This window comes from Duganella radicis, assembly GCF_009720825.1.
Lineage (GTDB): Bacteria > Pseudomonadota > Gammaproteobacteria > Burkholderiales > Burkholderiaceae_D > Rugamonas > Rugamonas radicis.
This window is the reverse complement of sequence record NZ_WNKY01000017.1, coordinates 1-56,325: the sequence shown is the minus strand read 5'-3', so window position 1 is coordinate 56,325 and position 56,325 is coordinate 1. Positions and strand designations below refer to the sequence as shown.

Sequence of the window (56,325 nt, the reverse complement as noted above, 5' to 3'; positions counted from 1 at the left end):
TCTTCAACAAACGCATAATCTTCCTCAACGGGGCAAAAACAGCAGAGTATCACTTCTGCGGCGGACGCGCCTCCAAACCTGCGATATCCTGCATCAGCGCGACCAGGCGCTTGGCGCCCAGGCCCAGCGGCCGGTCATTGCGCCACACCACATCCACCCACAAGCGCAGCTCATTGCTCATGTGCGCGAAGCCGATGTGCCGCAACTCGCCGCGCTCCAGCAGCGGCGCCACCTGGCGCAACGGCAGATAGGCCCAGCCCACGCCGGCACGCACCAGGCTCAAGGTGGCGAGGTGGCTGTCGGTGCGCCACAGCTTGCGCGAGATGAGCACGCGCTGATCGGCTTCCGCCATGTCGCGGCTGACGATGGCGACCTGCCGCACATCGAGCAAATCCTCCAGCCGTATGCCGCCCTTGTGCTCCCGCGCCAGCTTGTGATGCGGCGAGATCACCGGCACCAGCACCTCGCTGCCCAGTTCCTGGAAACTCTCATGCTCATGCACCCGCGTGCGCTCGTAGATCAGCGCCAGCTGCGCCGCGCCTTCGTGCAGCATGCGCAGCGCATCATCCTGCGGCGCCGACAGCACCTCCACTTCCAGCGACGGGAACTCCTCCGCCAGCCGCGCCAGCGGATCGCTCCACGGCGCCGACAGCAGCTCGGGCGCGATCGCCAACGTCAGTCTGCGCTCCAGTCCCTGATGCAGCGACAGCGCGTGCGCCTGCAAGCGCCGCAACTGCCCCGCCATCTGGCGCGCCTCGGCCTCCAGCGCGCGCGCCGACTCGGTGGGCCGCACCTCGCGCGAGCTGCGCTCGAACAGCGTCAGGTCCAGCTCCGCCTCCAACTGCGCGATGGCCATGCTGACCGCCGACGGCACCCGCCCCAGCGCCCGCGCCGCAGCTGAAAAAGAGCCGTGGTCCAGCACCGCCAAAAAAATCGCAATGTTATCGGATGAAAAAGCCATAACAATCATGCTATCAGAAAAACTGACAGCAGCTGACTTTAACAATCAGCAAAACACGCATATCATGCGCCCCGTTGTCTCCTCAAGGAAAAGCCATGCAAGGCCTGAAACGCAAAGTCGTCTACGTCTCCCTGTTTGAAACCATCGCTATCGGCCTGACCAGCACTGGCCTGATGCTCATGGGCGGGCACGATGCGGGCCATGCGGGCACCGCCGCCGTCGCTTCGTCGCTGATCGCCATCGTCTGGAACTTCGCGTTCAACACCATGTTCGAAGCTTGGGAGGTGCGCCAGAAGACGCGCGGCCGCAGCTGGAAACGCCGTGCCGCCCACGCCATCGGCTTCGAGGGCGGGCTGCTGCTGGTGCTGGTGCCGCTGTTCGCGTGGTGGCTCAACATCTCCTTGTGGGATGCGCTGGTGCTGGACATCTGGCTGCTGATGTTCTTCATGATCTACACCTACATTTTCAGCCTCGCCTTCGACCACGTATTCGGCCTGCCCGCATCGGCGCAGGGCTGAGCTACAATCGACGGCATATCATCCACCGGAGGAGTGTCGCATGAAGTTGAAAGCGTTCGCGTTTGCAGTGCTGGCCCTGACCTTGGGCGCGGCGCGTGCCGAGGGGCTGTCGGCCACGGAGCAGAAGATCGTCGCGGAAGTGAAGGCGCATTCGGCGCAAGGACTGGAACTGCTGGAGCGCTCGGTCAACATCAATAGCGGCACCATGAACCACGAAGGCGTGCGGGCGGTGGGCAAGCTGTTTGGCGAGCAGTTCTCGCAGTTGGGCTTTGCCACCCGCTGGTCCGACATGCCGGCCGCCATGCAGCGTGCCGGCCATTTGATTGCTACCCGCGAGGGCAAGCAGGGCAAGCGCCTGCTGCTGATCGGCCATCTCGATACCGTGTTTGAAAAGGACAGTCCGGTCCAACTGTGGCAGCGCAACGGTGACCGTGTGCGCGGCCAAGGCGTCAACGACATGAAGGGCGGCGATGTGATCATCATCGAAGCGCTGCGCGCGTTGCATCGCGTGGGCGCGCTGGATAACACCACCATCACCGTGGTGTTCAGCGGCGACGAGGAAAAGGCCGGCGATCCCATCGAGATCTCGCGCGCGGACATGGTCAACGCCGCAAAACGCAGCGACATCGCCCTCGCCTTCGAAGCAACGGTGCGCAACAAGGACGGCAAGGACACCGGCACCATCGGCCGCCGCGCCTCGTCGTCATGGGAGTTGAAGGTGAGCGGCAAGCAGGGGCACTCCAGCGGCATCTTCACAGAAAGTGCCGGCTATGGCGCCATCTACGAAGCCGCCCGCATTATCGACGGCTTCCGCCAGCAGGTGATGGAGCCGGACCTGACATTCAGCCCAGGCCTGATCGTCGGCGGCACGGATGCCGGCACCAATGCGCCCGGCAGCATCGGGCAGGCCGCCGGCAAGAGCAATGTGATTGCGCGCACCGCCACGGTGGAAGGCGATCTGCGTTACCTGAGTTACGAACAGCGCGACCGCGCGCACGCGAAGATGAAAGCCATCGTGGCGCAGAATCTCCCGGGCACCAGCGCCAGCATCACCTTCCACGATGCGTATCCGCCGATGGCGCCGACCGACGGCAACCTCGCGGTGTTGAAGGTCTACTCGCAGGCCAGCAAGGACGCGGGACTGGGCGAGATCCCTGCCCTGCCGCCGGGCCAGCGCGGCGCGGGCGACGTGCAATTTGTCGCACCGTTGATCGACAGCCTGGACGGCCTGGGCGCGACCGGCAACGGCGCCCATTCGCCGGATGAAGATCTGGAGATCGCCTCGATCGAACGCGCTACCATTCGCACCGCGATCCTGCTGTACCGCCTGACGCGCTAATCCCCGCGGCGGCGCGGGCATGGCCTTTGGTACGGATATCCCCTAATCATTCCAAGCTAAGCGCGCGACGGCACCAGAGCCGCAGTTGCTCGGGATCGTCGAGCAGGAATTCGGGCGCCGTGTAAAACTTGCGAACCGTGACTTCGCCTTTCTTGGTGGTGTACCTGAACGGCTGCGCACCGTGGGCTTCAAAATCCGCGCGCGTAGCATCGCCGACGCGCAGATAGAGCGTGCTACCAATGATCCACGCGAACTGCTGGCCGTGACAGCTGAGGGAACGACCACCAAAAAAGCGGCCAGCGCTCAGCGAGCCTAGCGGCGCAAGCAGTTCCTCGATATAACTGACAAACTCCGCGTTCGCGGCCATTCAAAGCCCCCATAAGAAAAGACCGGCTCTCATAATACAAGCACAGCACATTTCAAGCTGTTATATTTCGCGCATTTTTTCGGGAAGCAAAATGTTACCCTCTAAGCTCACCGACGGAGTTCGGCCACAAGCGGCCTGTCGATAGTTATTCTTGACACCCGTAAGTGGCACCATAACTTGGAGTTGTTTATATTCAATGGGTTTCTAAAATATGCTAAAGAAACGTGGAAAATACTGGTACGGAGATAGCAGAACAGACATCCAAACGGAAATTTTGCGGTACAGCAAGCTCAATGGGTACCAAGCTCAACATTTTGCAGACGCCATCTGTACTTGTAGTGGGACCACGTTCCAACTATTGCTAGATGGTGATGAGGGGGCAGCGGTGCGTCGTTGCTCCTCGTGTAGAACTCTGCATCCCATCGGAGACAGCAGCGAGTACCTTGAAGATGCTGAGCTTGAAGAGTGCGGCTGCCCTTGCGATAACGACGATTTGGAAATCGCAGTTGGAGTTTCGCTATATGAAGATTCCAGCGTCGTCCGTTGGTTGTATCTGGGGTGTCGATGCCCAAAGTGCGGACTGACAGCCGTCTATGGCGACTGGAAAAACGAATATGCCGGATACAATTCCCTTCTTCAAAACGTGTGAATGATTTTCGATGTTCACGATTGCGATTTCGCCAAGAGTATTTTAGGAATCGGCAGCAAGTAGCTGCTATTCGATGCTGAAAGAATTGGACATAGAAAATTAGAATATGCAAATTAACAAAACTGTTTTTGCTCTGGGCGCTGGCGCCAGCTTCGAGTTTGGCTTGCCGATTGGTGAGCAATTAAAAGAGCATATTGCAAAACTAATGGTTTTTGATCGGAACGGCTTAAACGGAGATGATTATGTGTCCCGTGCAATAAATATTGCAGCGCACATTTTAATTATGACCGTTGTTTAGAGCCTTTTTTGATGCATGCGATTGCAACGAGCTATCGGATATCAGCTGATTGATTTTTCTAGGTTACTCCTATCATCCTTTGAACATGAAATTACTTGTCGAAGAAAACCCGGAAAAGAAAACCACACGTCATGTTTTTGGAACAAGCTATGGAATGTCAATGAGCGACACCGATAACATAAAAAACACTTTGGATTCATTGCTGTTTGCACCATCGGCAGTAGTTCGAAACGACCTAACTTGCTTCTCACTTTTTCAGGAATATAGCCGAAGCATTGGATTCAACTGACGATTTAAATTTCGAATTTGTATAGATAAATGACTGTTAACGGGCGAAAGCGGAAGTCATACTGAGTTGACATCGACAATTCCCGTTAAGCGAAGCCTTCGTCTTGCGGGATCGCCCGAGCCACGGAAGCTCTTACGCCATCAGTGCTCCTCGATAATGCAAAAAAAAAACCGGGAACAAGTCCCGGTTTTTTTGTTTGCCGCGTGCGGCTTAGCGCTTGCGCGGTGGTGGCAGGTCGGTGCAGACGCCTTCGTAGACTTCCGCCGCCATGCCGATCGATTCGCCCAGCGTTGGGTGCGGGTGGATGGTTTTGCCGATGTCGGTGCCATCGCAGCCCATTTCGATCGCCAGGGCGATTTCGCCGATCATGTCGCCCGCATGCGTACCGACGATGGTGCCGCCGATGATGCGGTGGGTCTCGGCGTCGAACAGCACTTTGGTGAAGCCTTCGGCGCGGCCGTTGGCCACGGCGCGGCCACTCGCCGCCCAAGGGAAGTGGCCTTTCTCGACCTTGATGCCCTTGGCTTTCGCTTCGTCTTCAGTGATGCCCGCCCATGCCACTTCCGGATCGGTGTAGGCCACCGATGGAATCACCTTGACGTCGAAGTGCGATTTCTGGCCCGCCGCAGCTTCCGCCGCCACGTGGCCTTCGTGCACCGCCTTGTGCGCCAGCATAGGCTGGCCCACCAGGTCGCCGATGGCGAAGATGTTCGGCACGTTGGTGCGCATCTGGCTGTCGACCGGGATGAAGCCGCGATCGGTGACGATCACGCCGGCCTTCTCGGCGGCGATCTTCTTGCCGTTCGGGCTGCGGCCCACGGCCACCAGCACCAGGTCATACACTTGTGGCGCAGGTGCTGGTGCGCCGGCTTCCGCCGCTTCGAACGTGACTTTGATCCCTTCCGGCAGCGCTTCAACGCCAACGGTTTTGGTCTTGGTCATGATGTTGTCGAAGCGGGCTTCGTTGTACTTCTGCCAGACTTTGACCGCATCGCGGTCGGCGCCTTGCATCAGACCGTCCATCATTTCGACCACGTCGATGCGCGCGCCGAAGGTGGAGTACACGGTGGCCATTTCCAGACCGATGATGCCGCCGCCGATCACCAGCATGCGCTTAGGGATCTGGCGCAGTTCCAGCGCGCCGGTCGAGTCGACGATGCGTGGATCTTCCGGCACGAACGGCAGTTTCACCACCGACGAACCGGCGGCGATGATGGCCTGTTTGAACTGCACAACCTTTTTCGAGCCATCCTTGGCGGTGACTTCGATGTGGTTGGCGCTCAGGAACTGGCCCACGCCTTGCACGATCTGGGTCTTGCGCGCCTTGGCCATGCCGGCCAGACCGCCGGTCATGTTCTTGATCACGCCTTCCTTGTACTTGCGTACCTGGTCGATGTCGATGGTCGGCTTGGCGAAGGTCACTCCGGTGTTGGACATGTGCGCGGTCTCGTCGATCACGGACGCCACGTGCAGCAGTGCCTTCGATGGGATGCAACCCACGTTCAGGCACACGCCGCCCAGCGTGTCGTAACGCTCGACGATCACCGTGTTCAGGCCCAGGTCGGCGGCGCGGAAGGCAGCCGAGTAGCCGCCAGGACCACCGCCCAGCACCATCATGTCGCAGTCGACGTCGACCTGGCCGGAGTAGCTGCCACCGATCGGCGCTACCGCCGGTGCGGCCGGCGCTGGTGCAGCGGCGGCAGGTGCTGCTGCGGCAGGCGCCGGCGCAGGCGCTGCTGCGCCTTCCGAAGCTTCCACCACCAGCATGATCGAGCCTTCCTTGACCTTGTCGCCCACCTTGACGCGCAGTTCTTTCACCACGCCGGCGTGCGACGAAGGCACTTCCATGCTGGCCTTGTCCGATTCCACGGTGATCAGCGACTGGTCCACCTTGACGGTGTCGCCAACCTTGACCATCACCTCAATCACTTCTACCTCTGCGAAGTCGCCGATATTCGGCACTTTTACTTCTGTGCTCATCATGGCTCCTTACAGCAGAATTTTACGCATGTCGCCGAGCACTTCGCTCAGGTACACGGAGAAGCGCGCGCCCATCGCGCCGTCGATCACGCGGTGATCGTAGGACAGCGAGGTGCCCATCATCAGGCGTGGCTGGAACGCCTTGCCATCCCACACCGGCTTGGTCGATGCCTTGGACAGGCCCAGGATCGCCACTTCCGGCGCATTCACGATCGGCGTGAAGTGCGTGCCGCCGATGCCGCCCAGCGACGAGATGGTGAAGGTCGCGCCTTGCATGTCGGTCGGTTTCAGCTTGCCTTCGCGCGCTTGTGCCGACAGTTCGGTCATCTCTTTGGCGATCTGCGTCACCGATTTCTGGTCGGCGTTTTTGATCACGGGTACCACCAGGCCGTTCGGCGTGTCGGCGGCGAAGCCGATGTTGTAGTACTTCTTCAGAATCAGGTTCTCGCCCTTTTCGTCCAGCGACGAGTTAAAGGTCGGGAATTTCTTCAGCGCGGCCACCGATGCCTTGATCACGAACGCCAGCATGGTCAGCTTGGTGGCGTCCTTGTTCTTGGCGGTAGCGGCGTTCGATTCAACGCGGAAGGCTTCCAGGTCGGTGATGTCGGCGTCGTCGAACTGCGTGACGTGCGGGATCTGCACCCAGTTGCGGTGCAGGTTAGGGCCGGAGATCTTCTTGATGCGCGACAGCGGCAGCAGTTCGGTCTCGCCGAATTTGCTGAAGTCCAGCGACGGCCATGGCAGCACGCTGAAGTTGCCGCCGCCACCAACCGAACCGCCAGCGGCGCCCGCAGGTGCAGCCACGGTGCCGGCCATCACACCCTTGACGAAGTTCTGCACGTCGACCTGGGTGATGCGGCCTTTCGGACCGGAGCCCGGCACTTTGCCCAGATCCACGCCCAGTTCGCGGGCGAACTTGCGGATCGATGGCGATGCGTGCGCCAGTTTGCCGGTCTGCACGGAGCCTTGCGATGCTGGCGCTGCGGCGGCAGGTGCTGGGGCAGGCGCTGGGGCAGGCGCAGGCGCCGGAGCAGCAGCGGTTGCAGGCGATGGTGCAGCGCTGGTCGGTGCGGCAGCGGCGCCGACCGGGCCGCCGGTGGCCTCAACCACCAATACGATCGAGCCCATGGCAACCTTGTCGCCAACCTTGACCTTGACTTCTTTGACCAGGCCAGCGTGTGACGATGGAATTTCCATCGAAGCCTTGTCCGATTCAACGGTCAGCAGCGACTGGTCTACCTTGATGGTGTCGCCAACTTTGACCATCACTTCGATGACTTCCACTTCCTTGAAGTCGCCGATATCCGGCACTTTGACCTCGACCGGGCCGACAGCGGCGGCAGGCGCTGGCGCTGGCGCCGGTGCAGCGGCAGCAGCCGGTGCCGGCGCAGGAGCGGCAGCCGGCGCAGGCGCCGCGGCAGGCGCCGGCGCCGCAGCGGCGGCATCGCCTTCCAGCAGCAGCACCAGCGAACCCTCGGCCACTTTGTCGCCGACCTTCACTTTGATCTCTTTCACCACACCGGCGGCCGACGATGGAATCTCCATCGAAGCCTTATCCGATTCAACGGTAATCAGGGACTGGTCTACTTTAATCGTATCGCCAACCTTAACCATCAGCTCAATGATCTCAACTTCCTTGAAATCACCGATATCCGGGACTTTAACTTCCACAATGCTCATAGCGTTTGCTCCGTTTTCTATTTATTGGGTCACCGGATTTGGTTTGTTCGGATCGAGGTTGTACTTGGCCACGGCCTGCTCAACCACTTTCACGTCGATCTTACCTTCTTCGGCCAGCGATTTCAGCGCGGCGACCGTGATGTAGTAGCGGTTCACTTCGAAGAACTCGCGCAGCTTGGCGCGGCTGTCCGAACGGCCGAAGCCATCGGTGCCCAGCACGCGGTAGGTGCGGTCCTTCGGAATGAAGGCACGGATCTGCTCAGCAAACGCACGCATGTAATCGGTGGTTGCAACGATAGGACCCTGGGTATCCTTCAGCAGCTGTGCGACGTAAGGCACGCGCTGTGGCTGGGTAGGATTGACCAGGTTCCAGCGCTCGGCGTCCTGGCCGTCGCGCGCCACCAGGGTCAGCGAAGGAGCGGACCACACGTCGGCGGCGATGCCCCAGTCGTTCAGCAGCAGTTCCTGAGCGAAGATCGACTCGCGCAGGATGGTGCCCGAACCGATCAGCTGCACGCGAAGCTGGCCAGTCTTGTCAGCTTCGGCTGCCGCGCCTTCTTGCAGCAGGTACATGCCTTTCAGGATGCCCTCTTCCTGGCCCGGCTTGATGCCTGGGTGGGAGTAGTTCTCGTTCATGATGGTGATGTAGTAGAACACGTCTTCCTGTTCTTCCACCATGCGGCGCATGCCGTCCTGGATGATCACAGCCAGTTCGTGGCCGAAGGTCGGGTCGTACGGCATGCAGTTCGGCACAGCGGCGGCGAACAGGTGGCTATGACCGTCTTCGTGTTGCAGACCTTCGCCGTTCAGCGTGGTACGGCCGGCGGTGCCGCCCATCAGGAAGCCACGGGCGCGCATGTCGGCGGCGGCCCACACCAGGTCACCGATACGCTGCATGCCGAACATCGAGTAATAGGTGTAGAACGGCACCATCACGCGGTTGTTGGTCGAGTACGACGTGGCGGCGGCGATCCACGAGCTCATGCCACCGGCTTCGTTGATACCCTCTTGCAGGATCTGGCCTGCCTTGTCTTCGCGGTAGTACATCACCTGGTCCTTGTCGACCGGCTCGTACAACTGGCCTTGCTGGTTGAAGATACCCACCTGGCGGAACAGGCCTTCCATACCGAAGGTACGCGATTCATCCACCAGCACCGGCACGATGCGCGGGCCGACGCTCGAATCTTTCAGCAGCGTGGTCAGGATACGCACGTAAGCCTGGGTCGACGACACTTCACGGCCTTCGGCGGTGGCGTCCAGCACGTTCTGGAAGGCGCTCAGCGGCGGCACGGTCAGTTTTTCGTCAGCTTGCTGGCGGCGGGCCGGCAGGTAGCCGCCCAGCGCGGCGCGGCGCTCGTGCAGGTACTTGATCTCAGGCGCGTCATCGGCAGGCTTGTAGAACGGGATGTCGGCCAGCTTGTCGTCCGGGATAGGGATCGAGTAGCGGTCGCGCATTTCGCGGACGGCTTCGTCGGTCAGTTTCTTGGTGTTGTGCGCGGTGTTGCGTGCTTCGCCGTGCTTGCCCATGCCGAAGCCCTTGATGGTTTTCACCAGCAGGACGGTCGGTTGGCCTTTGTGTTCCTGCGCGACCTTGAAGGCGGCGTAGATCTTGTGCGGATCGTGGCCGCCACGGGTCAAGCGCCAGATGTCGTCGTCGGTCATGTTGGCGACCATCTCCAGCAGCTTTGGATGCTTGCCGAAGAAGTGCTTGCGCACGTAGGCGCCGTCTTTCGCTTTGTAGTTCTGGTATTCGCCGTCGAGGGTTTCCATCATCACCTTGCGCAGGATGCCGTCCTTGTCCTTCTTCAGCAGCGCGTCCCAGCCCGGGCCCCAGATGACTTTGACCACGTTCCAGCCGGCGCCACGGAATTCGCCTTCCAGTTCCTGAATGATCTTGCCGTTGCCGCGCACCGGACCGTCCAGGCGTTGCAGGTTGCAGTTGACCACGATGACCAGGTTGTCCAGCTTTTCGCGCGCGGCCATGCCGATCGCGCCCAACGATTCCGGTTCGTCCATCTCACCGTCGCCGCAGAACGCCCAGACTTTACGGTCGGTGGTGTCGGCGATCGAGCGCGCGTGCAGGTACTTCAGGAAGCGTGCCTGATAGATGGCCATCAGCGGGCCAAGACCCATGGACACGGTTGGGAACTGCCAGAAGTTCGGCATCAGTTTCGGGTGCGGGTACGACGACAGGCCTTTGCCGTCCACTTCGCGGCGGAAGTGCAGCAGCTGGTCTTCGCTCAGGCGGCCTTCCAGGAAGGCGCGGGCGTACACGCCCGGCGAGGAGTGGCCCTGGATGTACAGCAGGTCGCCGCCATGGTTGTCGCTCGGCGCTTTCCAGAAGTGGTTGAAGCCGATGCCCAGCATGTTCGCCAGCGAGGCGAACGAGGACAGGTGACCACCCAGGTCGCCATCGAAGCGGTTGGCCTTGACCACCATGGCCATGGCGTTCCAGCGCATCCACGAGCGCAGTTTTTCTTCGTATTCCAGATTGCCGGGGCAGCGTTGCTCCTGGTCGGCAGGGATGGTGTTGACGTATGCGGTATTGGCGGAGAACGGAATATCGGAACCGCTCTGGCGTGCCAGGTCAATCAGACGCTCCAACAGGTAGTGAGCACGGTCAGGGCCCTCTTGTTCCAGCACTGCGGCCAGGGAATCCAACCATTCTTTGGTTTCTTGCGAATCAGGGTCGGTGTTTGCCGTTACCTGGTCAAGTTGAGCTGACATGTATTAAGTCTCCTGAGTTGAGAGTTCGCTGATTATTTACTAATACTTCGATGACGTGTGGGGATTCTAGCAGCCTATTTTGCCTTTTTCAAATTACGATAAGGCATTTTATATTATGAAATTTCCCTATGAAAACCTTGTGCAGTGCAGCATGCGCAAATCGCCAAAAACGCGGCGGGATGCGGCCTGCGGCCTTATAATCCTGCTTTCCCTCTACCACCTTGTTTAAATCATGTCTGCTCAACTGATCGACGGCGTCGCCCTCTCCAAAAAACTGCGTGCGGAAATTGCTGCACGTGCCGCAACCCTCACCGCCCAAGGCAAACAACCCGGCCTGGCCGTGATCATCGTCGGCGACGACCCGGCCAGCCACGTGTACGTGCGCAACAAGGTCAAGGCGTGCGAAGACGCCGGTTTCTACTCGCTGAAGGAAGAATACCCGGCCGACTTGAGCGAAGCCGCGCTGTTGGAGCGCATCGCCGCGCTGAACGTTGATCCGAAGATCCACGGCATTCTGGTGCAGATGCCGCTGCCCAAGCACATCAATGCGCACAAGGTGATCGAAGCGATTTCGGTCAAGAAGGACGTGGACGGCTACGCCGTGCTGAGCGCCGGCGAACTGATGACCGGCCTGGAAGGCTTCCGTCCGTGCACCCCGTACGGCTGCATGAAGCTGATCGAAAGCACCGGCGTCGACCTGCGCGGCAAGCACGCGGTGGTGATCGGCCGTTCCAACACCGTCGGCAAGCCGATGGCGCTGCTGCTCTTGCAAGCCAACGCCACCGTCACCATCTGCCATAGCGCGACCCCGGACATTGGCGTGTACACCCGCCAGGCCGACGTGGTCGTGGCCGCAACCGGCCGCCGCAACACCCTGACTGCTGATATGGTGAAGCCAGGCGCGATCGTGATCGACGTCGGCATCAACCGCAACGACGAGGGCAAGCTGTGCGGCGACGTCGACTTCGACGGCATCAAGGAAGTGGCATCGCACATCACGCCGGTACCAGGCGGCGTGGGCCCGATGACCATCACCATGCTGCTGATGAACACGGTGGAAGCGGCCGAGCGCACGGCATAACTAACTTAGGAACCAAGATGACTGACAAAAATCCCCTGCTCGACTTCAGCGGCCTGCCGCGCTTTGACGCCATCAAGCCGGAACACGTCACGCCGGCCATCGATGAATTGCTGGCCAAGAGCCGCGCCGTGGTCGAGCAGCTGCAAGCGCCTTCGGACACCGTCAGCTGGGACAGCTTCGTCACCCCGCTGGAAAACGCCACCGAACTGCTGGGCCGCGCCTGGGGCATCGTCAGTCATCTCAACAACGTGGTGGACACGCCGGAACTGCGCGCGGTCTACAACGAGAACCAGCCGAAGGTCACCGAATTCTGGACCGAACTCGGCCAGAATGAAGCCCTGTTCGCCAAATACAAGGCCCTGCGCGCCTCGGCCGAATTCGACACCCTGTCGCCGGCCCGCAAGCGCATCATTGAAAACGCCATCCGCGATTTCCGCATGGGCGGCGCCGAGCTGCCGGAAGATAAAAAAGCCCGCTTCGCCGACATCCAGGAAGAGCACGCCAAAACCTCCACCCGCTTCTCGGAAAACGTGCTGGACGCGACCAACGACTACAAGCTGCTGGTGACCGACGAGGCCGACCTGGCCGGCCTGCCGGACGACGTCAAGGCCGCCGCCCGCGCCGCCGCCGAGAAATCGGAAAAGCAAGGCTGGGAATTCTCGCTGCACTTCCCGTCCTACTACCCCATCCTGCAATTCGCCGACAAGCGCGAACTGCGCGAAACCATCTACCGCGCCAACGCCACCAAGGCCTCGGAGCAAGGCGATGTATTCAGCAAGAAGGAGGAATGGGACAACACCCAGAACATCGTCACCCTGCTGAAACTGCGCGAAGAAGAAGCGCACCTGCTGGGCTACAAGAATTTCGCCGAAGTCTCGCTGGTGCCGAAGATGGCCAAGTCGCCGGATGAAGTGATCGCCTTCCTCGAAGACCTGGCCAGGCGCGCCCGTCCGTTCGCGGAAAAAGACCTGGCCGAGCTGAAGCAGTTCGCCAAGGAAGAACTCGGCATTGAAGACCTGAAAGCCTGGGACATCCCTTACGCTTCGGAGAAACTGCAAGAAGCGCGCTACGCCTTCTCGGCGCAGGAAGTGAAGCAGTACTTCCCTGAGCACAAAGTGATCGATGGCCTGTTCCGCCAGATCCAGAACCTGTTCAACGTCGAGATCAAGCCGGACGAGGCGCCCGTATGGCACAAGGACGTGCGCTTCTTCCGCATCGAGCGCGACGGCAAGCTGATCGGCCAGTTCTACCTCGACCTGTACGCCCGTGCCGGCAAATCCGGCGGCGCCTGGATGGACGACGCGCGCGGCCGCCGCGCCGACGCCGCCACTGTACAGACCCCGGTCGCCTACCTGACCTGCAACTTCACCGAGCCTGCGGTGGAAGACGGCGTCACCAAGCCATCGCTGTTCACCCACGATGAAGTGATCACCCTGTTCCACGAATTCGGCCACGGCCTGCACCACATGCTGACGCAGGTCGATGAGCTGGGCGTGTCCGGCATCTCCGGCGTGGAATGGGATGCGGTGGAGCTGCCGTCGCAATTCATGGAGAACTTCTGCTGGGAATGGGAAGTGCTGGAACACATGACCGCGCACGCCGTCACCGGCGAACCGCTGCCGCGCGCGCTGTACGACAAGATGCTGGCCGCCAAGAACTTCCAGTCCGGCTTGCAGACCCTGCGCCAGGTCGAGTTCTCGCTGCTGGACATGCACCTGCACTACGACTACGACGCCCGCACCGGCAAGACGGTGCAGCAAGTGATCGACGAAGTGCGCGGCAAGTTCGCGCTGGTGATCCCGCCGGCGTTCAACCGCTTCCAGAATTCCTTCGGCCACATCTTCGCCGGCGGCTACGCGGCGGGCTACTACAGCTACAAGTGGGCCGAAGTATTGTCGGCCGACGCCTACGCCGCGTTCGAGGAAGCGCAGAAGCTCGGCCCGGCCGCCGTGTCGGAAACCGGCAAGCGCTACCTGGCGGAAATCCTGTCGGTGGGAGGCTCGCGTCCGGCGCTGGAATCGTTCACCGCCTTCCGCGGCCGCGAGCCGAGCATCGACGCACTGTTACGTCACAGCGGCATGACCGCGTAACGATTAACAATCTCCCTCACCCGCAAGCCGCACGGTAGCAAACTCGATGCCAGCGGCTTGCGGCGTTTTCGCATACACTGGATTCACCATGACACGCATCGACTTCCACACCAATGTACCGGACAAAGTAGCCTACGCCTGCCGCCTCGTGCGCAAGGCCTGGGCCGCCAACAACCGCGTGGTGCTGATGGCCGACGATGCGGCCCAACTGGCGGAACTTGACGCGGCGATGTGGACATTTTCCAGCACCGACTTCCTGCCGCACGTATTGGCGGACGATGCGCTGGCGGCGCACACGCCGATCCTGTTGACGGACAACGATGAGGCGGAATTACCACACACGCACAAAGAATTATTGGTCAATTTGTCGCGCCGCGCGCCACGCAATGTGACGCAATTCGCGCGCATGATCGAAGTGATTTCCTCGCAAGAGGATGATGCGGCCGCCGGCCGCAAGCGTTATGTCGCATACAAGCAGCAAGACTATCCACTTACCCACTTTGTCGCAGGAAAATCATGAGCCAAGCATCGTTTGACGCAAGTATCCCTGTATTGACGGAAGTATTGAAAGCGGAGCCGCTGAGCGATGAAGGCGCGGCGCCGCCGCCAATCTCGGCAGCGGAACAGCTGGAAGCCGACGCCATCGACGGCTGGACGGATGCGGAGTGGGCGGTGATGGAACACCGCCTGTCGGTCCGCATCATGCACCAGTTGCAGTCGCGCGTGGATTTTGTGCTGGAGCAGCGCATCAAGGACAGCATGGCCGAAGTGCTGAGCCATGCCTTGCATGACCTGACCAACGAAATCCGCATCGGCTTGCACGATACCATCGAGAAGATCGTCTCGCGCGCCGTCTCGCAGGAACTGACCCATCTGCAAGCGCAGAAGAAGTAAGCCCTTCCTCCCCGATCCGTGCCCACGCTGGTGCACGGATCGCACCTCCCTGAAGCATCCTTGCCTCAAATCAGGGAAACGCTCCAAAAAAGTACACCAGCCCCCGTGGGACGCTTTGCGCCGCCCGCAATTTGTTGTACCTTGTGACCTTGCATAAACTATTGGAGATTGCACATGCAGTTCAAATTCATTCCTCTCGCCATCGCCCTGGCTTTTGCCGGCAGCGCAGGCGCGCAAGAAGTGATCAAGATCGGTCACGTCGCGCCAGTCTCCGGTCCGTCGGCCCACCTCGGCAAGGACAATGAAAACGGCGCCAAAATGGCGGTCGAGGACTTGAATGCGAAAGGCATCAAGATCGACGGCAAACCGGTCAAGTTTGTGCTGCAACTGGAAGACGACGGCGGCGATCCGAAACAGGGCACGGCGGTCGCGCAGAAGCTGGTGGACGCCAAGGTCAACGGCGTCATCGGCCACCTGAACTCGGGCACCTCCATCCCCGCCTCCAAGATTTACTACGACGCCGGCATCCCGCAAATCTCGCCGGCCACCACCCAGACCAAATACACCCAGCAAGGCTTCAACTCGACCTTCCGCGTGGTCGCCAACGACGGCAAGCTGGGCGGCTCGCTGGGCGCCTACGCGGTCGGCAAGATGGGCGCCAAGAAAATCGCCGTGGTCGACGACCGCACCGCCTACGGCCAGGGCGTAGCGGAAGAGTTCGTCAAAGGCGCGAAGAAAGCGCTGCCGGGCGTGCAAATCGTCGCCAAGGAATTCACCACCGACAAAGCCACCGACTTCAACGCCATCCTCACCACCATCAAGGCCAAGAATCCCGACCTGGTGTTCTTCGGCGGCATGGACTCGGTGGGCGGCCCGCTGCTGCGCCAGATGAAGGCGCTGGGCATCAACGCCAAGTTCATGGGCGGCGACGGCGTGTGCACGGAATCGTTGCCGAAGCTGGCCGGCGCGTCGGCCGTGACCGGCACCGTCACCTGCGCCGAGGCTGGCGGCGTGACCGGCGAAGAGCAGAAAGGCATGGATGACTTCTCGGCCCGCTATCAGAAGAAGTACAACGACAGCGTCAAGCTGTACGCGCCTTACGTCTACGATGCGGTGATGACCATGGCGGCCGCCATGCAGCAGGCCAATTCGGCGCAGCCGGCCAAGTACCTGCCGGTGCTGCAAAAGATCAAATACCAGGGCGTGACCGGCCTGATTTCCTTTGACGCCAAGGGCGACATCAAGGACGGCTCGCTGACGCTGTTCAACTACAACGACGGCAAGAAAACCAAACAGGAAGTGATCAAGTAAATGCCCCTAACGGGGCAAAGCGCCCACCAGCCTGAACGCGCTCAAGATCGCGTTCAGTGCAGGTGGGCTTTCATCATTTCTGGGACAGGACCCATTTCACCAGGGTCTTGGCTTCCGCGTCGTTCACTTGCGGATTGGCTGGCATAGGGATGGCGCCCCACACGCCCGAACCGCCCTTCATCACCTTGGTGACCAGTTTGGCTTCGGCGTCTTTCTGGCCGGCGTATTTGGCGGCAACGTCCTTGTAGGCTGGGCCGACCAGCTTGGTGGCGACCGTATGGCAAGCCATGCAGTTTTTCGCCTTGGCCAGATCCAGGCCCGCGTCCGCCATGGCGGCTTGCGAAGCGAAGGCCGATGCCAGTACTACCCCAACCATCATCAAATGTCGTTTCATTATGCTCTCCAGTGTAAGTGCTACTCTGAACATTCTACCGCGTTTTGCTTGATTACTTGTAAGATGGAGGTTAAGGAGGAAATCATGCCGCTGATCCTATTGATCGTCGCTCTGGTCGCGTTACGCTACTTTGAAGTGTGGAAGTTTGCCGAATTATCCTGGTGGGCCATCGGCGCCCTGATGGTGGTTGCATTCCTGTGGTTTGAATTCCTGGAGCCGATGCTGGGCTTCGACAAGCGCCGCGCGCACAACGAAGACGAGAAGCGCCGCAAGGAACGCGTCAGCAAAACCTTCGACAAGAAATAACTCCCGCTCCGGGCGGAGCGGGAGCAGCGCGGCTTAGCGCTTCAGCTGCGACAGGTCGCGCACCGCGCCGCGGTCGGCGGAGGTGGTCAGCGCCGCGTAGGCTTGCAGTGCCTGCGACACGTAACGATCGCGGTTCACCGGCTTCCACGCGTCCGCGCCCTTGGCTTCCATCGCCGCGCGGCGCGCCGCCAGCGTTTCATCGCTGACACGCAGGCCGATGGTGCGGTTTGGAATATCGATATCGATCATATCGCCCTCTTCCACCAGACCGATGGCGCCGCCCTCCGCCGCTTCCGGCGACGCGTGACCAATCACCAGGCCCGACGAACCACCGGAGAAACGGCCATCGGTGAACAGCGCGCAAGCCTTGCCCAGGCCCTTGGACTTGATGTACGAAGTCGGATACAGCATCTCCTGCATGCCCGGACCGCCCTTCGGACCTTCGTAGCGAATGATGACCACATCGCCCGCATGCACGGTGTCGCCGAGGATGGCTTCCACCGCCGCGTCCTGCGATTCAAACACGCGCGCCTTGCCGCTGAACTTCAGGATGCTCTCATCCACGCCAGCGGTCTTCACGATGCAGCCCTTCTCCGCCAGATTGCCATACAGGACCGCCAGGCCGCCGTCCTTGGAATACGCGTGTTCCAGGTCGCGGATGCAGCCGGCGCTGCGGTCCAGATCCAGCGCTTCGTAACGCTCCGACTGCGAGAACGCCACCTGGGTCGGCACGCCGCCCGGCGCCGCGCGGAACAGCTCATGCACAGCCGAATCATCGGTGCGCACGATATCGTTGCGCTCAATTGCTTCAGCCAGCGTTGGCGCGTGAATGGTTGGGCGCGAGGTATCCAGCAAACCGGCGCGCGCCAGTTCGCCCAGAATCGCGATGATGCCGCCGGCGCGATGCACGTCTTCGATGTGGAACTTGTCCGTCATCGGCGCCACCTTGCACAGGCATGGCACCTTGCGCGAGATGCGGTCGATATCGGCCATGGTGAAGTCCACGCCCGCTTCCTGCGCCGCCGCCAGCAAGTGCAGCACGGTGTTGGTCGAACCGCCCATGGACACGTCCAGCGCCATGGCGTTTTCCCAGGTCGCCTTGGTGGCGATGGAACGTGGCAGGATGGTGTAGTCGTCCTGCTCGTAGTGGCGCTTGGCCAGTTCCACGATCAGACGGCCGGCGCGCAGGAACAACTGCTCGCGGTCCGAGTGGGTTGCCACGATGGTGCCGTTACCCGGCAGCGACAGGCCCAGCGCCTCGGTCAGGCAGTTCATCGAGTTGGCGGTGAACATGCCCGAGCAGGAACCGCAGGTCGGGCATGCGGAGCGCTCGATCTCGGCCACGTCGGCATCGCTGACGGTGGTGTCGCCGGCCTTGATCATGGCGTCCACCAGATCCAGCTTGATGACCTTCTGGCCGCCGTTGACCACCTTCACCACCTTGCCCGCTTCCATCGGACCGCCCGACACGAACACCACCGGGATGTTCAGGCGCATGGCGGCCATCAGCATGCCCGGCGTGATCTTGTCGCAGTTGGAGATGCAGACCATGGCGTCGGCGCAGTGCGCGTTGACCATGTACTCCACCGAGTCGGCGATCAGGTCGCGCGACGGCAGCGAGTACAGCATGCCGCCGTGGCCCATGGCGATGCCGTCGTCGACCGCGATGGTGTTGAATTCTTTCGCCACGCCGCCCGCTTTTTCAATCTCGCGCGCGACCAGCTGGCCCAGATCCTTCAGGTGCACGTGGCCCGGCACGAACTGGGTGAAGGAATTGACCACGGCGACGATCGGTTTATCGAAGTCGCCATCTTTCATGCCGGTGGCGCGCCAGAGCGCGCGTGCGCCGGCCATGTTGCGGCCATGGGTGGTGGTACGGGAACGGTATTGCGGCATGATGAGTCTCCAAAGGTAAGGCTAGCCTAAGAGTGTGCGACTACCCTGCCACCGTGTCAAATATATGATTTCCGCAACTGTGATTCGTATAAAATATCACAGGACTCAAATTACATAGTTAACCATATGGAACTGCGCCAGCTCCGCTACTTCGTCACCGTGGCCGAAGAGCTCCACTTCGGCAAGGCCGCGCTGCGGCTGCACATGACGCAGCCGCCGCTGTCGCAGACCATCCAGGCGCTGGAGGAAGAGCTGGGCGCCGCCCTGTTCGAGCGCAACCGCCGTGGCGTCGCCCTGACGCCGGCCGGCATCGCCCTGCTGCCGGAAGCGCGCCGCCTGCTGGCGCAGGCGCAGGAACTGCCGCAGCTGGTGCAGCGCGCCGCCGCCGGCGAGGTCGGGCGCCTGACACTGGCCTTCGTCTCCTCGGCCGACTACAGCGTGCTGCCGCCCTTCCTGCGCGCCTACCGCGCCGCCTATCCGCAGGTGCAGATCACGCTACAGGAAGCCACCTCGGATCTCCAGCTGGACGACCTGCTGCACAACCGCATCGATGCCGGCCTGTTGATCCCGCCCTTGCCCGACAAGGCCAGGCAGGAACTCGACTACCTGCCGGTACTGAACGAAGCGCTGGTGCTGGCCCTGCCCTCCGGCCTGGCGGCGCTCAAGAAAAAGGGCAAGCTGAAACTGGCCGCCCTGCCACCGCTGCCGCTCATCATCTTCCCGCGCGCGATCGCACCGGCGCTGCACGACGCCATCCTGTCGGTGTTCCGCGAAGCCGGCATCACGCCGCAGATCGGACAGGAAGCGATCCAGATGCAAACCATCGTCAGCCTGGTCTCGGCCGGCATCGGCATGGCGCTGGTGCCGCAGTCCGTCTCCAACCTGATGCGGACCGGGGTAGAATACCGGGCGCTGGCCGACGCCACGCCGCTGGTCGAAACCGGCCTGGCATGGCGGCGCGATAACGCCTCGCCGGTGCTGCACGGATTTTTGGAACTACTACGAAAGAACACTCTATGCTGATACACCCGATGCCAGACCCGATCGCCCTGCAACTGGGCCCGGTCGCCATCCACTGGTATGGCCTGATGTACGTGCTGGCCTTCGCCATGTTCATCGCGCTGGGCCGCGTGCGCATCAAGCAGCCGCATATCGCCGCGCAGCAGTGGAAGAAGGAAGACCTGGACGACATGCTTTTCTACGGCATGATGGGCGTGATCATCGGCGGCCGGCTGGGCGAGGTGCTGTTCTACGAGCCGGCCAAATACTTCGCCGATCCGATTGAAATCTTCAAGGTCTGGCACGGCGGCATGTCCTTCCACGGCGGTTTTATCGGCGTGCTGGTGGCCATGTCGATCTGGGCGCGCAAGGCCGGCCGCAACCTGCTGGACGTGTACGACTTCATCGCGCCGCTGGTGCCGCTGGGTTACGCGGCCGGCCGCCTTGGTAACTTCATCAACGCCGAACTGCCGGGCCGCGTGGTCAGCGACCAATCGCTGCCTTGGGCCATGCTGTGGCCGGACATCCGCTACCCGCTGCATCCGGACCCGGTATTCCTGCAAGGCCTGCGCCATCCATCGCCGCTGTACCAATTGCTGGTGGACGGCCTGATCGTGTTCGTGATTCTGTGGCTGTACGCACGCAAGGAGCGTCCACGGCTGGCGGTGGGCGCCTTCTACACCCTGCTGTACGGCTGCGCGCGATTCTTCACCGAATACTTCCGCACCCCGGACTGGGAACGCGTGATCGCCGGCGTGCCGATCACCTCCGGCCAGGCCCTGTCGCTGCCGATGATCATCGGCGCCATCATCATGCTGATGTGGGCCTACAAAGTGCGCCAGCGCGGCGCACCGCCAGTCATTTCAAAAGCTTGACGATGGCCTTCCATTGCGCCGCCGTCACCGGCGTGATGGACAGGCGGCTGCCTTTTTGCAGCACCACCATGTCTTCCAGCGCGGGGATGGTGCGCATCTCCGCCAGCGGCAGCAGGCGCGTTTTCTGTGTACCCTGCACATCGATGGAAATCCAGCGCGGCGTTTCCTGCGTCGCTTTCGGATCGTAGTATTTGCTGTTGCTGTCGAACTGCGAGGCGTCAGGATAAGGAGTGCTCACTATCTGCGCCAGGCCCGCAATGCCGGGCTCCGGGCAACTGGAGTGGTAGAACAGCACACCATCCCCCACCTGCATCTGGTCGCGCATGAAATTGCGCGCCTGGTAGTTGCGCACGCCGAACCACACGGTGGTCTGTTTGGGCGACGCCATCACGTCATCAATGCTCACTTCATCCGGCTCGGATTTCATCAACCAGTATTGCATCGGAATTCTCCAGACGAAAAAAAGCGGCTGCGCATTCACATGCTAACAACCGCTTCTTTGGATATAAGGCCCCGCCTGTGCCGTCTTGCCGGCATCCCGAACCAAAATGGCTCAGGTGGTCACAGTTAGTTCAATTTCGGGTTCATCGGACTAGCGACGCTCTCGCCCATCGAACAAATTTCCGTAACCGGTGCAAAAGAATGGTTCAAGGAATATATGGCAAGTCTCGAACACCGCAGGGTGAAACGAAGTTTACTCTTTTGTGCGCCGCAAAGGAAGGCCTGTTCGATTTAAAAATCAATTAAAACAGCGCTTCCTGCGGCGTCAGCGCGGCATCCAGCACTTTGTGCATGGCGGCCATCTTGGTCTGCACTTCCAGCATCGACATGTCTGACAACGGTCCTTGTGGCGCTTTCACCGTCAGGAACTCGCCGGCCATGCTCAATGCCGCCATCACGGCGATACGGTCGGTGCCCTTGATTTTGCCGGCGTCGCGGATCGCGCACATTTTACGGTCGACGAAAGCGGCCGCCTTGCGCAACGCCGCTTCCTCGTCTTCCTTGCAGGCCAGCTTGTAGGGCTGACCCATGATGGTCACATCCAGCTGGATCATCGTGCGTCCTCGTTTTCGGTGAGCGTGTCATCGGTGTCGGCGCTGTCGAGCCCCGGGATTTTTCCCAGCAAGGCTTCCAGGCGGCCGGAGGCTTCGCCCAGGCGGCGCTGATAGCCCATGTTCTCCGCCACAAGAGCGGCATTGGCCTGGCGCAGCTGGGCGTTTTCCCGGCGCAGCGCGGCGGTCATTTCGGCCAACTGGTCGATTTTATCGGAGAGGTCTTGGAATTCTGAAATCATCCCGCCACTATAGGCAGCGCGCGGGATGCCGTCAACCGAATCGCGTGTTTGCCAGCAACAAGCACGCGATTTATTTCCTCAACGTCAACTACCGGGACGGTTCGATGGTGACATGACCCTCGATGCCACTGCCCTGCCCCGGCTCCGCCTCGATCAGCACGTTGACCTCGCTCTTGCCGGTGCCGGCCGGCAGCACCACGTCCAGCGGCGCGGCGGCGTAGCTGTCCTTCTTGCCGATCAGCGCGCCGTTGAGCCAGATCTCGGCCTTGCCCTTGATGGCGGCGAAGCGGATCAGACCCGTGCCGTCGGCCAGGTTCTTGCGCGGCGTGAAGCTGGCGCGGTACAGATGATACTTGCTGCCGGCGGCGGCGCGCATCGGCGGCGAGCCCCAGCCCCAGGTATTCATGTCGAAGCCGGCCAGTTGCTGGTTCGGATCCGGACGCGCGTCGCCTTCCGGCGCGATGCGCCAGCTGCGCACAAAGGTCAGCGGCGCGTCGGCCAGGCCGACGTAAGGCACGGCGGCCACCTGCTTCACCGGGATCGTCACGCGCGCGGCTTGCAGGCCTTGCGCGCTGGCGCTGACGGTGATGGCGTCCTTGCTGTCGTAGCTGGTCTGCACGATCAGCTGCGCCAGGCCGTTGAACAGGCGGCGCGTGGCGCCCTTCTCGTCTTCGTGCGAATTCGGATCGCCATTGCCATGGCCGATGGAGCGTCCGCCGCCGGTGACGGCGAAGGTCACTTCATTGTCCGCCAGCGGCACGGCGCGGCCCTGCGCATCCAGCGCGCGCACGGTGATCGGCATGGCGTCGTAGCCGTCGCCGTTCAGGCCCGCGCGGTCGGGTATCAGTTCCAGCGACACCGGCGCGCCGGTGGTTTCCACCGCCGTGCGCACCACTTCCTTGCCGCCCTTGTAGCCGATGGCTTCCAGCTTGCCCGGTTCATAGGCGACGTTGAAGTAGTTCATGCGGTACGGGTCGGCCTTCTGCTCGCCCAGTTCGCGGCCGTTCAGCAGCAGCTTGATGCGCTCGACGTTGGCCATCACCATCACACGCACATTGTCGCCCTGCTTCCAGTTCCAGTGCGGCGCGATGTGGATCAGCGGCTTGTCCTTGATCCACTGCACCTGGTGGATGTAGTACGCGGTTTTGGCAAAGCCGTTCAGGTCCATGATGCCGAACACCGAGCTGACCGACGGCCACTCGTTCGGCGTCGGTTCGCCGCGGTAATCGAAGCCGGTCCACACGAAACCGCCCGCCACGTAAGGACGCGTGTCGATCGCCTCCCATGCGTCGCGGTGGGTGTTGCCCCATGGCGCCGCATCGTCGTCGTAGCTGGCGATCAGGTTTTTATCCTTGACTGTCTTGTACTCGCCGCGCGTCATGAAGGCGGAAGTATCTTCGGAGCTGGTGAACGGCTTGTCCGGACGCGCCTTGTGGAAGCGATCATAATCCGGCACCTGATAGTTGGAGCCCACCACGTCCACCGCGTGCGACACATTCAGCTCGGTCAGGAAGCCGCCGTTCATGGCGGCGGTGACCGGACGGGTATCGTCCAGCGCCTTCACGGCGGCCGACATGCGGCGCACCATTTCGTAACCGACTTCGGTGGCCTGCACCGGTTCCTCGTTAAACACCGACCACAGGACGATGCCCGGGTGATGGCGGTCGCGCCGCACCATCCACTCCAGCTGCTTCATGTAGTCCGGCGACGGGTTGAAGTTGCGGTTCTCGTCCATCACCACAAAGCCCATGCGGTCCACCATGTCCAGCACTTCGGCCGCCGGCGCGTTGTGCGAGAAGCGGATGGCGTTGACGCCCATCTCCTTCAGGCGGCGCAGGCGGTACTCCCACACCGAATCCGGCACCGCCACGCCAACGCCGGCGTGGTCCTGGTGGATGCACACGCCTTGCAGCTTGACGTGCACGCCGTTCAGGAAGAAGCCCTGCGCCGCGTCGAAGCGGATGGTGCGGAAGCCGGTGTTGAGCGAAGTCTCATCCACCGCCTTGCCGGCTTGCAGCACGCGCGTGGTGACGCGATACAGATTGGTTTTCTCGAGCGACCATAGGGCCGGGTTGTCGATGGTGACCGGCAGCTGCACGGCGCTGGTGGCCAGCACGCCCACGCGCGCCGGGGCGGTGCGTTGCGCCACCTGCTTGCCGGACGGGTCGTACACCGTCACTTCCACGATCACCTCGCCGGCGGTCTTGCCGCTGTTGTTCAGCGTGACTTCCACCGGAATGCTCCACTGCTTGTCTTTGGTCAGGCGCGGCGTGGCGTGCACGCCATCCGTCACCACGTGCACCGGATTGCGCTTGACCAGCCAGCTGTGGCGATACATGCCGGCGCCCTCGTACCACCAGCCTTCCATCGCTTCCGCATCGACGCGGATGGCGATGGTGTTCATCGCATCGCCGTAACGCAGGAACGGGGTGATGTCGATGTAGCTGGCGTTATAGCCGGACCAGTTGCGGTTGACCACATTGCCGTTCACCCACACCGTGGCGTGGGTGGCGATGGCGTCGAACTGCAATTCGAAATGCTTGCCGCGCTCCGATGGATCGACGCGCAGGTAGCGCCGGTACCAGCCGATGCCGCGCGGGCGATAGCCCTGCGAGACATTGGCCTTGGGGTCGAACGGGCCTTCCACCGCCCAGTCGTGCGGCAGGTTGAGGCGGCGCCAGCCCGAGTCGTCGTATTCATTGCCAGCCGCGCCGCCGGCGCTGCCGGCCTTGGCGTTGCTATAGGATTCCTCATGCCCGACGATGGGCGGCTCGACCAGGTCGCCCTGGTGGAACAGCCAGCCACGGTCCAGCGACAGGCGTTCGCGTGGCGCGGCGTTGACGGCAACGCAGGCCAGCATCAATAAAGCGGTAGCGATCAGTCTTATCTTCAACTTCGTCTCCCTGAATAAAAAAAGCGGAGTAGCGCCATCACGCACCACTCCGCCAAACCACGATAAAAGGATGAACGTGTGCTTACAGCTTGAAGGTCAGGCCCAGGTTGAAGCGACGGCCGAACTCGGTGACTTCCTGCTGCCCCGGAATATTGGCGCTGGTGTACACCGCCTTCTGGTTGGTCAGGTTGTCGATACCGAAGCGCAGTTGCAGGTTAGGCGTCAACTGCTTGGCCAGGTTCAGGGTCAGGTAAGTCTCGGCTTCGTTCATGATCAGCTGGCCGGCGCCCCAGGTCGGGTTGCGGGCGAACTTGCTGTGATAGTTGGCCGACAGGCGGGCTTCGTAGCCGGCCTTCTCGTACCACAGGGTGACGCCGCCGTTGGACTTCATCAGGCCTTCGATCGGATACGGATTCACCGCCGGGGTCTGCTCCTTGATGTTGCTGGTGGTGTAGGCGTAGCTGCTGAAGATGCCCAGGCCATCCCATGGCGCCGGCAGCGAGGTGAAGGCCTGCTGGTACACCAGCTCCAGGCCGCGGATGTCGCCGCCCTCGCCGTTCACCGAACGGGTGATGGTGGCGTTGCGGCCATTGACCACGGTGGTGTCGCTTTCGATGGCGATGTAGCGCGATACCTTCTTGTAGAAGCCGCCAGCCGACAGCAGCGAGCCTTTGCCGAAGTACCACTGATACGACAGGTCGACCTGATTCGCCATCATCGGTTTCAGTTCCGGATTACCGGCGCTGCCGGTCACCGGCTGGCTGGTATCGGTGTTGACGCTCAGGTTGCGCGAGCTGCGCATTTCATCCAGCGGCGCGCGCGACATGGCGCGGGCCACGCTGAAACGCACCTGGCGTGTCTGCGCCTCGTCCATGTTGAACACCAGGTTCAGGCTAGGCAGGATCTCGGTGTACGAGGTGCCGCCTTCGGTTGGCGTTGGCGTGGCGCCGTTGATCGACTGCATGCCGTAGCCGGTCTGCTTGGTGTGCACCAGGCGCACGCCGACGTTGCCGCGATAGGTCTTGCCCAGCGCCTCGCCGTCCAGGTCGCCCTGCACGAAGGCCGAGGAGCTGCGCTCCTTGACGCGCCAGCCGGCCAGCGCGTCGTTGCGGATCTGCCAGTCTTCCTGCTTCTGGCCGTTCGGATTGAAGGCATTGCCGCCGAAGGCGCTGGCGATGGTGCTGTCCCAGTCTTTCAGCGAGATGAAGGCCGGGTAGCCGTCCACGTTCACGGTCTGGTAGGCCGAGGCCGGAATCGCCGAGGTCGGCTGCAAGGTCCAGGTGGTCTGGTGGTAGCTCTTCTCGCGGTCGGTGGCGCGCACGCCAACCTTGATGCGGCTGACGATGCTGTTGTCCAGCTGGCGCGACGCGCTCAGGCTGACGGCGTTCAGCTTGTCCTTCACGTGGCCATCGTTGTCGATGTACAGCGACGGCGCGCCGAAGTTGGAGACCTTGCCGCTGTCGATGCCGAAGCTGTAGTTCTGCACTTCATCGCCCGGGAACGACCAGCTGACCGGCACGCTGCTGTTGGCGTACTGGCGCAGGTCGCGCCAGGCGCTGCCGCGGCGGGCGTGCGAGGTCGACAGGTCGGCGTCGATCTTCCAGTCGCCGGCGTTGAACTTGCCGTTCAAGCCGCTGGCGGCAACGCTGGTGTCCTGCACGTAGATGAAGTCGTTGTTGATCAGGCTGGCGTTGCTGATGGTGCCGCCGACCACGTAGCCGTTGCGCACGTCGAGGTTGCTGTAGTTGGCCGAGTTGTAGCCATCCCAGTTGCCGACGCCGTCCACCCAGTGCTGCAAGCCGCGTTCCTTGATCTTGGCTTCGGCGTAGTAGGTGTCGGCGGTGATCTGCACGTCATTGTTCGGCTTCCACTCGACCTTGCCCAGCACGCTGCCGCGCTTGTCCTTGCCCTGGCGCGCTTCGTCCTGGAAGCCCCATGGCAGCTTGTCGATCTTGCCGTCGCCGGTGACGTCGACCGAGTTGGTTTCGTTGAAGCCCCAGTGGCGCTTGTTCTTCTGCACCGATGGCTGGTCCTGGTAGCTGAACGCCAGCGCCGCGCCGATGGTCTTGTTGGCGAACTGGTCGACGAACACGCCGCCGATGCGCGGCGCGGTCTTGTCGGCGCCCTGGATGTCCTTGGCCAGCGGATAGTACAGCGCGTCGGCGCGCAGCACGATCTGGCGGCCGCTCATCTTCAACGGCGAAACCGTTTGCAAATCAATCGTGGTGGCGATGCCGCCTTCCACCACGTCCGCCTGCTGCGTCTTGTAGACGGTGGCGCCGCTCAGCGACTCCGATGGGAACTGCTCGAAACGCACGGCGCGGTTAGGCTCCGACGAGGCCAGCTCGCGGCCGTTGAGGGTGGCGCCGATGAAGCGCGGGCCCATGCCGCGCGCCACGATCTGCGAGGCGTTGCCGCGGTCCAGGCCGGACGACAGGCCCGGCAGGCGCGCCAGCGATTCGGCGATGGTGGTGTCCGGCAGCTTGCCGATGTCTTCCGACGAAATCACTTCCACGATACTGTTGGAAGCTTCCTTGGCCGCCAGCGCATTGCGTACCGATGCGCGGATGCCGGTCACGTTCACTTGTTGAATATCGCCTGCCGCGGCAGCCTCCTGGGCAAAGGCTTCTTGGACGAGCAGCGGGGCGGTGAAGAGCGTGGCGATCAGCCAGCTCATTTTTTTGTGCTTCATTGTGCATCTCCAGTGTTTGTATGTGTTCCGTCTCTGGTGAAGATGTGGACGGATAACGGGATGCTAACGAAACACGATATTCCTAACCAATAGCTAATTTAGTTTCGGCCATACCAAGTTCGTATATCAAACAAGGTTGTGCTTTAAGCAGGCGCGCGATAGTGAGGATAGATGCTGGCTGCGGCGTCGCGCAGCGCGATCAGCATGGCATCGGCGCCAGGCGACAGCTGGTGTCGTTTGCGCGTCACAATGCCGAAGGAATCCATGCTGACGCCCAGATCGAACGGCAGCACCTTCAACAGGCCGGCGTCCAGATACGGTTGCACCGCTTCCGCCGGCAGCGCCACGATCATGTCGTTGTTCAGCAGCAGGCTGGCCACCACCGGCATGTCCAGCGTCTCGATGGTTTCCGCCGGCTGCTCCAGGCCGTGCGACAGGAACAGCGCGGTCAGGCGGTCGCGCAGGATGGAGCCGGCCGGCGGCAGGATCCAGCACTGCTCCATCAGGTCTTCCAGCTGCAAGGCGCTGTGATTCATCAGCGGATGGCTGGCGCGCGCGATCAGCAGATGCGGCTCGTCGGTCAGCGGTTCGAAATTCAGTTCATCGGCGGCCTCGGTATCGAGGATGCGGCCCACCACCAGATCGAGCTCGCCGCCGCGCAGGCGCTCCACCAGCACCTTGCTGGTGGACATGGTCACCGCCACGTGCACGCGCGCGTGGCGCTCCTTGAGCAGGTTGATCGCCTTCGGCACCAGGCCGGTGGCCGGCGCCAGCACGGTGCCGATGCCGACCCGGCCGCGCAGGCCGGACAGCAGTTCCATCACCTCCTGGTGCGCCGCGTCCATCTCCGCCAGCGCCGCGCCGGCACGGCGGATCAGCACCTTGCCGTACCAGGTCGGCGACACGCCGCGCGACAGCCGCTCGAACAATTGCACGCCCAGCGCGTGTTCCAGCTCGCCCAGCAATTTGGAGGCGCCCGGTTGCGTCAGGTTGGCCGCTTGCGCCGCATGGGCGATGGAGCCATGCCGGCCGAGTTCGACCAGCAGGACGAGGTGACGGGTTTTCAGGTGGGAACGAACAAAGCGGTCCGAGCGGGAATCAGTCATATGGGTGATAAGGTTGATTGCCCATCATAATTGCGGGCTCGGCCAGCGTCAATCGTCGTTACGTGCGGGTACTACCGATGGAAGCGCTCCCGCTATCAACAAACAAGCTATCGGCCACGCCGGGCGCCAGACCCCTGGCCAGATCGGGCGGCAAACCGTACAAGCCGCCTTGCGCGCCCAGCACCAGCAGTTGCCTCAGCTCGTCCCCGCCGAACGCCACGCTGGCCGCCGCCTCGCGCGCCAGCGCGATCTGTTGCACCACCTGGCCGGCGCCGTCGTACTGCACCAGCGCGCCGCCCTGCACGCTCCACAGATGGCCGGCGCTATCGAAGATGGCGCTGCCGAGGCCCGGCTCCAGCATGGCTGAAAACGGTTTCACGTCACTGGCCTTGGCCCGTTCGGCGTCGTAGTCGCACTGCATGATGGGGCCGCGCGCGGCGTCGGCAAACAGCATGCGACGGCCGTCCGGGCTGAAGGCGATGCTGGCGGCGCTGACCACCGCCGGCAAGGCCAGCCGGCGCAAGCCGTGGCGCTGGGAATACTGGTAGAAGCTGCCGATGGGGCGCTGATCCTGGGCCGTGTTGGCGGTGCCGAACACGAAATTGCCGTCGCGGTCGGTGCAGCCGTCGCTGATGCTGGTGCGCGGCTCGGCGGCGTCGATGGTGATCAGCACCTGTGCCTGCAGCGGCCGGCTCGGCTGGCCCGGCTGCGGCAGCTCGACCATGCCCAGCCGCTTGCCCAGTCCCAGCAGCACGCGGCCGCTGGTGCAGCATGCCATCACGCGTGCGGTTTCTAACATACGCACGCCACTGGGCATCGCCGGCGGCGCCGGCCAGGCGTATAGTTGGCTGCCTACCGGGTCCGGCCAGCGCCAACATTGCTGTAAAGCATCCCAACGCAGTGCGCAGCCGGCCTGCCCGACCCGGACCAGCATGACGCCGGGCGTGGTGGTGACGGTGGGACTGGCGGCATTCATACGGCTCCTGGAACGGATTGAGGTAGGAGAAAGTCTAAGGGAAGGGGCCGCGCCGTTGCTATGAATAAAGCGCGCCCAGGCATGCCGATATCGGATAGCAGGCCCGGGCGGGCAGCTATGCGATATTGATATGGGTCGTTGCGAATTAATCATATTTCCAGTCTAGCCACCGGCTTTAGACTGAGCACTGTTCCGTGAACCACCACCCTGACCTGATCCTATGAAAATCATCAAACTGACGACCTACCGTGTTCCACCGCGCTGGATGCTGCTCAAAATCGAAACCGATGAAGGCGTCGTCGGCTGGGGCGAGCCGGTCATCGAGGGCCGCGCCCGCTCTGTGGAGACGGCGGTGCAGGAACTGGAGTCCTACCTGATCGGCCAGGACCCGGCGCGCATCAACGACCTGTGGCAGACCATGTACCGCGCCGGCTTCTACCGCGGCGGCGCCATCCTGATGAGCGCGATCGCCGGCATCGACCAGGCGCTGTGGGACATCAAGGGCAAAGTGCTGGGCAAGCCGGTGTACGAGCTGCTGGGCGGCCTGGTGCGCGACCGCATGAAGATGTACAGCTGGGTGGGCGGCGACCGTCCGTCCGACATCATCGAACAAATCCGCACGCTGCAAAAAGGCGGCTTCAACACCTTCAAGATGAACGCCACCGAGGAACTGGGCATGCTGGACACCTCGGCCAAGGTGGACGAGGCGGTGCGCCGCGTGGCCGAGATCCGCGAAGCCTTCGGCACCACCATCGAGTTCGGCCTGGACTTCCACGGCCGCGTGGCCGCGCCGATGGCCAAAGTGCTGCTGCGCGAACTGGAACAATACCGCCCGCTGTTCGTGGAAGAGCCGGTGCTGGCCGAGCAGGCCGAATACTATCCGCGCCTGGCCGAGCAGACCTCGATCCCGCTGGCGGCCGGCGAGCGCATGTACTCGCGCTTCGAATTCAAGAACGTGTTCGCGGCCGGCGGCCTGTCGATCGTGCAGCCGGACCTGTCGCACGCCGGCGGCATCACCGAATGCGTGAAGATCGCCTCGATGGCCGAAGCCTACGACGTCACGCTGGCGCCGCACTGCCCGCTGGGCCCGGTGGCGCTGGCTTCCTGCCTGCACGTGGACTTCGTGTCGTACAACGCCGTGCTGCAAGAGCAGAGCATGGGCATCCACTACAACAAGGGCGGCGAACTGCTGGACTACGTCATCAACAAGGACGATTTCAAGATCATCGATGGCTACTGCAATCCGCTGACCAAGCCTGGCCTGGGCGTGGAAGTGGACGAGGCACGCGTGATTGAAGCCAGCAAGAACGCGCCGGACTGGCGCAATCCGGTGTGGCGCCACGAAGACGGCAGCGTCGCGGAGTGGTAAAACAATGATCTTCCGCCTGCGCACCTGCGCGGCTCTGGTTGCGGGTGTGCTGGCGGCAAGTGCTGCTGGCGCAGCCATGCTCGCCATCGATGCCAGCGCTCCCAATCCTGCCCCGCTGAAAGCGGCGCTGCGTCTCGGCAGCGCCACCGCCCCCAACGGCGACACCCTCGGCGCCAACGCGCGCTACCTGACCCGCAACGGCGCCCCATGGCTGCCGGTGATGGGCGAATTCCATTACAGCCGCACGCCCGCCTCGCAATGGGAGGCCGAGCTGCGCAAGATGAAGGCGGCCGGCATCGACATCGTGGCCAGCTACGTCATGTGGAATCACCACGAGGAAGTGGAAGGCAAATTCGACTGGTCCGGCAACCGCGACCTGCGCCGCTTCGTGCAGCTGGCCGCCAAGGCCGGGCTGGATGTGGTGGTACGCGTCGGTCCGTGGGCGCACGCGGAGGTGCGCTACGGCGGCATTCCGGACTGGGTGGTCAACGCCATGCCGACCCGCTCCAACGATCCGCAATACATGGTGTTCGTCGAGCGCCTGTATCAGCAGATCGGCCAGCAGATCAAGGGCCAGTTGTGGAAGGACGGCGGTCGCGTGATCGGCGTGCAGCTGGAGAACGAATACAACATCGATGGCGAAGGCAAAGGCATCGCCCACATCGCCGCGCTGAAAAAGCTGGCGCTGAAGGCGGGCATGGATGTGCCCTACTACACCGTCACCGGCTGGGACGGCACCATCTATCCGAGCGGCGAAGTGACGCCCGTGTTTGGGGGTTATCCTGACGAGCCCTGGGGCGTGAGCACGAAGGAGCTGCCGCCCAAAGAGACTTACGCCTTCCGCTTCGACACGCGCGTCAGCGGCGACCTCGGCGCGCAGACCGCCGCGCACGCCCCCGGCACCGCCGAAACCGACAAGGACGTGACGCCCTTCCTCGGCGCCGAATATGGCGCCGGCCTGCCGTTCATGTATCGCCGCCGCACCGTGGTGTCGGCCGACGATATCGCTTCCATGCTGCCGGTGCAGCTGGGTTCCGGCGTGAATCTGATGGGCTATTACATGTTCCATGGCGGCCGCAATCCGTTGAGCCTGGGCGGCACCGGCATGGAAGAAAGCACGCTCAGTGGCGGCTACAACGACACCACCATGATCAGCTACGACTTCCAGGCGCCGCTTGGGCCGGATGGCCAGCAGCGCAAGGTGCTGGAGAAGCTGCGTCCGTTCCACCTGTTCCTGCATGATTTCGGCTCGCGCCTGGCGCCGATGACGGTGCGCAAGCCGGAGGTGTCGCCAGCCAAGCCGGATGATTTGTCGACCGCGCGCTTTGCGGTGCGCAGCGAGGGCGATCGTGGCTTCCTGTTCGTGAACAACCATGTTCGCCAGTATCCGATGGCGGCGCAGAAGGCCACGCAGTTCTCGGTCAAGCTGCAAGGCCAGAGCATCACGCTGCCAAGCAAGCCGGTAGACATCGCCGATGGCGCCTACTTCATCTGGCCGCTGAATCTGGACCTCGACGGCACCAACCTGCACTACGCCACCGCGCAGCCACTGACGCTGCTGGATCAGGGCAAGGCCGGCGTGGTCGCCGTCTTCGCCGCCAGCGCCGGCGTGCCGGTCGAACTCTCCTTCGATGCGAACGCCCGCGTCTCGCTCGGCGCAGCCGCGAGCGCAAGCAGCGCGCCGAGCGCCAGCGCGGGCGGCTCAGCTGCTGCGGGCGCAGGCGGCGCGAGTGGTTCCGGGGCCGCCGGCGCGGGCATAGGCGGCGCAGGCGGCTCGGGTGCCGCGAGCGGCGCGCGGATTGCCACGGTTGGCGGCCACACACTGGTGACCGGCGTGCAGCCGGGCGCCGGCGCGGCAGTCACCGTGCAGCGCGACGGCAAGCGTCCGCTGACCATCGTCGTGCTGACGCCTGAACAGTCGCAGCAACTGAGCGTGGTGCAGCTGGCCGGCCAGCGCCGCCTGTTGCTGTCCGCCGATCAGGCCTACGCAGACGGCAACGCGCTGCAAATGCGCTCCGTCGGCGACAGCCAATTCCGCTTCGCCGTCTACCCGGCGCTGAGCACCACGCCGAAAGCGACCACCACCGCTGCGGCTTGGGCCGCCGCACAAGGCGCGACCGCCGGACGCACAGCCAATGCCAGTGCCGCCCCATCCGCCGCCGGCGCAAATAGCGTCGACACCGCCGCATCCCGCACAACCGGTTCCGCCGCAACGCGCGCGCCGGGCGCCTCGACGAGCCGCGCCGCTACCGCACGCGCCGCCATGCCGAGCAACGCTGGCGCCAACGCCGCCGGCGACGCGCCCGCCGCCACGGTCGCCGTGCGCGCGGCCGGGAACGACGGCATCTTCCAGGTCTTCGAAGCATCGCTTCCTGCCAGCGACGTAAAAGCCAGCATCACGCCAACGCGCACAGCACAGGAAGCCGCGCCGATCGTGATCGGCGGCACCGCCAAAGCCGCCATCCAGCCGCTGCCGGAAAACTTCAAGGCCGCCGGCGCCTGGCAAATCAACATCCCGCGCGAACAGCTGAAAGGCCTGGACGACGCCCTGCTGCAAATCGACTTCGTCGGCGACATCGGCCGCCTGTACTCCGGCACCCGCCTGCTGGACGACTGGTACTACAGCGGCTACCAATGGCAGATCGGCCTGCGCCAGCAAGCCGCCCTGCTGGACCAGCCGCTGACCGTCTCCGTGCTGCCGCTACGGGCCGACGCCCCGATCTACCTGCCGAAAGAAGCACGCCCCGACTTCGGCGGCAAGCAGCAGATCGCCACCGTGCGCGGCGTCAGCGTGATCCCGGTCTATCAACTGCGCGTCACGCCATAGGAGACAAGCATGTCCGAACGCCTGAAAGGCAAAGTCGCCATCGTCACCGGCTCCACGCAAGGCATCGGGCTGGCCATCGCCCGCCGCTTCGCGGCGGAAGGCGCCATGGTCACCCTCAATAGCCACCGCGAAGACGAAGCCGCCCACGCCATCGCCAAAGAACTCGGCCCCGAACGCAGCCTGTTCGTGCACGCCGACGTGGCCGACCGCGCCGCCATGGAAGCCCTGGCCGCGCGCACCATCGACCGCTTCGGCAAAGTGGACATCCTGATCAACAACGCCGGCATGAACGTCTTCGACGACCCGCTGGCGCTGAGCGAAGAGGACTGGAAACGCTGCTTCGCCGTCGATCTGGAAGGCGCATGGAACGGCGCGCGCGCCGTGCTGCCGTCGATGCTGGCGCAGGGCGCGGGCAGCATCGTCAACATCGCCTCGGTGCACGGCCACAAAATCATTCCCGGCTGCTTCCCCTACCCGGTCGCCAAGCACGCCCTGATCGGCATGACGCGCGCGCTGGGCATCGAATACGCGGCGCGCGGCATCCGCGTCAACTCCATCTCGCCGGGTTTGATCGTCACCGACATGATCGAACGCCACTTCGCCGCCCAGCCCGATCCGGAAGCCGAACGCGCCCGCCAGGCCGCCCTGTTGCCCTGCAAGCGGCTCGGCAAGCCGGAAGAAGTGGCGGCCACCGCCCTGTTCCTGGCCAGCGACGAAGCCCCCTTCATCAACGCCACCGACATCCTGATCGACGGCGGCCGCTCGCAGTTGTATCACGAGTAAGGAATAGCAGGCACGTCCTCCTTTGCGCTATTCTATAAGCGCAAAGGAGGCGTCAATCATGACTTCTGCTACGGCATCAAAAATTCCGTTACCTGAGCTTGAAAGTGCTATTGAAACATTGGCTATTCAAGTTTTTAAAATGGTGCAGGAATCAGGCAATCCTGCTGGCTTCGACGCTTCGTCTTGGGTACGCCACTGGATTCATCTGCCGCTGCCCGCACTGGGAGGAAAGACTCCTGCCAGCTACTTAAGCAGTTCAGAGGGAAGAAGGTTTATTTCCAATGTGCTGGCCATGACTCAGAGCGGGGCATACGCATGAGCACAGTGATCTGGCGAATTGCCGCCACCACGCCAGATCACGCAGCGGATGACCTCTCTGGAGCAGGGACCAAGGTGACAGGTGGCCGCTGGAATTCTCCCGGCACAGCAGTGGTGTACTGCTCTGAAAACATCTCGCTGGCGGTTCTTGAAACGATAGCGCATTTGCGCGCTGGGGCTCTGCCCTATAACCGCTATCTTGTGAGAATTAAAGTTCCCGATGATGTTTGGCTCCAGCGGCAAGTTCTTGCTCCGCCGCCTGCGGGAGCCATGATTTCAGCGGCGATAGTCAAAAAGTGGGTTTACGATCCACGCTTGTTCCAAACGTAAGCAGATAAACATCATTTCCCCGTTTTTTTGCCTTTCCTCAAAGTGTTTGCCTTGAAATGCACCAAGGTCGTCCCTATAATTGGCACTCGTTAGGGAAGAGTGCTAACAGCATGCCCAACTACCAACATTCTGTACCATTGTTAAAAAATTAAGGAGTTTTGTATGAACCTTCGCCCTTTGAACGATCGCGTTATCGTCAAACGTCTGGACCAAGAGACCAAAACTGCGTCCGGCCTGATCATCCCTGATGCGGCCGCTGAGAAACCGGATCAAGGTGAAGTCCTGGCCGTTGGCAATGGCAAGATCCTGGACGACGGCAAAGTACGTCCTCTGGATGTCAAAGCAGGCGACCGCGTCCTGTTCGGCAAATACGCCGGCCAGACCGTCAAGATCGACGGCCAGGAACTGCTGGTCATGCGCGAAGAAGACATCATGGCGATCATCACCAAGTAATCCTTGGCCGATTCGATCCCACACTTAATACCTCACAGGAGTAAACAACATGGCAGCTAAAGATGTAGTGTTCGGCGACGCAGCGCGCGCCAAGATGGTGGAAGGCGTTAACATTCTGGCTAACGCGGTGAAAGTCACCCTGGGCCCGAAAGGCCGCAACGTGGTGCTGGAGCGCTCGTTCGGCGCCCCGACCGTGACCAAGGACGGCGTGTCGGTCGCCAAAGAAGTCGAACTGAAAGACAAGCTGCAAAACATGGGCGCCCAGATGGTCAAGGAAGTCGCTTCCAAAACCTCGGACAACGCCGGCGACGGCACCACCACCGCCACCGTGCTGGCACAAGCCCTGGTGCGCGAAGGCATGAAATACGTGGCCGCCGGCATGAACCCGATGGACCTGAAGCGTGGCATCGACAAGGCCGTCGCCGCCACCGTCGAGCAGATCGCTTCGATCGCCCGTCCATGCACCACCACCAAGGAAATCGCCCAGGTTGGCTCGATCTCGGCCAACTCGGATTCGTCGATCGGCGAGCGCATCGCCGAGGCGATGGAAAAAGTCGGCAAGGAAGGCGTGATCACCGTGGAAGACGGCAAATCGCTGAACGACGAGCTGGACATCGTTGAAGGTATGCAGTTCGACCGCGGCTACCTGTCGCCATACTTCATCAACAATCAGGACAAGCAAGTTGCCGCGCTGGACAACCCATTCGTTCTGCTGTGCGACAAGAAAATCTCGAACATCCGCGACCTGCTGCCTATCCTGGAACAGATCGCCAAGTCGGGCCGTCCACTGCTGATCATCGCCGAAGACATCGAAGGCGAAGCGCTGGCGACCCTGGTGGTGAACAACATCCGCGGCATCCTGAAAACCGTTGCTGTGAAAGCCCCAGGCTTCGGCGACCGTCGCAAAGCCATGCTGGAAGACATCGCCATCCTGACCGGCGGCCAGGTGGTGGCTGAAGAAGTCGGCCTGACCCTGGAAAAAGTGACCCTGGAAGAACTGGGCCAGGCCAAGCGTATCGAAGTCGGCAAGGAAAACACCATCGTCATCGACGGCGCCGGCCAAGCCGCTGCGATCGAAGCCCGCGTGAAACAAATCCGCGTGCAGATCGAAGAAGCGACCTCGGACTACGACCGTGAAAAACTGCAAGAGCGCGTGGCCAAGCTGGCCGGCGGCGTGGCAGTGATCAAGGTTGGCGCTGCCACCGAAGTCGAAATGAAAGAGAAGAAAGCACGTGTTGAAGACGCCCTGCACGCTACCCGCGCCGCTGTGGAAGAAGGCATTGTGCCAGGCGGCGGCGTAGCCCTGCTGCGTGCCCGCGCTCAAGTGAAGAACCTGAAAGGCGACAACCCAGACCAGGACGCAGGTATCAAGATCGTTCTGCGCGCCATGGAAGAGCCACTGCGCATGATCGTGCAGAACGCCGGCGAAGAATCGTCGGTGGTGGTCAACGCGGTGCTGGCAGGCGAAGGCAACTTCGGCTACAACGCATCGAACGGCACCTACGGCGACATGGTTGAAATGGGCGTGCTGGACCCAGCGAAAGTAACCCGTTCGGCGCTGCAAAACGCGGCCTCGATCGCCGGCCTGATGCTGACCACCGACTGCATGATCGCCGAAGTTGTGGAAGACAAGCCAGCCGGCGGTATGGGTGGCATGGGCGGTATGGGTGGCATGGGCGGCATGGACGGCATGATGTAATTCAGCCGGCCGGCTAGCTTAGCCAGCTCTCCGCAAAGCCCGCGTGCGCTTCGGCCACGCGGGCTTTTTTCTTGTACACTGGCCGGATGTCTACCTCAGTCCGCCGCCGCTCCCTGCTCGCCGCCAGCAGTGCACACGCCGTCCACGACGGCATGACCGATCTGATTTACGTCTTGCTGCCGATCTGGCAAGCCCAGTTCGCCATCAGCTACGCCATGATCGGCTTGCTGCGCGCCTCGTATTCAGGGGTGATGGCAAGCTTCCAGCTGCTGGCCAGCCGGCTCGCGAAGCGCTGGGGCCGCGCGCGCATGCTGATCGGCGGCACCGCGCTGGCCGGCGTGGCCTACCTGATCGCCGGCCAGGCCGGCGGCCTGCCCATGCTGCTGATCGCGCTGATGCTGGGCGGGCTGGGCGCCAGCACGCAGCATCCGCTGGCCTCGTCGCTGGTGACGGATGCGTACGAGGCCGGCGGTGGCGTGAAAGAAGCGCTATCCACGTACAACTTCGCCGGCGACATCGGCAAGACCTTGATACCGGGCGCGGTGGGTCTGCTGCTGGTGGTGGTCAGCTGGCAGACCAGCGTGACCTTGATCGGCCTGCTCGGCATGACGGCGGCATTGCTGCTGTGGCGGCTGATCCCGGCGCCCGCCGGCACGGCCGCCTCGGCTGCGGAGCCCGCGTCCACACCGGCGACGGCAACAGCAACCGCCGAGCGGGCGTCCGTACCGGCGACGGCAGCGGCGACCGCTTCGGCGAAGGCCGCCGGCCTGCGCGCGCTGCTCGCCACCGGCACGCTGGACAGCACGGTGCGCATGGGCTTCCTGACCTTCCTGCCCTTCCTGTTGAAAAACAAGGGCGCGGGCACAGCGGGCATAGGCGTGGCATTGTCGCTGCTGTTTGTGGGCGGCGCGTTTGGCAAGCTGCTGTGCGGCTACCTGGGCGCACGCATCGGCATGATGAAGACCGTGTGGGCAACCGAGTCCGCCACCTCGCTGAGCATCGTGGCGGCGGTGTTCCTGCCGCTGGCAGGCGTGATGGTCTTGCTGCCGCTGCTGGGACTGGCCCTGAACGGCACCTCCTCCGTGCTGTACGGCGCGGTGCCCGAACTGGCCGCGCCGGGCAAGCGCGAGCAGGCATTTGCCTTGTTCTACACCGGCACCATCGGCGCGGGCGCCTTGTCGCCGGTGCTGTTCGGCCGCGTGGGCGATGTGACCAGCGTGCCGGTGGCCTTGCTGTCGCTGGCCGCCATCTTGCTACTCACCCTGCCGCTAGCGTGGCGCGTCCAGAAATCACTTTGAGCTAGACTGGGCGGCACACAAGCAAGGAGTACTGCTCATGGAAACTCAAGAACTGCATCGCGGCCGTTTGATCGACCACATCCAGTTGGTGGTGCGCGACCTGCCCGCCTCGCAAACATTCTACAGCGCGATCTTTGAAGTGCTGGGCGTGCCCATCGGCGGCACCGGCCCGGGCTTCTTCTGGGCCGACGAACTCTTCGTCTCCACCGCGGACAGCCCGGCGGCGCAAGGCGTGCTGACCGGCCGCCATCACCTGGCCTTCCAGGCCAAGGACCGCGCCACCGTGGACGCCGCATACCAAGCCGCGCTGGCCAACGGCGGCAAGGACAACGGCGCACCGGGCGAACGTCCCTACCATCCCGGCTACTACGCCGCCTTCATGCTCGACCCCGACGGCAACAACATCGAAGCCGTGTTCCACGGCGATGCCAAACGCAGCGCGCCGTCGGTGCACATCATCTTCTAATCGTCCAGGGCGGCGGCGCAGCGCTTGAGCAGCTCACACAGCTGCCTGGCCTCTTCCGCCGACAGCCTGGAGAGCATCTGCCGCTCCACCGCATCGGCAGCTTTCGCCCCGTCGGCAACCGCCTTTTGACCGGCCGCCGTCAGCTCGGTCATGATCACCCGGCCATGCTCCGGATGCGGGTTGCGCACAATCAGGCCACCACGTTCCAGATTGACCAGTATTCCTTGCATGGTCTGCGGCGTCACGAACGCCGCCCGCGCCAGCTCGGCGTTCGAGATGCGCGGGTTGCCGGCCACAGCGAGCAGGACGGCATTCTGCGGCGCCGTGACGCCAAGCCGCGCAAGTTCCGCATCCAGCCGTTGCCGCAGGCGATGCTGGGTGATCTTCAGGTTGTAGCCTATCCAGTCGGTGCCACGACGAGGCGCCGCTTTCTCCGTTGACATATCAGGGGCCTTACATTAGTATCAGGGCACTGATATTACTTGAAAGGATCTCGCATGACAACCATCGTCCCTATCGGCCCCGACTTCATCGCCTTGCAGGTGCGCGACCTGGCCGCCTCGCGCAAGTTCTACCTGGAGACCTTCGGTTTCGAAGCCTCGGCGCATTGCCCGCCCGGTGCGGTCATCTTCAAGACCGAGCCCATCGCACTGGCGCTGCGCGAGCCGCTGCGTGCGCTTCCCGACACCGGGCCGCTTGGTGTCGGCATGGTGCTGTGGATTGCCTGCGCCGACGCCGATGCCTTGCACGACCTGATCGTGCAGCGCGGTGGCACCATCCTCGGCCCGCTCGCGGACGGCCCATTTGGCCGCTTCTTCGTCGCCGCCGATCCCGACGGCTACGCCATTACCTTCCATACGGCGCGCAGCTGACAGCAGGCTACTGACAGGAATTGACAGAGCTGCTGAATAGAATGGGTTTCACTTTTCTTTCAGGAGACTTTCAATGAAACCGAACACTGTCAGCGCTGTCGCCCACCTCAACTTCCGCGGCCAGGCGCGCGAGGCGCTCAATTTCTACCAGTCCGTGTTTGGCGGCGAAGTGATGGCGATGACCTACAAGGACTTCGGCCAGGTCACCGATGAAGCGGAAGCGGATCAGCTGATCTGGGGCCAGGTGGCGGCCGACAACGGCTTCCGCGTCATGGCCTGTGACGTCCCTTCGGCAACCCCGTATCACCCAGGCCAGAACGCCTTCCTGGTCGCGCTGGAAACCGAAACGCCGGAACAAGTCAGCGCCTACTGGGACAAGATCGCCAACGGCGCCACCATCACCGTCCCGCTGGCGCCGGCGCAATGGACGCCGCTGTTCGGCATGCTGACCGACCGCTTCGGCACCGCCTGGGCCCTGAGCGTCGCCACGCCGCAGAACGGCTAAGCAATCAAGCGTCGTGGTAAGCGGCTTCGAGTTCTTCGCGGCGCGGAGCGTCGGCGATGTGGAGGATGAGGGTGGTGTTGAGCTCGTGCGCGGGGTGGATGGCGCGGTGCCGGGCGAACCAGAACACCTCCTCCAGTTCCTCGTCCTCGTGCGCGGTGACGAACACGCGCTGCGCTTCCGGCACCTCTTCGTAGTTGACGGCTTCCTGCGCCGCATCGTCGATCGCCTCGCGCCACTGGTCGCAATCCTTGCCCCACGCCAGCGCATACAGGCAGCCGGATGCAATCAGCCAGCGGCTGACGTCCCACATCATGGTCTCGTGCACATCGGCGTCGACCACCACCACGGCTTTGAACTGACGCAAGCCTTCCAGCGCCGGCAGGTCGCTGGAAGGAGAAAGATGCAGGTATTTGAGGGCGGAATTCAGCATGCCGGCATTTTCTCCCGATCCGCCGAATCCCGCAAGCTGCTTAGAACGGGTCCAGCGCCACCGTGAACTTGCCGCTCGCGTCCAGCGCGCCCATGGTGTAGCCTTGCCAGCCCGGATAGGCTTGCGGCTCCCAGTAGAACACGCCCAGGCCGTTCGACCCCAGCGCCTTGGTCTTGGTCAGCAGATCGGCCAGCATGGCTTTGGAGGTGGCCGCCTGGGTCCAGTCCATGCCCACCTCGGTCACCATCACCGGCTTGGCGTAGCGCGACACCATGTCCCACATATTGGTGGAGATTTTGTTGTTGTAGTTGGCCCAGTCCGACGCCGGCGGATAGTGCGACATGCCGATCACATCCCACTTCGCGCCCGCCCCTTTCACACCGTCGAAGAACCAGCGGAACACCGCGTTGTCGTAGCCGTTCGCCAGATGCAGGATGACCTTGGCGTTCGGATACACGGCCTTGGCCGCGTTGTAGCCGTTGTTGATCAGGCCAGCCAGGTTGCTGAAGCTGGTGGTCTTCCCTTCCGGCCACAACATGCCGCTATTGATCTCGTTGCCGACCTGTACCCACTCGACCGTGATGCCGTTCGTCTTCAGGTAATTCAGGATGCCGTAGGTATGCGAATACACATCGCTGTTCAGCTGCGTCAGCGTGTGGTTGGCCCAGGCCGCAGGCTTGGTCTGCTGGCCGGGATCGGCCCAGCTGTCGCTGTAGTGGAAATCGATCAGGATGCGCTGGCCCTGCGCCGCAGCCCGCTTGGCCTTGTACAGCACGTCGGCGCCATCGTTCCAGCCGCCGCTGGGATTGACCCACACGCGCAGGCGGATCGCATTCACCTGCAAGTTCTTCAGCAGCACAAACGGATCGGTCTTCACCGCGCTGCTGTTGTAGAACGAATAGCCGCTCGATTCCTGCTGGCTTACCCAGCTGACATCGGCGCCATTGGCAAAGGTGGCGCTACGCGCGGACAGGGCGAACGCCAGCCCGCATGCCGCGAACAGCAATGCTTTCAACTTCATATAGTCTCCAGTGTTTTTAGTTATTGATGGGATGAACACATCCCTGCCGCTACGCGCGGCATATTGCTACAGCGGGGTACAGCAGAGATGTCTGGTCAGCCGAAGCGGCCGGCAGGCACGCCGGCCACGTCCACGCGCACGGCAAACACGGCGCCGGTCAGCGGATGGGCCGCCAGCTGCTCGGGCGTGTTGTCTTCGCGCGCGGTGGTGATGTAGAGGGTCTTCAGATCGGCGCCGCCAAAGGCGCAGGAGGCGGGATTGCGCACCGGGACCGGGATGGTGTCCAGCAACTCGCCTTCCGGCGAGTAGCGGCACACGCGGCTGCCGCCCCATTGCGCGATCCACACGCAACCTTCGCTGTCGACCGTCATGCCGTCCGGCGAACCTTCGCCTTCGCCGAACTGGCGCCAGATGCGCGGCGCGCCCAGCGTGCCGTTGGCGGACAGCGGATAGGCATAGGTGCGGCCTTCGTAGCTGTCGGTGTGGTACATGGTGGCGCCGTCCAGGCTGAAGGTCGGGCCGTTGCAGATGTGGTAGCCGGTGTCGGCCGCGTGCAGCGTCAGGTCGGTGTCGAGCCGGAACAGGGTGCCGATGGCTTGCGCGTAATCGGTGTTGTGCATGGAACCGGCCCAGATGCGGCCGGCGCTGTCGACCTTGGCGTCATTCATGCGCAGGCCGCTGCCCTCGGCGAACGGACGGTGCAGGTACTCGATGCGCAGCTCCGGCTCCAGCCACACGCGGGCGATGCCGTCGCGCAGGCCGGCCATGAAACCGTCGCCGTCGCGGCGCGCGATCAGCCAGCAGATGTAGTCCGGCATGGTCCAGCTGCGGCGCTGGCCGCTGACCACATCCTGCGAGTGCAGGGTCTGGTTCTTCAGGTCGACAAAGTACAGGCGGTTCTGTTCCGCCACCCACAGCGGGCCTTCGCCCAGCTGGGCGTTCACTTCCCACAGGCATTGCACGTCATGCTTGCTCATCGATTCGATTCCTTTATGCGGCCAAAGTGCGCCAGGTGGAGACAAAGGCTTCCGCCCGTTCTTTCAACTGCTCCAGCGTCACGCCCGGCGTGTACAGATTGCCGCCGATGCCGAAACCGGTGGCGCCGGCTTTCACCCACGCCGCCATGGTCTCCGGCGACACGCCGCCCACCGGCCACACCGGCGTGCCGGCCGGCAGCACGCTCTTGAGCGCCTTGATGCCGCCATGGCCGACCGACTCGGCCGGGAAAATTTTCAGCGCGTGGGCGCCGGCGTCCAGCGCGGCGAACGCCTCGGTCGGCGTGGCCACGCCCGGCGCGCAATACATGCCCAGATCGGCGGCACGGCGGATCACGGCCGGCACGCAGTTCGGCGAGACCAGCAGACGGCCGCCGGCCGCATGCACGGCCTCCACGTGCTCGACGTTGAGCATGGTGCCGCCGCCAACCAGCGTGTCCGGCAAGTCCAGCTTGACGATGGAGGCGATCGCCTCGATCGCGCCCGGACGGTTGAGCGGCACTTCCAGCGCGCGGAAGCCGGCCGCGTGCAGCACCTTGGCGACATCGACCGCCTCGGCGGGATTCAGGCCGCGCAGGATGGCAACCAGCGGCGTGCTTGGATGGGATGGAGTAGTCATGATTAAGCCTTGAGGAATTGGGAAACGGCGGTGCAATACACCTGATGTGGGTCGAGCACGGTGCAGCTCAAGCCGAAATGTTCGGCGGCCACGGCATAGCGCGCCGCCAGCGCCGGCGAACCGATCACGGCAATGCCCTGCCCTTCGGCCGCGCGCGCGGCGGCGGCAAACTCGGCGCCGATCAGCAGGCCGCTGATGGTGGCCGCCGCCTGCTCGGCCGGGGCCGAACGCGACACCACGCCCGCGCGCACGCGGAACAGGGAATTCGACAGCGGCTCATGTCTGGCCGCCTGGTTGAGGCCGGTGACAAAGCCCTCGGCGTTGGCAGTATCGCCGTCCATCATGACGGACAGCGTGCCGCCCTTGGACAGCATGGCGAACAGCTCGCCGGTCATATAGGTGGCAAACGACTGGATCACGCCGTCGCGCAGCAGCACCCACTTGCTGTGGGTACCCGGCAGCACCAGCCAGCCGTCGCGATGACCTTGCGCCACCGCGCCCAGCAGTTGGGTCTCCTCGCCGCGCATGACGTCGGCGGCGGCGCCGTTGCGGTAGACGTAGCCGGGAACAATGTGCGCGCGGCCGGCCCAGGCGGGATCGGTGACGGCGGCCAGGTGCCGCGGCAGTTGCTCCAGCGGCACCGAGGCATCCAGGTAGCTGACTTCCTGCCAGCCCGAGGCGCTGCCGACCATGCCGGACATGATGACCGGCACGTCGTCCGGCAACTTCATGGCCGCCAGCACGCCGGCCAGCGAGGCGCCGAAATGCTCACGGCCGCCCACGGCCAGCATGCCCTGGCCGTCTTCGTGCTCAGCCAGGCAGGCGCCGTCTTGATCTATCAGATAAGCACGGCGGTTGCTCGTGCCCCAGTCTATCCCCAAAATATGCTTGTTCACTCAGCGGTTCCTTTACTCATGCTGCGTCGATGTTACGAAAAAGCCACCTCAACAGCCAATGAATTATCTCGCCAGAGTAATACCAAAATAATATAGGCGGCGCGCGGAAACCCGCCAAAAAGTTGCCCCTGAGATGCCTTTAGTTTAGTATGGCCGACAATAAAATGTCTCAGCTCTCCTTCCCATGGAATTAAGCAAGCAGTCCTCCCGCAAACTGATCGCCGCCGGCGTCGCGACGACGGTGATTGCGCTGGGCTTGGCCGCCTGGTTTGCCGCTGCCCCATCGGCCGAATCGCAGGTGACGGTCAAGGTTCCTGTGGCGGCGTCGGCCAGCGCCAGCAGCGCGGCCTCGGCCGTCAAGCCCGCGCCGGCCGCCGCGCCGCACCGCGCGGCGGAGATCAAGGACCCGGCGCCGCCGGGCGAACCCAAGGCCATCCGCACCAAGGAACAAGGCGCCGCCGCCCTGATGGCGTTGCCGGAACTGCAAGCATGGTCGGCGCTGATCGAGAAGAATTCGGGCGGCAAGGCGCATGGCGGCCTGCTGGAATACGATCCGATGCCGCGCAAGCTGAACGGCAAGAGCTACTGGCAGTTCAGCTACGTGGAAAACAGCGCCGAGTCGGCGCTGCGCTGGGAAAGCTTCCTGGTGTCGTCCAGCGACGACGAGATTCTGGTGGAAGACGCCAGCAGCGACGAGGTCATCAGCCTGGCGCGCTGGCGGCGCGAGAAGCATCCGTCCAAGCGCACCGCCATCGACAACTAGGCGGCCTTGGCTTGCCCCGCTGGCGCCGCCTTGAACGCGGCGCCGCGCACCTGCCCCACCCACAGCACCGTCAGCACGGCCATGCCGGCCGCGATCCAGCCGTTCAGGCCGTAGCCGCTGATGTGGCCCGACACTTCCGTATGCAGCGTCAGCCCGCCCAGCAAGGCGCCGAGCCCGGTGCCGACCTGCTGAATGGCGGCGTTGGCGCTGAGGAAAGCCCCGCGCCGGCTCGGGTCCGGCACCGTGGTCATCAGCGCCTGCATGGGGATATTGCGGCCCGAGGCCAGCACCATAAAGAACGGGAAGAACAGCATCACGCCCACCAGCGGCATCACCGGGATGTGGGTGATGAACAGCACCGGCAGGATGAACAGCAGCGAGACGATGCGGTACACCTTCTGCGCGCCATGCTGGTCCGACCATTTGCCGATCATGCGGGCGGTGAAGAAAGTCGCCAGGCCGCCGGCCAGGTAGACGTAGGTGATCTGCGCCGGCTGCAAGCCGACATTGCTGACCAACACGGGCGAGATGAAGGGAATCACCATCATGCCCGTCATCATGTTCACCACCGACAGCAGGAAGGCCTTGAGGTGCATGGGTTCCTTGTACAGCGCGATCAGGTTGGGCAGCATGGCCGACAACGGCACGCGGTTGGGCAGGTGGCTGTCCAGCGCCGGCAGCACGCGCGCGGCCAACAGCAGGATCGGCAGCGAACACACCACCAGAATGTAGAACGGCGAGGCCCAGCCATAATGCGCGGCCAGCATCACGCCGGTCGGCACGCCGGCCACCGAGGCCATGCTGAACGAGGTCATCACCACGCCGGTGGCGGCGCCGCGCCGCTCAACCGGGATCAGGTCGCCGATGATGGCCATGACGATGGTGCCCAGAATGCCGCCGGTCAGCCCGGCAAACGCGCGCGACAGCACCAGCACATGGAAGTTGGGCGCGGCGGCGCACGCCAGGTTGGACAACGTGAATAGCGCGAACACCGTCAGCAGCAGCTTGCGGCGGTCGAAGCGGTCGATGTACATGGCGGCGGCCAGGCCGGAAAGGCCGGCGCACCAGGCGTAGGCCGATACCGCGCCCGAAACGGCGGCCGGTTCGATGTGGAAGGCCTGCATCAGCTGCGGCGCCAGCGGCATCATCACCATGAAGTCCATGATGACGGTGAACTGCGTCAGCGCCAGCAGCCATAGAACGACGCGTTCGCGCGTCGGGGTCAGTGCGGCGCTCATAATGCGTTGATATCGACCACGGCCTGGCGCAGGATGGCGCGGATTTGCTCGATACGTTCAGGATTGTGATTGGTGGCGCGGGCCTGCTCGATGGCCGCCTGTTTCAGCTCGTGCATGGCGGCACGCAGGCCTTCGCGGTGCTCGTCGGGGTCGGCCAGGCGGGCCAGGATGGCGTCGACGAACTGGCGGTTGTCGGCCAGAAAAGCCTCGCCTTCGGGGGTGATGGTGTGCAGCTTCTTGTTGCCGTCGGCCGAGGCCACCACGTGGCCCATGTCCAGCAGCATCGACAACAGCGGATAGATGGCGCCCGGGCTGGGCGAATAACCGCCGCCCGAGCGCTGCTCCAGTTCCTTGATGATGTCGTAACCGTGACGCGGTTTTTCCGCGATCAGTTGCAACACAACGTAGCGCATGGCGCCAGCATCGAACATTTTAGGTCCGCGCATGATGAACTCCTTAAGATATAACTTATTAAGATATATCTTAAACCATTACGACAGGAGTTCAAGTATCGTTTTGTATCAGGCGATCAACCGTCCAGGTGCGAGATCAGCAGACGGCGGTTGTCGGCCGCGTCGCCAGTTTTGTGCTCAACCACCAGACGCGAGTTCTGCGCGTCCAGCGAAATGCCCACCGACAGGATGTCGATCAGCAGCAGCTGCAAGATGCGCGAGATCATCGACAGGAAGGTGGTGCTGTCCTCGGTGTGATCCACCGTCAGGCACACGCTGGCCTTCTTCGCCAGCGGCGAGTTGCTGGAGGTGATGGCGATCACGTCCGCGCCGGCCGCGCGCGCCGCGTCCACCGCCGACAGCAGGTCCGGCAGCTTGCCCGAGTTGGAGATGGCAATCACCACATCGCCGGGTTTCAGCAGCTCGGCCGCCAGCGTCAGCAGGTGCGAATCGCCATAGGCCGAGGTGGGGATGCGGAAGCGGAAGAATTTGTGCTGGCCGTCCAGCGCCACCACGCGCGAATTGCCCATGGCGTAGAACTCCACGCGCTTGGCCTTGGCCACCAGCGCGATGGCCTTGTCCAGCGAGCGCACGTCCAGCTGATCGCGGAATTTCAGAATCGCGGAAACAGTATTATCGATTACCTTGGCGCTCAGATCGTGCGTGCTGTCGCTGACGCGAACCTGGCTGTGACGCACCGGAATCGCGCCGGTCAGGCTGGAAGCGAACTTCAGCTTGAAGTCGGCCAGGCCAAGGAAGCCCAGCGAACGGCAGAAGCGGATCACGGTCGGCTGGCTGACTTCGGCCAGACGCGCGATGTCGGCGATCGGCTCGTTCAGCACCAGGCGCGGCTGCTCCAGCACCAGTTGCGCCACGCGCTGCTCGGCCGGGGTCAGCTCGTGTTGCAGGTGCTGCACGCGTTCCATCAGCGTATTGGCGCCGCTGCGACCGCGCAGGTGTTCGGACAGAATCGTCGCCACGCCGTAGAAGGCCGGATTCGGCGTGGTGATGACGTAGGTTGGAATCTCGGCCAGGTAGCTGGTGAAACGGCCCTTGGCTTCAAAACGCGCGCGGAACGGCGAGGTGGTGAACCAATCGCCGAGACGCGGCACGATGCCGCCGCCAATGAACATGCCGCCGAAGGCGCCCAGCGTCACGGCCAGGTTGGCGGTGGCGCCGCCCAGCATGGCGCAGAAGCATTCCAGCACTTCCAGGCACAGCGGGTCTTTGTCGGTCAGCGCGCCGGCGATGATCTCTTGCGAGGTCAGGTCGCGCACCTGACGGCCGTTGCGCTTGGCGATGGCACGGTAGATGATTTCCATGCCGGGGCCGGAAATCAGACGCTCGGTCGAGACGTGCGACCAGGTTTGCCATGCGTATTGCAGGATGGCGTATTCGCGCTCGTCGGCCGGGGCGAAGTTGGTGTGGCCGCCCTCGGAACCCAGGGTGACGAAGCCGTCCACGGTCGGGATCACGCCCGACACACCGAGGCCGGTGCCCGGTCCCAGCACGCCGATCACGGAATTGGAGGCCGGCTTGCCGCCGCCCACTTGCATCAGGTCGGCCGGCTTGAGGCCCGGCAGCGACATCGCCAGCGCGGTGAAGTCATTCACCACCAGCAGCGTGTGCAGGCCCAGCGCGCGGCGCACCTCGTCGGTGGAGAATTCCCAGTCGCGGTTGGTCATGCGGATGTAGTCGCCGCTGACCGGGTTGGCCACCGCCAGCGCGGCATGGTTCAGGTTCACGCCGCTGTGGTCGGACAGGTAGGACCGCAGCATGGCCACGATGTCAGGATAGTCGTCGCACTTGAGCACCCGCACGGCGCGGAACTCGCCGGGCGCGGTTTGCAGGGCAAAGCGCGCGTGGGTGGCGCCGATGTCGGCCAGCAGGCGCGGGCCGTCGGCAAAGGCGGTGCGATTCAGTTTTTGATCCACTTCAGCTTGTTTCATCGTCGGTTCAGTCAAAACAGTTGGCGGAAGCATACCTGAAATACGTGGTGTTAAGAAGGCATTTCCCGCCGCTCAGCTCACGTAGCCGAACCACGCGCCATAAGCCGGCAGCGTGATTTTGCCGCCTTCGGCACTACCCGGCAGGCCATAACCTTGCAGTTGCTCGGCGCCGGCGCTCTGCGGCAGGTCCACCGTCTGGGCTTCGCCGCTCAGATTGAACACGGCGAGGATGCCGCGCTCGCCCGCCAGATCGCGGCGCAGGGCCAGCACCTGATCCTGCGTATCGAAGAAGGCAATATCGCCGCGCAGCAGCTGCGGATGCTGGCGGCGCCAGGCGATGAAGGCGCGGGTAAAGGCCAGCGACGATTCCTTGTCCTGCTCCTGCACCGAAGCCGCCTTGGCCAGATGGTCCGGCGATACCGGCAACCACGGCTTGCCGGTGGTGAAGCCGCCATGGTCCTGGTTCGACCAGGCGATCGGCGTGCGGCAGCCATCGCGGCCCTTGAACTCCGGCCAGAAGGTGATGCCGTACGGGTCTTGCAGCAGCTCGAACGGCACGTCGGCCTCGGCGAACGCCAGCTCGTCGCCCTGATACAGGCAAGGCGTGCCCTTCAGCGACAACTGCATCGCCAGCACCAGCTTGGCGAACGCCTGCGGCGCGGATGGGCCGCCCCAGCGGGTCGCCACACGCTGCACGTCGTGATTGCCGACCGACCACGAGGCCCAGCCGCCCTTCACGCGCGCCTCGAACGCCTCCACCTGCTTGCGGATGTAGTGCGAGGAGCACTGCGGCACCAGCAGGTTGAAGCTGTAGGCCATTTGCAGCTTGTCGCCGCCGGCGGTGTACTCGGCCATCACGGCCAGCGAGTCGTCCGCGCCCACTTCGCCGATCGACACGGCCTTGTATTCATCCAGCAGCGCGCGCAGCTTTTGCAGGAACGGCAGGTTCTCGGGACGGGTCTTATCGTAGATGTGGGCCTGCATGCCGTATGGGTTCACGTCCGACACGGTGGCGGTGTCGCGCACGGTGGCCGGCGGATTGCTGCGCAGTTCCTTGTCGTGGAAGTGGAAGTTGCAGGCGTCCAGACGGATGCCGTCCACGCCGCGCTCCAGCCAGAAACGCAGGGCGTCAAGGTGGGCCTGCTGTACTTCCGGATGGTGGAAGTTGAGCTGCGGCTGGCTGACCAGGAAATTGTGCATGTAGTACTGGCGGCGGCGCGTGTCCCACTGCCACGCCGAGCCGCCAAACACCGACATCCAGTTGTTCGGCGGATTGCCGTCCGGCGCCGGATCGGACCAGACGTACCAGTCGGCTTTCGGATTGTCGCGGCTGGAGCGGCTCTCCTTGAACCAGGCGTGATCTTCGGCCGTATGCGCCATCACCTGATCGATCATGATCTTGATGCCGAGGCTGTGCGCCTTGGCGATCAGCGTGTCGAAGTCAGCCAAGGTGCCGAACAGCGGATCGACGTCGCAATAGTCGGAAATGTCGTAGCCGAAGTCCTTCATCGGCGATTTGAAGAACGGAGAAATCCAGACGATGTCCACGCCCAGCGATGCGATATAGTCCAGCTTTGCCGTAATCCCCGGAAGATCGCCCACACCGTCGCCGTTGCTGTCCATGTAACTGCGCGGGTAAACCTGGTAGATGATCGCGTCGCGATACCAGTCTGGAGAATGCGGGGAGACTTGAGTAAGTTGCTTAGTCATAAGAGAATCCGGGGTTGGCGGGTTGACTGGTTTATTTTTGTAGAGAATATACATCACGAAATCAGATTTTTCAATCAGTACAAAGCTTAACGAATATCACAAATAATCGTTAAAAAACAAATACTTGAGCATTTAAACCAAAATACTTGAGATAAAAAATAGTAGTCAAACTACACACTACAGGAGTGGACGAGTGAGCAATAACAACGGCAACGGGGCGATGCCCCGGCAAATTCCCTACATCATCGCCAACGAAGGCTGCGAGCGTTTCAGCTTTTACGGCATGCGCAACATCCTCACGCCCTTCCTGCTGAGTACCCTGCTGCTGTTCATTCCGGTGGCCGACCGCACGGCCGAAGCCAAGCACGTGTTCCACACCTTCGTGATCGGCGTCTACTTCTTCCCGCTGCTGGGCGGCTGGATCGCCGACCGTTTCTGGGGCAAGTACAAGACGGTGTTCTGGTTCAGCCTGATCTACGTGGCCGGCCATGCCTGCCTGGCCATCTTCGAGCACAACCTCGAAGGCTTCTACCTCGGGCTGGCGCTGATCGCGTTCGGCTCGGGCGGCATCAAGCCGCTGGTGGTGGCGTTTGTGGGCGACCAGTTCGACCAGACCAACAAAAACCGCGCCAAGGTGGTGTTTGACGCCTTCTACTGGATCATCAACTTCGGCTCCTTCTTCGCCTCGCTGCTGATGCCGGTGTTCCTGCGCGACTACGGCCCGGCCGTGGCGTTTGGCATCCCCGGCATCCTGATGGCGATCGCCACGCTAGTGTTCTGGGCCGGCCGCAAAAAATACGTGCACGTGCCGCCGGCCGCGCCCAATCCCGATTCCTTCAGCAGCGTGGCGCGCACCGCCCTGCTGGCGCGCGTGGATGGCCAATCGCGCCCGGGCTTGCTGGTGGCCGGGGCCGGCGCGCTGGCCGCCGTGGTCTCGCTGTGCATGACGCCATCGTGGGGCTTCGTGATCGCCGCCTGCACGGCGCTGGTGCTGCTGCTGGCGTTTGGCGGCATCGGCATCTCGATGCAACTGGAACGCGCGCGCGGCAAGCATACCGATGAAGCGGTGGAAGGCGTGCGCGCCGTGCTGCGCATCCTGATCGTATTCGCCATGATCACGCCGTTCTGGTCCCTGTTCGACCAGAAGGCCTCGACCTGGATCGTGCAGGCCAACTCGATGGACAGCCCGCTGCTGTCCATCCTCGGCTGGGAATTCAAACTGCTGCCGGCGCAGATGCAGGCGGTGAATCCCATCCTCGTGATGCTGCTGATCCCCTTCAACAACTTCGCCCTGTTCCCGCTGATGCGCATGGTCGGCATCACGCCGACGCCGTTGCGCCGCATGGGCCTGGGCATTGCGTTCTCGGCGTCGGCCTGGGTGGTGATCGGCATGATCCAGCTGTGGATGGACGGCGGCGACCACGTCTCCATCCTGTGGCAGTTGCTGCCGTATGCCCTGCTGACGCTGGGCGAAGTGCTGGTCTCCGCCACCGGCCTGGAATTCGCCTACAGCCAGGCGCCGGCCTCGATGAAGGGGATCATCCTGAGCTTCTGGTACCTGGCCGTCACCGTGGGCAACCTGTGGGTGCTGATCGTGAACGCCGGCGTGAAAAACGACATGGTCAGCGACTGGATCGCAAGCAGCGGCCTGAGTGCAATCGCCTTCCAGATGTTCTTCTTCGCCATCTTCGCCGCCGTGGTGGCAGCCCTATTCGCGTTGTATGCCCTGCGCTACAAGATGGTCGATAACTACCGCAAGACGACGTAACCAAAGCGAGGCAAGCTGAATCGCCACCATTCTTCTAGATACCCTGCAGCCGTAAAAAATGCCACTTTTCGAACTCTATCGGCGACAAGCGTTCATTGGAACCATGTCGCCGCTTCGGATTGTAAAACATCTCGATATAGTCGAAGACATCCTCCCTTGCCTCCTCGCGTGTTGCGTAGGTCCTGCGCCGTACCCGCTCCCGCTTCAATAGTTGGAAGAAGCTCTCCGCCACAGCGTTGTCGTGGCAGTTGCCTCGTCTACTCATGCTCTGTACCAGGTTGTGCTCCTCAAGGAAGTCGCGCCAGTCATAGCTGCTGAATTGACTGCCTTGATCTGAATGCACCATCACCTCCTTAGCCGGTTTGCGCCGCCACACTGCCATTATCAAGGCGTTCATTGCTAGCTCTTTGTCGATCCGAGAACTCATGGACCAGCCGATTACCTGGCGTGAGAACAAGTCCAGCACCACAGCCAGATAAAGCCATCCCTCATAAGTGCGCAGATACGTAATGTCCGTGACCCAGACTTTATTCGGCTCGGTCACGTCGAACTCGCGCTGCAGATGGTTTGGCGCTACTACCGAAGGTCGCCCACCGTTCTTGTACTTGCGCTTCGCATAACCTGTTTGAGACCGAATGCCATCAGCACGCATCAGACGATATACCCGATTGATGCCGCATTCCTCGCCAAGCTCCTGCAAGTCGTCGTAGACCTTGCGGTAGCCATAGACGGCGCCGCTTTCCAGCCATGACTGCTTGATGTGACCAAGCAGCCGCCGATTCTCTTTGGCCCGTTCGCTTTCGGGATTGCTGCACCACGCGTAATAGCCGCTTGGATGGATCTTGAGCATCTTGCACATGCGCTGAATGGAATACAGCGCCTGGTGCTCACAAATAAAGGCGTACCTTACCCGGACGTCTTGGCAAAGTACGCCGCGGCCTTTCGCAGGATGTCACGCTCCTCGGTGACGCGCTTGAGTTCTGCCTTCAATTTGCGCATTTCCTCAGCTTGGGCATCGTTAGCTTTGCGTTCCGACTCGGGAACGCTGTAACGCTTGGTCCAAGCGTAAATGCTATGGATGCTGACTCCAAGCCGTTCGGCAACCTCCGCAGCAGGATGGCCCCGATCAACCACCTGTTTGACTGCCGCAATCTTGAATTCTTCGGTATATCTCTTGCCGCTCATTGACTCTCTCCTTTGCCTTAGAATTATGGCTCAGGAGTATCTAGAATAGTGGTGGCGATTCACCCCAGAGCAATGCAAGAGTGGTCTTGAGTGTCATCATAGATTGACCCAACGTTTCGATAACTGGCGTGCGTCAACGCGTCCAGTTGATTATATTGTTAGCCCTTACGGGCGATACGAGAAGCTTGGGCATTCGCCACGACCGTTCTCACAAAAGGAAAAGACAAGCTCCAAGTTCCGTTCTAGCTCCGCAAGCGAGTTTAAACTCATGATCGGATACTGATCACAGTCTCGCTCACACCATACTTCGAGATCAGGGAACTGATCGAGGATACCAAGGATGGTTGCCTTAAATGTTTCAGCGCTCGGCCAAGGATAGTCGCGCTGGCGGTCGAGGACAGGAAGTAATTTGACGAACCTGCCTGCGCTACCTTGCACCGATTGCCCAAATAAAACACCGTTCCAGTAGCAGAGCTGTTCGTCGGACATTCCCCATGGCGTCTCAAAACCCTTAATTTGCAAGAACGCGCTCTCCTGTGGCAAGGCCATGAAGAATGCATCGGGTGCACGTTGATAAGGAAAAGGCGTGTGCTGCATGTTGGCTAACGTGATTGTTCAGCGGCGCCGCCCGGCGTCCGCTGGAACTGATGGTTGGGCAATACGTGCCCAGGACTGTTCGTAAATTTGCACAGAAATGAGTTCGCCTGTGTAGCTGTTGACCTTGTGGTGGTGAGCACGATAGCATCTTCGGGGCAATCCGCAGCGACATATAACTCGAATATTGTTGCATCGTCTTCCCAATGTGTTCCGAGCGTAAGGTTGCCATTTGGTGGCGACGAATATTCAGCGAAGTTCGCCAGCGCAGCTTGCGTCGCAGCGCGCGCGGTTTCCTGCAACGTGTCCAGCGTTTCATGCGACCCAACGTGTGCGATAACCGGCGGTTGGACCGCGCAACACGGAAGCCGTCCGGTTGATTAAATGTTAGGCATAGCCATTACTTGTTCCGTTTGGCTTGGTACTTAGGATTAGGTTGAAAACTGCCGGGAACGATGTTTCCTACGGCATCGACCTTCCATGCCCCAGCAATCGCTTCGGGAGGAACGGCATCATTCGGTCCGTAATTGCCATCAATAGCGTACACCCAACCGTTCGGGTTCTTCCTAGCCTCTTGCATCATCTGCAAAGTAGGCTTCAATTTTGAGAAGGCTGTTTCCATAGCTGCGACGCCTCCGAGAATCGAAGAAAACAAGAACAACGCTGTAGAAGTAAGGAGCGCACGAAATCGCATTGTGGAGTCCTAACGTCGCTGTTCAGCGGCGGCCACTAGGCCGTCCGCTGGAACAAATTGTTGGAGAAAAAACGCCGATTTCATTTGGCACGCTTCATCGTGTCGCCTTCCCAACCGCAGGATGCCCCACTGTGAGCCGTACAGCTTTTGGCGGAGATTTTGGCGGAATTTCGCTTCTTGTCGAAGACCACGGTCACTTCGCAAGTATCGCTATTGTCTTCCTTCACATATGGCGAAAACTTGAGTTCATTCCCAGACACTTTTCCAATCCCCGCGATGGAACCCGAGCACGCTCCTTGAACGACTGTCGTCGCAGCGGCAATGACCCCTTTTTCAGAGTCCAGCGGAATAAGGTCAAGCGTCACCGAGGCGGAACGGAATTTACCGTCGACGTTTGCGTACTGCGCATTTGCCGAAGTACAGCAAACGGCGATAGTGACCATGAATACGATTCGTTGATACATGTGACTTAGGATCTCCAATGTGAAAAGTAACTGGCTGCCGGAATGCGCAGCATGGAGGCAGTCCAGTTGACTGCAAGGTTAGCCATTATCACGCAAGAGAACGGGGTTGAAAACGGTGACGACTATGGCCTTGCCTACGACGTGGGAGGCTTCAGAAACCACTATTTCGCGGTCACGCCAAAGCGTGTTGGGATATACCTCAGGGGTAACAAACCATACGTTCGCATGGCACTCGCCGCCAGACGCCAACTCGGGGGTATTAAGCAGTTCGATTTTCGTCGCCGTCAGGTAGTCATCAAGAATGGCGAAGTTCGGCATATACTCAGAGGTGATCGAACGCGTCTTACCAACTGCATCAGTGGGCAGCAGGCGAAGAATAATTTGAGCGTCGGCGGGACGTTTCATTTGAAGGGCTAACAAAAAATCGGCCCCCATTTGTCGCAATTCTTCCCGCCTAAAGCTTGAAGTTTCACCGAATCTCAAACTGGAGAACCAATATTATCAATACTTTATGCCAATTTAGCATACCCTAATGACATAGGGCAAACCCGCCTGCGGGCCGAACTGCCTTGGCTAGATGAAATCGCCACAGCCAAGTCTTCGCACCGCCTGCCTGTGGTGCTTACCAACGACGAAGTACAGTGCCTGCTGAGCAGGATCAGTGACACCAATGTCTAATACTGCGCCTTCTGTATAGCACCGGGATACGGATCACGTGATGCTTCAACAAATCAGAGGAGCAAAGTCATTGCAGAGCGCAGGCTCAGGTATCGACAAAGGGATCGGAGTCCTTCTTATTCAGCTCTCGCTTTGCATCGGCGGCAATCTGCTCCTTGGAGCGCATGCCTGTTCCGGGCATGTGCGTGGAGTATTGGTTCGGCAGCTTAAAGTGGACCCGTCAGTCAAGACACTCAGCCGGTTAATTTAAGCTGTGTCCGTTTCCACTTCCGCAGCTGCTCGGCGCTGCCCCGTGCCACTCACTTTCTCCGGCTCCCGGTCCGCGTCGCCGAAT

At 62.2% G+C, this 56,325-nt stretch carries 55 protein-coding genes and 1 other RNA gene (1 of these 56 only partly in view); 25 read left to right on the top strand and 31 right to left on the bottom strand.

The window, feature by feature from the left end; genetic code table 11:
* Both GM676_RS16575 and GM676_RS16570 read right to left on the bottom strand, forming a co-directional pair.
* Positions 1-16: the 5' end (the start) of a thiol:disulfide interchange protein DsbA/DsbL gene (locus GM676_RS16575; RefSeq protein WP_155464816.1), read on the bottom strand. The gene continues 644 nt to the left of window position 1, outside the view; 16 of the gene's 660 nt are visible here — the first part of the coding sequence; it begins with the start codon at positions 14-16; its stop codon lies off the left edge, out of view.
* A gap of 33 nt (positions 17-49) precedes the next feature.
* Positions 50-961, bottom strand: a complete 912-nt coding sequence (locus GM676_RS16570) for a LysR family transcriptional regulator (protein ID WP_155464815.1) — start codon at positions 959-961, stop codon at positions 50-52.
* Here GM676_RS16570 and GM676_RS31570 point away from each other — a divergent pair.
* The 3 genes from GM676_RS31570 to GM676_RS16560 are packed head-to-tail and all read left to right on the top strand — an operon-like array spanning position 855 to position 2,818.
* Positions 855-1,100, top strand: coding sequence for a hypothetical protein (locus GM676_RS31570; RefSeq protein ID WP_170304308.1), 246 nt, complete (start codon positions 855-857; stop codon positions 1,098-1,100). The genes GM676_RS16570 and GM676_RS31570 overlap by 107 nt on opposite strands.
* Positions 1,057-1,479 (top strand): PACE efflux transporter, encoded by a 423-nt coding sequence (locus tag GM676_RS16565; protein ID WP_155464814.1) that lies wholly within the window; start codon positions 1,057-1,059, stop codon positions 1,477-1,479. Before GM676_RS31570 ends, GM676_RS16565 begins: the two co-directional genes overlap by 44 nt.
* A gap of 40 nt (positions 1,480-1,519) precedes the next feature.
* The gene (locus GM676_RS16560; RefSeq protein ID WP_155464813.1) at positions 1,520-2,818 is read left to right on the top strand and encodes a M20/M25/M40 family metallo-hydrolase; all 1,299 of its coding nucleotides are present in this window, start codon (positions 1,520-1,522) and stop codon (positions 2,816-2,818) included.
* Positions 2,819-2,864: 46 nt separating this feature from the next.
* On the opposite strand, the gene GM676_RS16555 is transcribed toward GM676_RS16560, so the two are convergent.
* The gene (locus GM676_RS16555) at positions 2,865-3,185 is read right to left on the bottom strand and encodes a TfoX/Sxy family protein (protein ID WP_155464812.1); all 321 of its coding nucleotides are present in this window, start codon (positions 3,183-3,185) and stop codon (positions 2,865-2,867) included.
* 755 nt (positions 3,186-3,940) lie between these two features.
* Here GM676_RS16555 and GM676_RS16550 point away from each other — a divergent pair.
* On the top strand, positions 3,941-4,132 hold the full coding sequence (locus GM676_RS16550) for a hypothetical protein (protein WP_155464811.1): 192 nt from the start codon (positions 3,941-3,943) through the stop codon (positions 4,130-4,132).
* 499 nt (positions 4,133-4,631) lie between these two features.
* Here the strand turns inward: GM676_RS16550 and lpdA are convergent, their stop codons facing one another.
* From lpdA to aceE, 3 genes are read right to left on the bottom strand one after another with little or no spacing between them, the layout of a single operon-like run.
* Entirely contained in the window at positions 4,632-6,404 is a 1,773-nt protein-coding gene (gene lpdA, locus GM676_RS16545) for a dihydrolipoyl dehydrogenase (RefSeq protein ID WP_155464810.1), read from the bottom strand.
* 6 nt (positions 6,405-6,410) lie between these two features.
* Positions 6,411-8,081 (bottom strand): dihydrolipoyllysine-residue acetyltransferase, encoded by a 1,671-nt coding sequence (gene aceF / locus GM676_RS16540; protein ID WP_155464809.1) that lies wholly within the window; start codon positions 8,079-8,081, stop codon positions 6,411-6,413.
* Between the two features lie 21 nt (positions 8,082-8,102).
* On the bottom strand, positions 8,103-10,808 hold the full coding sequence (aceE, locus tag GM676_RS16535) for a pyruvate dehydrogenase (acetyl-transferring), homodimeric type (RefSeq protein ID WP_155464808.1): 2,706 nt from the start codon (positions 10,806-10,808) through the stop codon (positions 8,103-8,105).
* 232 nt (positions 10,809-11,040) lie between these two features.
* Here aceE and folD point away from each other — a divergent pair, with 232 nt between their 5' ends.
* The 5 genes from folD (at position 11,041) to GM676_RS16510 (ending at position 16,184) form a co-directional block, all read left to right on the top strand.
* Positions 11,041-11,889, top strand: coding sequence for a bifunctional methylenetetrahydrofolate dehydrogenase/methenyltetrahydrofolate cyclohydrolase FolD (gene folD, locus GM676_RS16530; RefSeq protein WP_155464807.1), 849 nt, complete (start codon positions 11,041-11,043; stop codon positions 11,887-11,889).
* A 17-nt stretch (positions 11,890-11,906) separates the two neighbouring features.
* Complete coding sequence (locus GM676_RS16525) at positions 11,907-13,979, top strand: M3 family metallopeptidase (RefSeq protein ID WP_155464806.1); 2,073 nt, start codon at positions 11,907-11,909, stop codon at positions 13,977-13,979.
* An 88-nt stretch (positions 13,980-14,067) separates the two neighbouring features.
* Positions 14,068-14,499, top strand: coding sequence for a DNA polymerase III subunit chi (locus tag GM676_RS16520; RefSeq protein ID WP_155464805.1), 432 nt, complete (start codon positions 14,068-14,070; stop codon positions 14,497-14,499).
* The gene (locus GM676_RS16515; RefSeq protein ID WP_155464804.1) at positions 14,496-14,873 is read left to right on the top strand and encodes a DUF2486 family protein; all 378 of its coding nucleotides are present in this window, start codon (positions 14,496-14,498) and stop codon (positions 14,871-14,873) included. Before GM676_RS16520 ends, GM676_RS16515 begins: the two co-directional genes overlap by 4 nt.
* A gap of 174 nt (positions 14,874-15,047) precedes the next feature.
* On the top strand, positions 15,048-16,184 hold the full coding sequence (locus GM676_RS16510) for a branched-chain amino acid ABC transporter substrate-binding protein (protein WP_155464803.1): 1,137 nt from the start codon (positions 15,048-15,050) through the stop codon (positions 16,182-16,184).
* Between the two features lie 73 nt (positions 16,185-16,257).
* Here the strand turns inward: GM676_RS16510 and GM676_RS16505 are convergent, their stop codons facing one another.
* Positions 16,258-16,578 carry a c-type cytochrome gene (locus GM676_RS16505; RefSeq protein WP_155464802.1) on the bottom strand — a complete coding sequence of 107 codons (321 nt, stop codon included), beginning with the start codon at positions 16,576-16,578 and terminating at the stop codon, positions 16,258-16,260.
* An 84-nt stretch (positions 16,579-16,662) separates the two neighbouring features.
* Here GM676_RS16505 and GM676_RS16500 point away from each other — a divergent pair, with 84 nt between their 5' ends.
* The gene (locus GM676_RS16500) at positions 16,663-16,884 is read left to right on the top strand and encodes a TIGR04438 family Trp-rich protein (RefSeq protein WP_155464801.1); all 222 of its coding nucleotides are present in this window, start codon (positions 16,663-16,665) and stop codon (positions 16,882-16,884) included.
* A 33-nt stretch (positions 16,885-16,917) separates the two neighbouring features.
* Here GM676_RS16500 and ilvD read toward each other — a convergent pair whose 3' ends face one another.
* Complete coding sequence (gene ilvD, locus GM676_RS16495; RefSeq protein ID WP_155464800.1) at positions 16,918-18,780, bottom strand: dihydroxy-acid dehydratase; 1,863 nt, start codon at positions 18,778-18,780, stop codon at positions 16,918-16,920.
* A gap of 126 nt (positions 18,781-18,906) precedes the next feature.
* Here ilvD and GM676_RS16490 point away from each other — a divergent pair, with 126 nt between their 5' ends.
* Together GM676_RS16490 and lgt are read left to right on the top strand one after the other, a co-directional pair.
* Positions 18,907-19,803, top strand: coding sequence for a LysR substrate-binding domain-containing protein (locus GM676_RS16490; RefSeq protein WP_155464799.1), 897 nt, complete (start codon positions 18,907-18,909; stop codon positions 19,801-19,803).
* Complete coding sequence (lgt, locus tag GM676_RS16485; protein ID WP_155464798.1) at positions 19,797-20,654, top strand: prolipoprotein diacylglyceryl transferase; 858 nt, start codon at positions 19,797-19,799, stop codon at positions 20,652-20,654. Before GM676_RS16490 ends, lgt begins: the two co-directional genes overlap by 7 nt.
* On the opposite strand, the gene GM676_RS16480 is transcribed toward lgt, so the two are convergent.
* From GM676_RS16480 to GM676_RS16445, 8 genes are all read right to left on the bottom strand, one after another.
* Positions 20,638-21,096: an EVE domain-containing protein gene (locus tag GM676_RS16480; RefSeq protein ID WP_155464797.1), complete on the bottom strand. Its 459-nt coding sequence runs from the start codon at positions 21,094-21,096 to the stop codon at positions 20,638-20,640. The genes lgt and GM676_RS16480 overlap by 17 nt on opposite strands.
* Before the next feature lie 64 nt (positions 21,097-21,160).
* A non-coding RNA gene (ssrS, locus tag GM676_RS16475) (6S RNA) lies at positions 21,161-21,341 on the bottom strand.
* Positions 21,342-21,397: 56 nt separating this feature from the next.
* Positions 21,398-21,709, bottom strand: a complete 312-nt coding sequence (locus GM676_RS16470) for a cell division protein ZapA (protein WP_155464796.1) — start codon at positions 21,707-21,709, stop codon at positions 21,398-21,400.
* Positions 21,706-21,948, bottom strand: a complete 243-nt coding sequence (locus GM676_RS16465; protein ID WP_155464795.1) for a hypothetical protein — start codon at positions 21,946-21,948, stop codon at positions 21,706-21,708. The genes GM676_RS16470 and GM676_RS16465 overlap by 4 nt, the downstream gene beginning before the upstream one ends.
* An 88-nt stretch (positions 21,949-22,036) precedes the next feature.
* Positions 22,037-24,841 (bottom strand): beta-galactosidase GalA, encoded by a 2,805-nt coding sequence (gene galA, locus GM676_RS16460; RefSeq protein WP_229262730.1) that lies wholly within the window; start codon positions 24,839-24,841, stop codon positions 22,037-22,039.
* Between the two features lie 82 nt (positions 24,842-24,923).
* Positions 24,924-27,533 (bottom strand): TonB-dependent receptor, encoded by a 2,610-nt coding sequence (locus GM676_RS16455; RefSeq protein ID WP_155464794.1) that lies wholly within the window; start codon positions 27,531-27,533, stop codon positions 24,924-24,926.
* Positions 27,534-27,676: 143 nt separating this feature from the next.
* A complete protein-coding gene (locus GM676_RS16450; RefSeq protein ID WP_155464793.1) occupies positions 27,677-28,639 on the bottom strand; it encodes a LysR substrate-binding domain-containing protein in 963 nt (320 codons plus the stop codon).
* A gap of 58 nt (positions 28,640-28,697) precedes the next feature.
* Positions 28,698-29,615 carry an SMP-30/gluconolactonase/LRE family protein gene (locus GM676_RS16445; RefSeq protein ID WP_229262729.1) on the bottom strand — a complete coding sequence of 306 codons (918 nt, stop codon included), beginning with the start codon at positions 29,613-29,615 and terminating at the stop codon, positions 28,698-28,700.
* Positions 29,616-29,835: 220 nt separating this feature from the next.
* Here GM676_RS16445 and dgoD point away from each other — a divergent pair, with 220 nt between their 5' ends.
* The 9 genes from dgoD (at position 29,836) to GM676_RS16400 (ending at position 39,158) form a co-directional block, all read left to right on the top strand.
* Complete coding sequence (gene dgoD / locus GM676_RS16440) at positions 29,836-30,984, top strand: galactonate dehydratase (protein ID WP_155464792.1); 1,149 nt, start codon at positions 29,836-29,838, stop codon at positions 30,982-30,984.
* 4 nt (positions 30,985-30,988) lie between these two features.
* Positions 30,989-33,811, top strand: coding sequence for a beta-galactosidase (locus tag GM676_RS16435; RefSeq protein WP_155464791.1), 2,823 nt, complete (start codon positions 30,989-30,991; stop codon positions 33,809-33,811).
* Between the two features lie 9 nt (positions 33,812-33,820).
* Complete coding sequence (locus GM676_RS16430) at positions 33,821-34,594, top strand: SDR family oxidoreductase (protein ID WP_155464790.1); 774 nt, start codon at positions 33,821-33,823, stop codon at positions 34,592-34,594.
* A 58-nt stretch (positions 34,595-34,652) separates the two neighbouring features.
* The gene (locus GM676_RS16425) at positions 34,653-34,913 is read left to right on the top strand and encodes an MbcA/ParS/Xre antitoxin family protein (protein ID WP_155464789.1); all 261 of its coding nucleotides are present in this window, start codon (positions 34,653-34,655) and stop codon (positions 34,911-34,913) included.
* Entirely contained in the window at positions 34,910-35,242 is a 333-nt protein-coding gene (locus GM676_RS16420; RefSeq protein WP_155464788.1) for an RES family NAD+ phosphorylase, read from the top strand. Before GM676_RS16425 ends, GM676_RS16420 begins: the two co-directional genes overlap by 4 nt.
* Before the next feature lie 162 nt (positions 35,243-35,404).
* Positions 35,405-35,695, top strand: a complete 291-nt coding sequence (gene groES, locus GM676_RS16415; protein ID WP_155464787.1) for a co-chaperone GroES — start codon at positions 35,405-35,407, stop codon at positions 35,693-35,695.
* A gap of 49 nt (positions 35,696-35,744) precedes the next feature.
* Positions 35,745-37,394 carry a chaperonin GroEL gene (groL, locus tag GM676_RS16410; protein ID WP_155464786.1) on the top strand — a complete coding sequence of 550 codons (1,650 nt, stop codon included), beginning with the start codon at positions 35,745-35,747 and terminating at the stop codon, positions 37,392-37,394.
* Between the two features lie 86 nt (positions 37,395-37,480).
* On the top strand, positions 37,481-38,692 hold the full coding sequence (locus tag GM676_RS16405) for an MFS transporter (protein ID WP_155464785.1): 1,212 nt from the start codon (positions 37,481-37,483) through the stop codon (positions 38,690-38,692).
* A gap of 37 nt (positions 38,693-38,729) precedes the next feature.
* Complete coding sequence (locus tag GM676_RS16400; RefSeq protein ID WP_155464784.1) at positions 38,730-39,158, top strand: VOC family protein; 429 nt, start codon at positions 38,730-38,732, stop codon at positions 39,156-39,158.
* On the opposite strand, the gene GM676_RS16395 is transcribed toward GM676_RS16400, so the two are convergent.
* Positions 39,155-39,601 carry a MarR family winged helix-turn-helix transcriptional regulator gene (locus GM676_RS16395; protein WP_155464783.1) on the bottom strand — a complete coding sequence of 149 codons (447 nt, stop codon included), beginning with the start codon at positions 39,599-39,601 and terminating at the stop codon, positions 39,155-39,157. The genes GM676_RS16400 and GM676_RS16395 overlap by 4 nt on opposite strands.
* A gap of 54 nt (positions 39,602-39,655) precedes the next feature.
* On the opposite strand from GM676_RS16395, the gene GM676_RS16390 reads away from it, so the two are divergent.
* Both GM676_RS16390 and GM676_RS16385 read left to right on the top strand, forming a co-directional pair.
* Positions 39,656-40,030, top strand: a complete 375-nt coding sequence (locus GM676_RS16390; RefSeq protein WP_155464782.1) for a VOC family protein — start codon at positions 39,656-39,658, stop codon at positions 40,028-40,030.
* Positions 40,031-40,103: 73 nt separating this feature from the next.
* Positions 40,104-40,535 (top strand): VOC family protein, encoded by a 432-nt coding sequence (locus GM676_RS16385; protein WP_155464781.1) that lies wholly within the window; start codon positions 40,104-40,106, stop codon positions 40,533-40,535.
* Between the two features lie 4 nt (positions 40,536-40,539).
* Here the strand turns inward: GM676_RS16385 and GM676_RS16380 are convergent, their stop codons facing one another.
* The 5 genes from GM676_RS16380 to GM676_RS16360 all read right to left on the bottom strand — a co-directional run bounded on the left by GM676_RS16380 (position 40,540) and on the right by GM676_RS16360 (position 44,496).
* A complete protein-coding gene (locus tag GM676_RS16380; protein ID WP_155464780.1) occupies positions 40,540-40,965 on the bottom strand; it encodes a DUF7684 family protein in 426 nt (141 codons plus the stop codon).
* Between the two features lie 40 nt (positions 40,966-41,005).
* Positions 41,006-41,986 (bottom strand): glycoside hydrolase family 53 protein, encoded by a 981-nt coding sequence (locus GM676_RS16375; protein ID WP_155464779.1) that lies wholly within the window; start codon positions 41,984-41,986, stop codon positions 41,006-41,008.
* Positions 41,987-42,081: 95 nt separating this feature from the next.
* Positions 42,082-42,963: an SMP-30/gluconolactonase/LRE family protein gene (locus GM676_RS16370; RefSeq protein WP_155464778.1), complete on the bottom strand. Its 882-nt coding sequence runs from the start codon at positions 42,961-42,963 to the stop codon at positions 42,082-42,084.
* A 13-nt stretch (positions 42,964-42,976) separates the two neighbouring features.
* Complete coding sequence (locus GM676_RS16365) at positions 42,977-43,600, bottom strand: 2-dehydro-3-deoxy-6-phosphogalactonate aldolase (RefSeq protein ID WP_155464777.1); 624 nt, start codon at positions 43,598-43,600, stop codon at positions 42,977-42,979.
* A gap of 2 nt (positions 43,601-43,602) precedes the next feature.
* Positions 43,603-44,496, bottom strand: a complete 894-nt coding sequence (locus GM676_RS16360) for a 2-dehydro-3-deoxygalactonokinase (RefSeq protein ID WP_371866267.1) — start codon at positions 44,494-44,496, stop codon at positions 43,603-43,605.
* A 184-nt stretch (positions 44,497-44,680) separates the two neighbouring features.
* Here GM676_RS16360 and GM676_RS32250 point away from each other — a divergent pair, with 184 nt between their 5' ends.
* Positions 44,681-45,259: a hypothetical protein gene (locus GM676_RS32250; RefSeq protein WP_229262728.1), complete on the top strand. Its 579-nt coding sequence runs from the start codon at positions 44,681-44,683 to the stop codon at positions 45,257-45,259.
* Here the strand turns inward: GM676_RS32250 and GM676_RS16350 are convergent.
* From GM676_RS16350 to GM676_RS16335, 4 genes are all read right to left on the bottom strand, one after another.
* The gene (locus tag GM676_RS16350) at positions 45,256-46,497 is read right to left on the bottom strand and encodes an MFS transporter (RefSeq protein ID WP_155464776.1); all 1,242 of its coding nucleotides are present in this window, start codon (positions 46,495-46,497) and stop codon (positions 45,256-45,258) included. The two genes, GM676_RS32250 and GM676_RS16350, sit on opposite strands and share 4 nt — an antisense overlap.
* Positions 46,494-46,943, bottom strand: coding sequence for a PadR family transcriptional regulator (locus GM676_RS16345; protein WP_229262727.1), 450 nt, complete (start codon positions 46,941-46,943; stop codon positions 46,494-46,496). Before GM676_RS16345 ends, GM676_RS16350 begins: the two co-directional genes overlap by 4 nt.
* An 83-nt stretch (positions 46,944-47,026) precedes the next feature.
* A complete protein-coding gene (locus GM676_RS16340) occupies positions 47,027-48,898 on the bottom strand; it encodes a glucokinase (RefSeq protein ID WP_155464775.1) in 1,872 nt (623 codons plus the stop codon).
* Positions 48,899-48,970: 72 nt separating this feature from the next.
* Positions 48,971-50,608, bottom strand: coding sequence for an alpha-glucosidase family protein (locus GM676_RS16335; protein ID WP_155464774.1), 1,638 nt, complete (start codon positions 50,606-50,608; stop codon positions 48,971-48,973).
* A 220-nt stretch (positions 50,609-50,828) separates the two neighbouring features.
* Between GM676_RS16335 and GM676_RS16330 the strand changes: the two genes are divergently transcribed.
* Positions 50,829-52,376, top strand: coding sequence for a POT-type proton-dependent oligopeptide transporter (locus GM676_RS16330; RefSeq protein WP_155464891.1), 1,548 nt, complete (start codon positions 50,829-50,831; stop codon positions 52,374-52,376).
* A 34-nt stretch (positions 52,377-52,410) separates the two neighbouring features.
* Here GM676_RS16330 and GM676_RS16325 read toward each other — a convergent pair.
* From GM676_RS16325 to GM676_RS16305, 5 genes are all read right to left on the bottom strand, one after another.
* Positions 52,411-53,561, bottom strand: a protein-coding gene (locus GM676_RS16325) for an IS3 family transposase (RefSeq protein WP_155464773.1) whose coding sequence is annotated in 2 segments (ribosomal slippage) — positions 52,411-53,318 and positions 53,318-53,561 — 1,152 coding nt in all. Because the reading frame shifts where the segments join, the coding sequence is not laid out codon by codon here.
* Positions 53,562-53,726: 165 nt separating this feature from the next.
* Positions 53,727-54,158, bottom strand: coding sequence for a hypothetical protein (locus tag GM676_RS16320; protein WP_155464772.1), 432 nt, complete (start codon positions 54,156-54,158; stop codon positions 53,727-53,729).
* Between the two features lie 397 nt (positions 54,159-54,555).
* A complete protein-coding gene (locus GM676_RS16315; protein ID WP_155464771.1) occupies positions 54,556-54,777 on the bottom strand; it encodes a hypothetical protein in 222 nt (73 codons plus the stop codon).
* 152 nt (positions 54,778-54,929) lie between these two features.
* Positions 54,930-55,313 carry a hypothetical protein gene (locus tag GM676_RS16310; protein ID WP_155464770.1) on the bottom strand — a complete coding sequence of 128 codons (384 nt, stop codon included), beginning with the start codon at positions 55,311-55,313 and terminating at the stop codon, positions 54,930-54,932.
* Positions 55,314-55,391: 78 nt separating this feature from the next.
* Entirely contained in the window at positions 55,392-55,718 is a 327-nt protein-coding gene (locus GM676_RS16305; protein WP_170304309.1) for a hypothetical protein, read from the bottom strand.
* Positions 55,719-56,325 lie beyond the last annotated feature (607 nt).

Coding starts and splice junctions, on each gene's coding strand:
- GM676_RS31570 (WP_170304308.1), top strand. CDS start 855: ATGCTGACCGCCGACGGCACCCGCCCCAGCGCCCGCGCCGCAGCTGAA.
- GM676_RS16570 (WP_155464815.1), bottom strand. CDS start 961: ATGGCTTTTTCATCCGATAACATTGCGATTTTTTTGGCGGTGCTGGAC.
- GM676_RS16565 (WP_155464814.1), top strand. CDS start 1,057: ATGCAAGGCCTGAAACGCAAAGTCGTCTACGTCTCCCTGTTTGAAACC.
- GM676_RS16560 (WP_155464813.1), top strand. CDS start 1,520: ATGAAGTTGAAAGCGTTCGCGTTTGCAGTGCTGGCCCTGACCTTGGGC.
- GM676_RS16555 (WP_155464812.1), bottom strand. CDS start 3,185: ATGGCCGCGAACGCGGAGTTTGTCAGTTATATCGAGGAACTGCTTGCG.
- GM676_RS16550 (WP_155464811.1), top strand. CDS start 3,941: ATGCAAATTAACAAAACTGTTTTTGCTCTGGGCGCTGGCGCCAGCTTC.
- lpdA (WP_155464810.1), bottom strand. CDS start 6,404: ATGATGAGCACAGAAGTAAAAGTGCCGAATATCGGCGACTTCGCAGAG.
- aceF (WP_155464809.1), bottom strand. CDS start 8,081: ATGAGCATTGTGGAAGTTAAAGTCCCGGATATCGGTGATTTCAAGGAA.
- aceE (WP_155464808.1), bottom strand. CDS start 10,808: ATGTCAGCTCAACTTGACCAGGTAACGGCAAACACCGACCCTGATTCG.
- folD (WP_155464807.1), top strand. CDS start 11,041: ATGTCTGCTCAACTGATCGACGGCGTCGCCCTCTCCAAAAAACTGCGT.
- GM676_RS16525 (WP_155464806.1), top strand. CDS start 11,907: ATGACTGACAAAAATCCCCTGCTCGACTTCAGCGGCCTGCCGCGCTTT.
- GM676_RS16520 (WP_155464805.1), top strand. CDS start 14,068: ATGACACGCATCGACTTCCACACCAATGTACCGGACAAAGTAGCCTAC.
- GM676_RS16515 (WP_155464804.1), top strand. CDS start 14,496: ATGAGCCAAGCATCGTTTGACGCAAGTATCCCTGTATTGACGGAAGTA.
- GM676_RS16510 (WP_155464803.1), top strand. CDS start 15,048: ATGCAGTTCAAATTCATTCCTCTCGCCATCGCCCTGGCTTTTGCCGGC.
- GM676_RS16505 (WP_155464802.1), bottom strand. CDS start 16,578: ATGAAACGACATTTGATGATGGTTGGGGTAGTACTGGCATCGGCCTTC.
- GM676_RS16500 (WP_155464801.1), top strand. CDS start 16,663: ATGCCGCTGATCCTATTGATCGTCGCTCTGGTCGCGTTACGCTACTTT.
- ilvD (WP_155464800.1), bottom strand. CDS start 18,780: ATGCCGCAATACCGTTCCCGTACCACCACCCATGGCCGCAACATGGCC.
- GM676_RS16490 (WP_155464799.1), top strand. CDS start 18,907: ATGGAACTGCGCCAGCTCCGCTACTTCGTCACCGTGGCCGAAGAGCTC.
- lgt (WP_155464798.1), top strand. CDS start 19,797: ATGCTGATACACCCGATGCCAGACCCGATCGCCCTGCAACTGGGCCCG.
- GM676_RS16480 (WP_155464797.1), bottom strand. CDS start 21,096: ATGCAATACTGGTTGATGAAATCCGAGCCGGATGAAGTGAGCATTGAT.
- GM676_RS16470 (WP_155464796.1), bottom strand. CDS start 21,709: ATGATCCAGCTGGATGTGACCATCATGGGTCAGCCCTACAAGCTGGCC.
- GM676_RS16465 (WP_155464795.1), bottom strand. CDS start 21,948: ATGATTTCAGAATTCCAAGACCTCTCCGATAAAATCGACCAGTTGGCC.
- GM676_RS16455 (WP_155464794.1), bottom strand. CDS start 27,533: ATGAAGCACAAAAAAATGAGCTGGCTGATCGCCACGCTCTTCACCGCC.
- GM676_RS16450 (WP_155464793.1), bottom strand. CDS start 28,639: ATGACTGATTCCCGCTCGGACCGCTTTGTTCGTTCCCACCTGAAAACC.
- GM676_RS16445 (WP_229262729.1), bottom strand. CDS start 29,615: ATGAATGCCGCCAGTCCCACCGTCACCACCACGCCCGGCGTCATGCTG.
- dgoD (WP_155464792.1), top strand. CDS start 29,836: ATGAAAATCATCAAACTGACGACCTACCGTGTTCCACCGCGCTGGATG.
- GM676_RS16435 (WP_155464791.1), top strand. CDS start 30,989: ATGATCTTCCGCCTGCGCACCTGCGCGGCTCTGGTTGCGGGTGTGCTG.
- GM676_RS16430 (WP_155464790.1), top strand. CDS start 33,821: ATGTCCGAACGCCTGAAAGGCAAAGTCGCCATCGTCACCGGCTCCACG.
- GM676_RS16425 (WP_155464789.1), top strand. CDS start 34,653: ATGACTTCTGCTACGGCATCAAAAATTCCGTTACCTGAGCTTGAAAGT.
- GM676_RS16420 (WP_155464788.1), top strand. CDS start 34,910: ATGAGCACAGTGATCTGGCGAATTGCCGCCACCACGCCAGATCACGCA.
- groES (WP_155464787.1), top strand. CDS start 35,405: ATGAACCTTCGCCCTTTGAACGATCGCGTTATCGTCAAACGTCTGGAC.
- groL (WP_155464786.1), top strand. CDS start 35,745: ATGGCAGCTAAAGATGTAGTGTTCGGCGACGCAGCGCGCGCCAAGATG.
- GM676_RS16405 (WP_155464785.1), top strand. CDS start 37,481: ATGTCTACCTCAGTCCGCCGCCGCTCCCTGCTCGCCGCCAGCAGTGCA.
- GM676_RS16400 (WP_155464784.1), top strand. CDS start 38,730: ATGGAAACTCAAGAACTGCATCGCGGCCGTTTGATCGACCACATCCAG.
- GM676_RS16395 (WP_155464783.1), bottom strand. CDS start 39,601: ATGTCAACGGAGAAAGCGGCGCCTCGTCGTGGCACCGACTGGATAGGC.
- GM676_RS16390 (WP_155464782.1), top strand. CDS start 39,656: ATGACAACCATCGTCCCTATCGGCCCCGACTTCATCGCCTTGCAGGTG.
- GM676_RS16385 (WP_155464781.1), top strand. CDS start 40,104: ATGAAACCGAACACTGTCAGCGCTGTCGCCCACCTCAACTTCCGCGGC.
- GM676_RS16380 (WP_155464780.1), bottom strand. CDS start 40,965: ATGCTGAATTCCGCCCTCAAATACCTGCATCTTTCTCCTTCCAGCGAC.
- GM676_RS16375 (WP_155464779.1), bottom strand. CDS start 41,986: ATGAAGTTGAAAGCATTGCTGTTCGCGGCATGCGGGCTGGCGTTCGCC.
- GM676_RS16370 (WP_155464778.1), bottom strand. CDS start 42,963: ATGAGCAAGCATGACGTGCAATGCCTGTGGGAAGTGAACGCCCAGCTG.
- GM676_RS16365 (WP_155464777.1), bottom strand. CDS start 43,600: ATGACTACTCCATCCCATCCAAGCACGCCGCTGGTTGCCATCCTGCGC.
- GM676_RS32250 (WP_229262728.1), top strand. CDS start 44,681: ATGGAATTAAGCAAGCAGTCCTCCCGCAAACTGATCGCCGCCGGCGTC.
- GM676_RS16350 (WP_155464776.1), bottom strand. CDS start 46,497: ATGAGCGCCGCACTGACCCCGACGCGCGAACGCGTCGTTCTATGGCTG.
- GM676_RS16345 (WP_229262727.1), bottom strand. CDS start 46,943: ATGCGCGGACCTAAAATGTTCGATGCTGGCGCCATGCGCTACGTTGTG.
- GM676_RS16340 (WP_155464775.1), bottom strand. CDS start 48,898: ATGAAACAAGCTGAAGTGGATCAAAAACTGAATCGCACCGCCTTTGCC.
- GM676_RS16335 (WP_155464774.1), bottom strand. CDS start 50,608: ATGACTAAGCAACTTACTCAAGTCTCCCCGCATTCTCCAGACTGGTAT.
- GM676_RS16330 (WP_155464891.1), top strand. CDS start 50,829: ATGCCCCGGCAAATTCCCTACATCATCGCCAACGAAGGCTGCGAGCGT.
- GM676_RS16320 (WP_155464772.1), bottom strand. CDS start 54,158: ATGCAGCACACGCCTTTTCCTTATCAACGTGCACCCGATGCATTCTTC.
- GM676_RS16315 (WP_155464771.1), bottom strand. CDS start 54,777: ATGGAAACAGCCTTCTCAAAATTGAAGCCTACTTTGCAGATGATGCAA.
- GM676_RS16310 (WP_155464770.1), bottom strand. CDS start 55,313: ATGTATCAACGAATCGTATTCATGGTCACTATCGCCGTTTGCTGTACT.
- GM676_RS16305 (WP_170304309.1), bottom strand. CDS start 55,718: ATGAAACGTCCCGCCGACGCTCAAATTATTCTTCGCCTGCTGCCCACT.